The 57,671-nt window shown below is 66.2% G+C and carries 46 protein-coding genes and 1 tRNA gene (2 of these 47 running past the window's edge); 34 read left to right on the top strand and 13 right to left on the bottom strand.

What is annotated here, in order from left to right:
* The 5 genes in view from PKKP23_RS03395 to PKKP23_RS03375 are tightly spaced (at most 10 nt apart) and all read left to right on the top strand, a layout consistent with a single transcriptional unit that may run on beyond the window.
* Positions 1 to 291 carry the 3' portion of a c-type cytochrome gene (locus tag PKKP23_RS03395; protein ID WP_126875786.1) on the top strand. 993 nt of this gene lie to the left of the window's left edge, so only the last 291 of its 1,284 coding nucleotides appear in the window; its start codon lies beyond the left edge, outside the window; it ends in the stop codon at positions 289 to 291.
* A gap of 9 nt (positions 292 to 300) precedes the next feature.
* Positions 301 to 501, top strand: coding sequence for a hypothetical protein (locus tag PKKP23_RS03390; RefSeq protein WP_026122072.1), 201 nt, complete (start codon positions 301 to 303; stop codon positions 499 to 501).
* A 10-nt stretch (positions 502 to 511) separates the two neighbouring features.
* The gene (locus PKKP23_RS03385) at positions 512 to 1,117 is read left to right on the top strand and encodes a cupredoxin domain-containing protein (protein ID WP_240658710.1); all 606 of its coding nucleotides are present in this window, start codon (positions 512 to 514) and stop codon (positions 1,115 to 1,117) included.
* The gene (locus PKKP23_RS03380) at positions 1,107 to 2,732 is read left to right on the top strand and encodes a b(o/a)3-type cytochrome-c oxidase subunit 1 (RefSeq protein WP_126875785.1); all 1,626 of its coding nucleotides are present in this window, start codon (positions 1,107 to 1,109) and stop codon (positions 2,730 to 2,732) included. The genes PKKP23_RS03385 and PKKP23_RS03380 overlap by 11 nt, the downstream gene beginning before the upstream one ends.
* Entirely contained in the window at positions 2,729 to 3,541 is an 813-nt protein-coding gene (locus tag PKKP23_RS03375; RefSeq protein ID WP_126875784.1) for a c-type cytochrome, read from the top strand. Before PKKP23_RS03380 ends, PKKP23_RS03375 begins: the two co-directional genes overlap by 4 nt.
* Positions 3,542 to 3,560: 19 nt before the next feature.
* Here PKKP23_RS03375 and PKKP23_RS03370 read toward each other — a convergent pair whose 3' ends face one another.
* Complete coding sequence (locus tag PKKP23_RS03370; protein ID WP_017777928.1) at positions 3,561 to 4,079, bottom strand: chemotaxis protein CheW; 519 nt, start codon at positions 4,077 to 4,079, stop codon at positions 3,561 to 3,563.
* Positions 4,080 to 4,113: 34 nt separating this feature from the next.
* On the bottom strand, positions 4,114 to 5,889 hold the full coding sequence (locus PKKP23_RS03365; protein ID WP_126875783.1) for a methyl-accepting chemotaxis protein: 1,776 nt from the start codon (positions 5,887 to 5,889) through the stop codon (positions 4,114 to 4,116).
* Between the two features lie 446 nt (positions 5,890 to 6,335).
* On the opposite strand from PKKP23_RS03365, the gene PKKP23_RS03360 reads away from it, so the two are divergent.
* The 7 genes from PKKP23_RS03360 to PKKP23_RS03330 all read left to right on the top strand — a co-directional run bounded on the left by PKKP23_RS03360 (position 6,336) and on the right by PKKP23_RS03330 (position 17,697).
* Positions 6,336 to 8,102 carry a hybrid sensor histidine kinase/response regulator gene (locus PKKP23_RS03360; RefSeq protein WP_126875782.1) on the top strand — a complete coding sequence of 589 codons (1,767 nt, stop codon included), beginning with the start codon at positions 6,336 to 6,338 and terminating at the stop codon, positions 8,100 to 8,102.
* Positions 8,099 to 11,698, top strand: a complete 3,600-nt coding sequence (locus PKKP23_RS03355; RefSeq protein WP_126875781.1) for an ATP-binding protein — start codon at positions 8,099 to 8,101, stop codon at positions 11,696 to 11,698. The genes PKKP23_RS03360 and PKKP23_RS03355 overlap by 4 nt, the downstream gene beginning before the upstream one ends.
* Positions 11,691 to 12,938 (top strand): EAL domain-containing response regulator, encoded by a 1,248-nt coding sequence (locus PKKP23_RS03350; RefSeq protein ID WP_161978065.1) that lies wholly within the window; start codon positions 11,691 to 11,693, stop codon positions 12,936 to 12,938. Before PKKP23_RS03355 ends, PKKP23_RS03350 begins: the two co-directional genes overlap by 8 nt.
* Before the next feature lie 13 nt (positions 12,939 to 12,951).
* The gene (locus tag PKKP23_RS03345; protein WP_126875779.1) at positions 12,952 to 13,833 is read left to right on the top strand and encodes a response regulator; all 882 of its coding nucleotides are present in this window, start codon (positions 12,952 to 12,954) and stop codon (positions 13,831 to 13,833) included.
* Positions 13,834 to 14,047: 214 nt separating this feature from the next.
* Positions 14,048 to 15,628 (top strand): methyl-accepting chemotaxis protein, encoded by a 1,581-nt coding sequence (locus PKKP23_RS03340; RefSeq protein WP_168724519.1) that lies wholly within the window; start codon positions 14,048 to 14,050, stop codon positions 15,626 to 15,628.
* A 198-nt stretch (positions 15,629 to 15,826) separates the two neighbouring features.
* Complete coding sequence (locus tag PKKP23_RS03335) at positions 15,827 to 16,432, top strand: DUF1007 family protein (protein ID WP_126875777.1); 606 nt, start codon at positions 15,827 to 15,829, stop codon at positions 16,430 to 16,432.
* Entirely contained in the window at positions 16,426 to 17,697 is a 1,272-nt protein-coding gene (locus PKKP23_RS03330) for a nickel/cobalt transporter (RefSeq protein WP_126875776.1), read from the top strand. The genes PKKP23_RS03335 and PKKP23_RS03330 overlap by 7 nt, the downstream gene beginning before the upstream one ends.
* A gap of 22 nt (positions 17,698 to 17,719) precedes the next feature.
* Here PKKP23_RS03330 and PKKP23_RS03325 read toward each other — a convergent pair whose 3' ends face one another.
* Positions 17,720 to 19,285 (bottom strand): methyl-accepting chemotaxis protein, encoded by a 1,566-nt coding sequence (locus tag PKKP23_RS03325; protein WP_126875775.1) that lies wholly within the window; start codon positions 19,283 to 19,285, stop codon positions 17,720 to 17,722.
* Positions 19,286 to 19,664: 379 nt separating this feature from the next.
* Positions 19,665 to 20,813 (bottom strand): EAL and HDOD domain-containing protein, encoded by a 1,149-nt coding sequence (locus PKKP23_RS03320; RefSeq protein WP_161978064.1) that lies wholly within the window; start codon positions 20,811 to 20,813, stop codon positions 19,665 to 19,667.
* A 363-nt stretch (positions 20,814 to 21,176) separates the two neighbouring features.
* On the opposite strand from PKKP23_RS03320, the gene PKKP23_RS03315 reads away from it, so the two are divergent.
* Positions 21,177 to 22,262: a helix-turn-helix domain-containing protein gene (locus PKKP23_RS03315; protein ID WP_126875773.1), complete on the top strand. Its 1,086-nt coding sequence runs from the start codon at positions 21,177 to 21,179 to the stop codon at positions 22,260 to 22,262.
* 109 nt (positions 22,263 to 22,371) lie between these two features.
* Here the strand turns inward: PKKP23_RS03315 and PKKP23_RS03310 are convergent, their stop codons facing one another.
* From PKKP23_RS03310 to PKKP23_RS03305, 3 genes are all read right to left on the bottom strand, one after another.
* Positions 22,372 to 22,866, bottom strand: a complete 495-nt coding sequence (locus tag PKKP23_RS03310) for a hypothetical protein (RefSeq protein WP_126875772.1) — start codon at positions 22,864 to 22,866, stop codon at positions 22,372 to 22,374.
* Positions 22,867 to 22,900: 34 nt separating this feature from the next.
* A complete protein-coding gene (locus PKKP23_RS33715; RefSeq protein ID WP_161978063.1) occupies positions 22,901 to 23,038 on the bottom strand; it encodes a hypothetical protein in 138 nt (45 codons plus the stop codon).
* Between the two features lie 341 nt (positions 23,039 to 23,379).
* Complete coding sequence (locus PKKP23_RS03305; protein ID WP_126875771.1) at positions 23,380 to 25,161, bottom strand: tetratricopeptide repeat protein; 1,782 nt, start codon at positions 25,159 to 25,161, stop codon at positions 23,380 to 23,382.
* A gap of 261 nt (positions 25,162 to 25,422) precedes the next feature.
* On the opposite strand from PKKP23_RS03305, the gene PKKP23_RS03300 reads away from it, so the two are divergent.
* The 8 genes from PKKP23_RS03300 to PKKP23_RS03265 all read left to right on the top strand — a co-directional run bounded on the left by PKKP23_RS03300 (position 25,423) and on the right by PKKP23_RS03265 (position 33,443).
* Positions 25,423 to 26,220, top strand: a complete 798-nt coding sequence (locus PKKP23_RS03300) for an SDR family oxidoreductase (RefSeq protein WP_126875770.1) — start codon at positions 25,423 to 25,425, stop codon at positions 26,218 to 26,220.
* Positions 26,221 to 26,743: 523 nt separating this feature from the next.
* Positions 26,744 to 28,600, top strand: a complete 1,857-nt coding sequence (locus PKKP23_RS03295; protein ID WP_126875769.1) for an ABC transporter ATP-binding protein — start codon at positions 26,744 to 26,746, stop codon at positions 28,598 to 28,600.
* 155 nt (positions 28,601 to 28,755) lie between these two features.
* A complete protein-coding gene (locus PKKP23_RS03290; RefSeq protein ID WP_017777946.1) occupies positions 28,756 to 29,376 on the top strand; it encodes a glutathione S-transferase family protein in 621 nt (206 codons plus the stop codon).
* Between the two features lie 321 nt (positions 29,377 to 29,697).
* Positions 29,698 to 29,886: a hypothetical protein gene (locus PKKP23_RS03285; protein ID WP_017777947.1), complete on the top strand. Its 189-nt coding sequence runs from the start codon at positions 29,698 to 29,700 to the stop codon at positions 29,884 to 29,886.
* Between the two features lie 249 nt (positions 29,887 to 30,135).
* Entirely contained in the window at positions 30,136 to 31,560 is a 1,425-nt protein-coding gene (locus PKKP23_RS03280) for an FAD-containing oxidoreductase (RefSeq protein WP_126875768.1), read from the top strand.
* Positions 31,561 to 31,649: 89 nt separating this feature from the next.
* Complete coding sequence (locus PKKP23_RS03275; protein WP_126875767.1) at positions 31,650 to 32,045, top strand: cupin domain-containing protein; 396 nt, start codon at positions 31,650 to 31,652, stop codon at positions 32,043 to 32,045.
* A gap of 83 nt (positions 32,046 to 32,128) precedes the next feature.
* Positions 32,129 to 32,944: a hypothetical protein gene (locus tag PKKP23_RS03270; RefSeq protein WP_126875766.1), complete on the top strand. Its 816-nt coding sequence runs from the start codon at positions 32,129 to 32,131 to the stop codon at positions 32,942 to 32,944.
* A gap of 4 nt (positions 32,945 to 32,948) precedes the next feature.
* Positions 32,949 to 33,443: a metallophosphoesterase family protein gene (locus PKKP23_RS03265; RefSeq protein ID WP_126875765.1), complete on the top strand. Its 495-nt coding sequence runs from the start codon at positions 32,949 to 32,951 to the stop codon at positions 33,441 to 33,443.
* 243 nt (positions 33,444 to 33,686) lie between these two features.
* On the opposite strand, the gene proP is transcribed toward PKKP23_RS03265, so the two are convergent.
* Complete coding sequence (gene proP, locus PKKP23_RS03260) at positions 33,687 to 35,189, bottom strand: glycine betaine/L-proline transporter ProP (protein WP_126875764.1); 1,503 nt, start codon at positions 35,187 to 35,189, stop codon at positions 33,687 to 33,689.
* Here proP and PKKP23_RS33995 point away from each other — a divergent pair.
* Positions 35,119 to 35,520, top strand: a complete 402-nt coding sequence (locus tag PKKP23_RS33995; RefSeq protein WP_168724518.1) for a hypothetical protein — start codon at positions 35,119 to 35,121, stop codon at positions 35,518 to 35,520. The genes proP and PKKP23_RS33995 overlap by 71 nt on opposite strands.
* 365 nt (positions 35,521 to 35,885) lie before the next feature.
* On the opposite strand, the gene PKKP23_RS03255 is transcribed toward PKKP23_RS33995, so the two are convergent.
* Both PKKP23_RS03255 and argA read right to left on the bottom strand, forming a co-directional pair.
* Positions 35,886 to 36,161 (bottom strand): oxidative damage protection protein, encoded by a 276-nt coding sequence (locus PKKP23_RS03255; RefSeq protein WP_042301091.1) that lies wholly within the window; start codon positions 36,159 to 36,161, stop codon positions 35,886 to 35,888.
* A 201-nt stretch (positions 36,162 to 36,362) separates the two neighbouring features.
* On the bottom strand, positions 36,363 to 37,742 hold the full coding sequence (argA, locus tag PKKP23_RS03250) for an amino-acid N-acetyltransferase (RefSeq protein ID WP_026122080.1): 1,380 nt from the start codon (positions 37,740 to 37,742) through the stop codon (positions 36,363 to 36,365).
* 22 nt (positions 37,743 to 37,764) lie between these two features.
* On the opposite strand from argA, the gene hrpA reads away from it, so the two are divergent.
* The 5 genes from hrpA to PKKP23_RS03225 all read left to right on the top strand — a co-directional run bounded on the left by hrpA (position 37,765) and on the right by PKKP23_RS03225 (position 46,259).
* Entirely contained in the window at positions 37,765 to 42,012 is a 4,248-nt protein-coding gene (gene hrpA, locus PKKP23_RS03245; RefSeq protein ID WP_126875763.1) for an ATP-dependent RNA helicase HrpA, read from the top strand.
* A gap of 165 nt (positions 42,013 to 42,177) precedes the next feature.
* Positions 42,178 to 43,194, top strand: coding sequence for a YVTN family beta-propeller repeat protein (locus tag PKKP23_RS03240; protein ID WP_126875762.1), 1,017 nt, complete (start codon positions 42,178 to 42,180; stop codon positions 43,192 to 43,194).
* A gap of 226 nt (positions 43,195 to 43,420) precedes the next feature.
* Complete coding sequence (locus tag PKKP23_RS03235) at positions 43,421 to 44,416, top strand: sterol desaturase family protein (protein ID WP_126875761.1); 996 nt, start codon at positions 43,421 to 43,423, stop codon at positions 44,414 to 44,416.
* Positions 44,417 to 44,569: 153 nt separating this feature from the next.
* Positions 44,570 to 45,400: an EI24 domain-containing protein gene (locus tag PKKP23_RS03230; RefSeq protein WP_126875760.1), complete on the top strand. Its 831-nt coding sequence runs from the start codon at positions 44,570 to 44,572 to the stop codon at positions 45,398 to 45,400.
* A gap of 34 nt (positions 45,401 to 45,434) precedes the next feature.
* On the top strand, positions 45,435 to 46,259 hold the full coding sequence (locus tag PKKP23_RS03225) for a competence/damage-inducible protein A (RefSeq protein ID WP_126875759.1): 825 nt from the start codon (positions 45,435 to 45,437) through the stop codon (positions 46,257 to 46,259).
* Between the two features lie 66 nt (positions 46,260 to 46,325).
* On the opposite strand, the gene PKKP23_RS03220 is transcribed toward PKKP23_RS03225, so the two are convergent.
* Entirely contained in the window at positions 46,326 to 46,790 is a 465-nt protein-coding gene (locus PKKP23_RS03220) for a rhodanese-like domain-containing protein (protein ID WP_017777962.1), read from the bottom strand.
* Between the two features lie 507 nt (positions 46,791 to 47,297).
* Here PKKP23_RS03220 and glnA point away from each other — a divergent pair.
* The 4 genes from glnA to PKKP23_RS03200 all read left to right on the top strand — a co-directional run bounded on the left by glnA (position 47,298) and on the right by PKKP23_RS03200 (position 53,848).
* Positions 47,298 to 48,713, top strand: a complete 1,416-nt coding sequence (gene glnA / locus PKKP23_RS03215; RefSeq protein WP_017777963.1) for a type I glutamate--ammonia ligase — start codon at positions 47,298 to 47,300, stop codon at positions 48,711 to 48,713.
* Positions 48,714 to 48,914: 201 nt separating this feature from the next.
* A complete protein-coding gene (gene glnL / locus PKKP23_RS03210) occupies positions 48,915 to 50,057 on the top strand; it encodes a nitrogen regulation protein NR(II) (RefSeq protein WP_017777964.1) in 1,143 nt (380 codons plus the stop codon).
* A gap of 33 nt (positions 50,058 to 50,090) precedes the next feature.
* Positions 50,091 to 51,605, top strand: a complete 1,515-nt coding sequence (gene ntrC, locus PKKP23_RS03205) for a nitrogen regulation protein NR(I) (RefSeq protein ID WP_017777965.1) — start codon at positions 50,091 to 50,093, stop codon at positions 51,603 to 51,605.
* A gap of 47 nt (positions 51,606 to 51,652) precedes the next feature.
* Positions 51,653 to 53,848 (top strand): prolyl oligopeptidase family serine peptidase, encoded by a 2,196-nt coding sequence (locus tag PKKP23_RS03200; protein ID WP_126875758.1) that lies wholly within the window; start codon positions 51,653 to 51,655, stop codon positions 53,846 to 53,848.
* Positions 53,849 to 53,929: 81 nt separating this feature from the next.
* Here the strand turns inward: PKKP23_RS03200 and xth are convergent, their stop codons facing one another.
* Complete coding sequence (xth, locus tag PKKP23_RS03195) at positions 53,930 to 54,706, bottom strand: exodeoxyribonuclease III (protein WP_126875757.1); 777 nt, start codon at positions 54,704 to 54,706, stop codon at positions 53,930 to 53,932.
* 163 nt (positions 54,707 to 54,869) lie between these two features.
* Between xth and PKKP23_RS03190 the strand changes: the two genes are divergently transcribed.
* Positions 54,870 to 54,946: transfer RNA gene (locus PKKP23_RS03190), tRNA-Met, on the top strand.
* A 196-nt stretch (positions 54,947 to 55,142) separates the two neighbouring features.
* On the opposite strand, the gene PKKP23_RS03185 is transcribed toward PKKP23_RS03190, so the two are convergent.
* Positions 55,143 to 56,132, bottom strand: a complete 990-nt coding sequence (locus PKKP23_RS03185; RefSeq protein WP_126875756.1) for a LysR family transcriptional regulator — start codon at positions 56,130 to 56,132, stop codon at positions 55,143 to 55,145.
* A gap of 108 nt (positions 56,133 to 56,240) precedes the next feature.
* Between PKKP23_RS03185 and PKKP23_RS03180 the strand changes: the two genes are divergently transcribed.
* Both PKKP23_RS03180 and dctA read left to right on the top strand, forming a co-directional pair.
* Positions 56,241 to 57,407: a mandelate racemase/muconate lactonizing enzyme family protein gene (locus tag PKKP23_RS03180; protein WP_126875755.1), complete on the top strand. Its 1,167-nt coding sequence runs from the start codon at positions 56,241 to 56,243 to the stop codon at positions 57,405 to 57,407.
* Positions 57,408 to 57,539: 132 nt separating this feature from the next.
* Positions 57,540 to 57,671, top strand: partial view of a C4-dicarboxylate transporter DctA gene (dctA, locus tag PKKP23_RS03175; RefSeq protein WP_126875754.1) — the 5' end (the start) only. The gene runs 1,203 nt beyond the window's last position; only the first 132 of its 1,335 coding nucleotides appear in the window; the start codon lies at positions 57,540 to 57,542; the stop codon falls past the right edge of the window.

The following is a 57,671-nucleotide window of genomic DNA, read 5'->3' as shown; positions in this document are numbered from 1 at the left end:
TGCCACGGCAAGAACGGCGAGGGCAAGCTGCCTGACTTCCCGCCGCTCGCGAATAACCAGTCCATCCAGATGACCTCGGCCGTGAATCCGATCCGCATGGTGCTCAACGGGGGTTACGCGCCGGGCACGGCGAAGAACCCGATGCCCTACGGCATGCCGCCGTTCGCCCAGTCGCTGTCCGACGACGAGGTAGCGGCGGTCGTCACGTTCATCCGCACGGCGTGGGGCAACCACGGCACGCCGGTGTCGGCCAAAGATGCCAATGCGCTGCGTTCGGCGCCGCTGTACTGAGGGGAAGCCATGAGCGAGTCGACTGGCGAACGAGTACCACCGGGGGCGGGCGGCCCGCGTCCCGCCGACGACGAAGGGCGCGTGGCCGACATCGTGCGCGCCGGCCCGAAAGGCGCCGTGGCGCTCGCCGGCATTGCGACGGCCATCGTGATTGCGCTCTGGTTCGCGTTCTACTTCCTCGTGTTCCTGCCTCGCGGCGTTATCCAGTAAACCTGCGCCCATGTCGAACGTCCCGAACACTCCAAACAGTCCGCTGCCGGGCCACGCCGACGGCCACGATGGCCACGATGGCCACGAGGTCGCGGCCCGCACCGAACGGCGCTGGGCCATCTTCGCGGTGGCCATTCTGCTGCTGCTCGTGGCGATGGTGGTCTTCACCGGCCTGCACTGGGCGATGATGCCGCCCTCGCGCGTCGAAACCATCGACCCCACCACGCTGCACGTCTCCGGCGAATTCGTGGAGAGCAATCTCGGCACGGCGCGCGAGGCGGACGGCTCGGTTACGGTCCGCATCGTCGCGCAGCAGTACTCGTTCACGCCGCAATGCATCCTCGTTCCCGCGCGTACGCCTGTGACGTTCCGCGCCACGAGCGCCGACGTCGTGCACGGTTTCCTGATTGCGGACACGAACATCAACTCGATGGTGGAGCCCGGCTACGTCGCGACGTTTCGCACCACGTTCAACGAACCGGCGGACCATCTGATGCCGTGCCACGAGTATTGCGGCACGGGCCACGAAGGCATGTGGGCACATGTGAAGGTGATCGATGCCGCCCAGTTCGACACACTCGCGGCCGGCGCGCGGAGGCTCAGCTGTGTTAAATAACCGACGACTCGTGCTCGCGCATTTCTGGTTTGCTTTCGCGACCTTCGGGGTGGCGTTGCTGCTGGGCGCCTGGCAGATGTACGTGCGCAGTCCGCTGCATGCATGGCTTTCGGCGCCGGAGCTGTACTACCGCTCGGTGACCGCGCACGGGTCCGTGATGGCCTACGTGTTTCCGACGCTGATCGCCATGGGCTTCGGCTACGCGATCACCGAACTTTCGCTCGAGCAAAGGCTCGTCGGCCGGCGCTGGGCGTGGGCGGGCTGGTGGCTCGTGGTGGTGGGCTCGATTGTGGCGATGGTGCCGGTGTCGCTCGGCCGTGCCTCGGTGCTCTACACGTTCTATCCGCCGATGATCGGCAGCCCCTTCTACTACATCGGCGTGGTGCTCGTGGTGGTGGGCTCGTGGATCTGGGTGGCGCTCATGTCCGTGAACCTGCATGTCTGGAAGAAGGCGAATCCGGGCAAGCCCGTGCCGCTGCCCATGTTCGCGAACGTCGCGGGCTCGTATCTCTGGGCCTGGACGGCGGTGGGCGCCGCCATCGAAATCCTGTTCCAGATTCTGCCCGTCGCGCTGGGCCTCACGTCCACCATCGACTCGGGTCTCGCGCGCGTGTTCTTTTCGTGGACGCTGCACGCCATCGTCTACTTCTGGCTCATGCCGGCCTATATCGCGTACTACACGCTCGTGCCGCGCGCCGTGGGCGGGCGGCTCTACAGCGACGAGATGGCGCGCATCTCGTTCATCCTGTTTCTCGTGGTGGCCATGCCGATCGGCATTCACCATCTCTTTGCCGATCCGCAGGTGGGCTCGGGCTTCAAGTTCCTGCAGTCGGTGTTCACCGCGCTCGTTGCGGTGCCCACGCTGCTCACCGTCTTCACGATCTGCGCCTCCGTGGAAATTGCGGGGCGGCTGCGCGGCGGCAAGGGTGTGTTCGGCTGGATACGCGCGCTGCCCTGGCACGAACCGATGATGCTGGCCGTGGCGTTCTCGTTCGTGATGCTGGGCTTTGGCGGGGCCGGCGGCCTCATCAACATGAGCTACCAGCTCGACTCGACCATTCACAACACGCAGTGGATCACGGGGCACTTCCACCTGATCTTCGGCGGCGCCATCGTCATCATGTACTTCGCGATTGCCTATGAACTGTGGCCGCAGTTGACGGGCCGTGCGCTCGCGAGCGTGCGCTTGATGCGCTGGCAGCTGTGGCTCTGGTTCATCGGCATGATGGTCACGACGTTCCCGTGGCATTACGCGGGCATTCTGGGCATGCCGCGCCGTATGGCGTTCTTCGACTACAGCAATCCCGCGATTGCGCCCGAGGCCATCACCGTCGTGATCTCGTTCTTCGGCGCGCTGATTCTGGTGGCCTCGGCGGTGCTGTTTTTCATCGTGCTCGCGCGGGGGCATCAGGGTGCCCCCGCGCCCGCGCGCAAGTTCGAGTTCAGCGTGGCCGTGCATCCGCCGCGCACGCTGCCGGTCGCGCTCAACAGCTTCGGGCTCTGGATCGCACTGATGATCGGCCTCACCGTGGTCAACTACGGCTATCCGATTGCGCAGCTGATGGTGCTGAAGCAGACCTCGGTGCCGGCCGTCTGGATGGGAGCGCAGCGATGAGCACGCCGCGGCCTCCCGAAGCGCGCCTCTTCTCGCTGCGCAACCCGTGGTTCACCGTGAGCGTGGGGCTCACGCTCGCGATTGCCGTCGTCTCCATCCTGATCGGGTTCGTGTGGCTGCCCTCGGCGCAGAAAGACCCGCAGTTCACGGGGCTCTGGAACGCGATCTGCAGCGCGGCCGGCGTGCCGCAGAAGTGGCTCGTCGAGCAGCCGGTGGTGTCGTCCGTGAAGACGAGCACGGCGGTGCTCACGCCGCAGACCTTCGCGGGCACGGATGCGCTTTCCATCGGGCGCGGCGCCACGCTCTCCCTGCGCTGCACGATGTGCCACGGCCCGCAGGGGCTCAGCTTTGCGAACTCGCCGAATCTGGCGGGCCAGTACGAGAGTGTGGTCTACAAGCAGTTGAAGGACTTCCAGAGCGGCGCGCGCGTGAACGCGGTGATGAGCCCGATGGCCGCCAATCTCAGCGATCAGGACATGAAGGACCTGGCGGCCTATTACGCGTCGCTGCCGCGCATGAACACCAGCACGGGCACGGCGGCCGCGCTGCCCATGCCCGCCATCGTCGCGACCGGCTCGCCCATGCGCAACATCGCGCCCTGTGCTTCGTGCCACGGCCCGGCGGACAACAAGCCGGGTGCGCCGTGGCTGGAAGGCGAGCCGCTCGTCTATATCCGCGCGCAATTGCTGGCATTCGCCGCGGGCGACCGTCACAACGACACGAGCGAGCAGATGCGCAACGTGGCGCGGCAGATGACGCGCGACGAGATCGAGGCGGCGGCGCGTTTTTATGCGGGGCAGCAGCCCTGAGCCGCAGCCTCGCGTGCCGTCAGGCAACGAGCCCGATATCTGCGGCTACGATGAGCTGTTCGATGTCGAGCAGGATCAGCATGCGCTCGCCGTCATCGCCCGCGACCGTGGCGAGATCCGTGATGAAGCTCGCATCCACCGACGCCCCGAAGGCCGGAGCCGGGCGACGGTTGCCGGGACCGAGTTCCAGCACGTCGCTTACCGCATCCACCACCACGCCCACCGTGCGGGCCGCCACGTTGAGCACGATGACGACCGTCGAGTCGTCGTAGTCCGCGCGTTCCAGCGCGAACTTCAGCCGCAGATCGACGATCGGCACGATCACGCCGCGCAGGTTGATTACGCCCTTCACGAACGGCGGTGCATTGGCGATGCGCGTGGGCTCGTCGTAGGAGCGAATTTCCTGCACGCGCAGGATGTCGATGCCGTACTCCTCGTTGCCGAGCCGGAACGTGACGAATTCCTGGGCGCCGGCTTCGGCCTCGGCAACTTCGCCGCGAGCGCGTGCGGGCAGCGCGGGTTCGACTACTGCATTCATGGTGTTCTCCTGAAGTGAAGCGGCACGGGGTGGATTAAAAGGTTTCCCAGTCGCGGCCCGTATCCGCGCTCGCGAGCGCCGGTGCAGCGGTGGGCCTGGCAGCCGGGGCAGGTTTCGATACCGCGGGTGGCGTGACGCGCGCACGGGTCGCCGCCGGCTTGCGCGCGGCGGGGCTTGCAGCGGTGCTTGCGGCTGATGCGTGCGTGGCCGAAGCGGTTCGACTGTGCCGGATGTCGTCACCCGAACTCAGCCGGAAGAACGATACGGCTTCGGTCAGTTGATGTCCCTGGTCTTCGAGCGACTTCGACGCCGCCGCCGCTTCCTCCACGAGCGCCGCGTTCTGCTGTGTGACTTCGTCCATCTGCGTGATCGCGATGTTGACCTGCTCGATGCCGCGGCTCTGTTCGGTGGAGGCCGCCGCGATCTCGCCCATGATGTCGGTCACGCGCGCCACGGCCTGGGTGACTTCGACCATGGTGCTGCCCGCGTCGTCGGCAAGACGGGACCCTTCCTGGATTTTCTGCACGGAGGCGGCAATCAGATCCTTGATTTCCTTCGCCGCGCTCGAGGAGCGTTGCGCAAGGCTGCGCACTTCGCTGGCCACCACGGCGAAGCCGCGGCCCTGCTCGCCGGCGCGCGCCGCTTCCACGGCGGCGTTGAGTGCGAGGATGTTGGTCTGGAACGCGATGCCTTCGATGATGCCGGTGATCTCCGCAATCTTCGACGAGCTGTGGCTGATGTCGGTCATGGTCTCCACGACCTGGCCCACCACGGTGCTGCCTTTGTGCGCGACCTCGGACGCATTGCCGGCCAGTGTGCTCGCCTGCTGCGCGTTCTCTGCGTTCTGACGCACGGTGGAGGTGAGTTCTTCCATGCTCGAAGCCGTTTCCTGCAGCGAAGACGCCTGCTGTTCCGTACGCGATGACAAATCCTGGTTGCCCGAAGCAATTTCGCTCGATCCGGTGGCGATGCTGTCGGCGGCGGTGCGGACCTGGGCGATCAATCGTACGAGGCTCGCCTGCATCTCGCCCATCGAGGCGAGCACACTGCCCTTCGGCGCACTTTGGGCACCCTGAACCGGGCTCAGGTCGCCGGCCGCGACGCGGCGGGTGACGTCGCCGAGATCGCCCGGCTCCGCGCCGAGTGCGCGCGTGAGCGAGCGTGTGATCAGCAATGCGGCGATGACGGCGGCGGCAACGGCGGCGAGGCTGATGCCGACGAGGAGGTTGCGCTGGCTGGCGTACTGTTCGGCCGACTCCTGCTTTTGCTGCGCGGCGCGAGCGCGCGCGAAGTTTCCGTAGGCGTCGGCAGCGGCGATGAGCTGGGCGAGCAGCGGGCGGCATTGGTTGTCGATCATCGTGACAGCCTGATCGCGCCGATTGTGCAGGGCGGCGTCGACGATCGCGAGCGCGACGGGACCGTACTGCGTTTCGATGCGGTCGATCTCGGCCACGAGGCTGCGCGCTTTTTCGGTCGCGCGAGCGTTGTTCGTCACCGCGTCCTTCAATTGGCGGAGCCGCGTCTGCACGTCCTCATGTGCCTGGGTGACCGCTGCCTTTTCGATGTCGATGTCGGCGGGCGTCGTCACGAGCACGAGATTGCGCACGGCGATCGCACGCCGATCCACTGCGGTGCGAACCTGCTCAACCAGTTGGGCGCGCGCACTGGCGCCGCTCACGTATTCGGCGAAGCGCTCGTTGGCGCTACCGAGCGCGTTCAGGGCAAGCCCCGAAACCAGCAGCACAAGGCCGGCCAGCAGGCCGAAGGTTAAGGTGAGCCTGGCGCGCACCGTCATTTGTCTGAAGTTCATGCGGTTTCCTCCGTGATTCGTATTGACCGATCTTTTGTTATGTCGTCCGAGGCGGGCGTTGCTGAACTGCGATGCATGCGCAAATCGTTTGCATCAGGGTTTGCACGAGGCTAATGGCCCGACATTCAATGAGCGTTGCCCGGCGGCTTTGCGTGCGGTTTTTTTTACACAGTGCGCGACGTGAGGAAAAAACCACGCAATGCGAAGATCGGAAGAAAGCTTAATGGAGCGTTTCCTGATCAGGCGAGAAGCGCCCAAACCCTTTTCCATCAAGGCCTGGAGAGGCTGCTTGAGGCATATCAAAAGGTCCGCGGAAGGGAACAGCTACGGTGAAGCGGCATTGGGCGCGAGCACATTGCTCTTATTGCCTGTCGAGCTATTCAGTTAATGACTGTGTGGTCGTTACTACACAGAAGACTTCAACAACGTACAAGCGACCATTTCCCATGAGCATACTGACCGTGCCATGCGCGAGCCCCCGCCTGGAGGAGGGTAACGCCGACCGCACACGCGACGCGCACGCGTCTGAAGCACGCCGGCAGGCGACGCTCGATTCTCTGAAAATACTTCATACATTGCCTGAGGACGCCTACGAACGGATCGTGCGGCGGGTGAGCGAATACTTCGATACGCCGGGTTGCCTGATTTCGTTTGCGACGCACAACCAGCAGTGGTTCAAGGCGAAGGTGGGTGTGACGATCGAAACGGCACCGCGCGAATCGTCTTTCTGCCAGGCGGCGCTCGAAACGGACGGCGTCTATGTGGTGCACGATGCCACGAAAAACCCGCGCTTTGCCGAACACCCGTTCGTCGTGGGTGAACCGGGAATCCGTTTCTATGCAGGCGTGGCGCTCGTGTTCGGCGAAGCGCAACGCATCGGCACGCTGTGCGTCATCGATACGAGGCCGCGCGTGTTCGGCCCGGCCGAAGCCGCGGCGCTCGAAGATTTGGCCGCGCTCGTGGTGGACGAGCTTCGTTTGCGCGCGCAGACGCTGCGTCTCGAAGCGGAACTGCAGCGCCAGCGTGAGGCGGAACAGGCCGCGCTCGCCTCGCAGAAAGCGCGTGCCGATTTCCTCGCCATGGTGACGCACGAGGTGCGCGCACCGCTCAACGCCATCGCGGGCGCCGTGTCGCTGATGTGCCAGCCGGGCGGCGCGGAGCCCGACGCATTCGCCGCCGAGGCGCTGCGCGATTCGACCGAGCACCTCATGCGCCTGCTCAACGAAGTGCTGGATCTCGCGAAGCTCGAAGCAACCGGCTTCACGTTCAACTACGAGCCCTTCGATCTGCGGCGCGAACTGCGCTGCGCCGTGGCGAGCGTGAAGGGGCAAACGTCGGCGAAGACGGTGAATCTCGAACTCGACATCGACGCGAGCGTGCCCGCAGCCGTGATGGGTGACCGCACGCGCATCGCGCAGGTCCTGATGAACCTGCTTTCCAACGCCATCAAGTTCACGGCGCAGGGCACCGTGACCGTGTCGGCCAGCACGCGCGCGCGTGACGATCAGGGCATCGATCTCGTCATCTCGGTCGCGGATACGGGCATCGGCATGGACACGTGTGTCGCCCACAAACTGTTCGGCAACTTCGAGCAGGTCGGCGCCGACGTGCGCACCCGCTATGGCGGCACGGGGCTGGGGCTTGCCATCTGCCGCAAGCTCGTTGCCGGCATGGGCGGCAAGATCGACGTGACGAGCGCGCCGGGTGCGGGCAGCACGTTCACCTGCACGATTCCCTCGGTGGCCGCGAACGACGCGGTGTCCACCCGTCGCACCCTGTCCACCCCGGCATGCACGTTCAGCCGCAGCGACCAGCTCGTGCTGATTGCCGATGACGACGACGTGAGCCGCAAGATCGGCCAGGCTCTGCTGAAGCGGCTCGGCTATCGCGTGGAAGCGGTATCGAACGGCCGCGATGCACTCGCCGCGCTGCGCACGAAGCCGTTCGACCTCGCCGTGCTCGACATCAACATGCCCGATCTCGACGGCGTCTCGCTTGCGCGCGAATTGCAGGCGCAGACCGAATTCGGCTCGCCGGTGCCGCTCGTGGCGCTCACGGGCGACGCGAGACCGCTCGACGATCCGCGCACCGCTGTCTTCGACGATTACCTCCTCAAGCCCGTGAGCCCCGAAGCGCTCGACCGTGCGATCGTCAACGTGCTCTCGCGCCGCGACTGTGCCGCGGCGCCGGCCTGCCTCGAGTCGAAAGCGTGATTGCGCCTGCCTCCTGCGCCGGCGAGGCTGTCGCCGCGAAGCCTTACCGACGCTGCATCGGATGGATCGGCACGACGGCGCTCGCCATGGGCGGCAGCAATCAGAGCCTGTTTCTGATCGCCGCGCTGTTCGCGGGCCAGGGCGATATTCCCGGGCAGGGCAGCGCCGCGGTCCCCTTGCTGATCGTGGGGCTGCTGCTCAGCTACGCGGCGCTGCCCGGCTGGATCGAACTCGTGATGATGTCGCCCCGGCGCGTGGGCGGCATTGCCGCGGCCTGCACCGAAGCATTCGCGCCGTATGGCCGCATTCTCTCGACACTCACGGGCACCTGCTACTGGTGGGGCTGGGTGCCCACGTGCGGGTTGACCGCGATTCTCTCGGCCACGGCGATCCACGAGTGGTACCTGCCCGACATTGCAGTGCCCGTGCTCGCCTGTTCGCTGGTCCTGTTGTTCACCGCCGTGAATCTGCTGGGCATTCGCTGGGTCACGCGGCTCGCGGTGCCCATCGCGACCTGTTCGGCCTTGCTCGCTTTCGTGTCGGCGCTTGCGCCGGTGCTCACGGGCGCAACCGACTGGCATCGCGCCGTCGACTTCCATCTCACCACGCCGTTTGCCGGCTGGTTCGGCAACGTCACGTCGTTGATGGCGGGGCTTTATCTGATCGGCTTCGCGGCGCCGGCTTTCGAAGCCGCGGCGTGCCACGTGGCCGAAACGCGCGACGCCGGGAAGAACGTGCCGCGCGCCATGAAGGCGAGCGCCGCGATGGCCTCCGTCTACTTCGTCGTGCTGCCGCTCGTGTGGCTCGGCACGCTGGGGCCGCAGCCGCTCGGCGGCGATCTGGGCCAGGTGCTCGGGCCCACGTTTGCGCCCGTGTTCGGGGCGCTGGCTAAATCGGCGGCCATCTGGTTCATGATGTTCAACATGTTCCACGGCACGATGCAGCCGCTCGCGGGCGCCGCACGCACGCTTTCGCAACTGGCCGACGACGGACTCGCGCCGCGCTTTCTCTCGACGCGCAATCGCAACGACGTGCCGGTCAACGCGACGCTCGTCACCGCGGGCTTCGCGATTGCGTTCCTGCTGATCGGCGATCCGATCTGGCTCGTGGCTGCGGCCAACTTCACGTACCTCATCGGCATCGCCGCGCCGAGCGTGGCCGTGTGGCTGCTTCGCCGCGACGCGCCGCACGCCGTGCGCGTCTATCGTGCGCCGCGCTACACCATCGGTCTGGGTCTCGCGGCGGCCTGCGTTTGGGCGGTGGCGACCGTGCTCGGCTTCGAGCAGTTCGGCTTGCCGACGGTCGTGTTCGGTCTTGCGATGGCGTATTCGGGCGCCGCCGCCTATGCGTGGCGACGGTGGGAAGACCGCCGGCGCGCGGGCCTGCCGGGCATTGCGCCGACGCTGCACCTGCGGCTCACGGGCGCGATGCTGCTCGTGCTCGCGCTGGACGGTGCCGGCTACATGCAGGCCGTGACACTCCTGCCCGCCACCCATCTGCACTGGCGCACCGTGCTCGAAGACATCTTCGTGATGGTGGCGATGCTCACCATCACGGTGGGCATCGTATTGCCCGGGGTGATCTCGCACTCGGCCGAGGAAATCAGCAAGGCCGCGAAAAAGCTGGCGACCGGTACGCTGCGCGATTTTTCCGCGGCCATGAGCGCGCTGGGACGCGGCGACCTGGATGCGGCGCACGCGGCCATCGACATCCACCGCGTGTACGTGCGTTCGCGCGACGAGATGGGCGAAATGGCCCACAGCTTCAACGCGATGCAGACGGAAGTGGCCAATGCGGCGGTGAGTCTCGTGGACGCGCGCGAAGGGCTGCGCAATGCTCGCGAACGTCTGACGGTGGCGAACCAATCGCTGCGGCAGAAGATTGTCGAACAGCAGCAGCTGGCCGAAGAACTGATGGCGGCGAAAACCGTCGCGGAAGTGGCGAACGCGGCGAAGAACCAGTTTCTCGCACGCATGAGCCACGAACTGCGCACGCCGCTCAACGGCGTGGTGGGCGCGGCCGATCTGCTGCTCGATCTCAACCAGACCGGCGAGCAGTACGCGCTGCTCATGAGCATTCGCGAGTCGGGTACGGCGCTCAAGAGCGTGATCGACCAGATTCTCGACGTGGCGGAGATCGGCGCGAACACGCTCAATATTCGGCGCGAGGCGTTCGACCCGATGGCGCTGCTCGACGCCGTCGCGGCGCACTATCGCCGGCAAGCCGAGGCGAAGGGCCTCACGCTGTTGCACCAGAGCTTCGGGCAAGCGTGCCGCGTGCTCTCCGACCCCGACCGCGTCGGGCAGATCGTGGCGAATCTGCTGTCGAATGCCATCAAGTTCACGGCAGAGGGCGGCGTGATGTTATCCACCGCGTTGTCCACCGCGCTGGCTGCCCGCGGCGTGGATGGCGCGGATGCCGCGGATGGCGTGGTGCTCACCATCGTCGTGAAAGATACGGGGCCGGGCATTGCGCACGGCGCGCGCGAGACGATTTTCGCGTCGTTCGCGCAGGCCGACGAAACGCGCACGCGCGAGCACGACGGCGCGGGCGTGGGCCTCTTCCTCGTACGCGAACTCGTCAAACGGCTGGACGGACAGATTCATCTCGACAGCGAGCCCGGCCGGGGGACCACCTTTACCGTCGTGCTGCCGTTCACGCTGGCCCAACATTCCTCTGCAGCCTCCACTCACGCACACGTGCCGTCCGCTGCACGCGACGAAGGCGCCCCCATGACATCCCACAATGATCCGCATGCGAGGGCCTTGCCGGCGCGCACGACGGTGCACGACGCGCCGCGTATCCTGCTGGCCGAAGACAACCCGACGAACCAGGCCGTGGCCATGGCTTCGCTGCGCCGGCTCGGGCTGGCCGCGCAACTGGCGGGCGACGGCGAAGAGGCGGTGCGGCTCTTCGGACAGCACCGCTTCGACCTCGTCCTCATGGACTGCCACATGCCGAAGATGGACGGCATTGCGGCGACCGCGGCCATCCGCACGCTCGAAGCCGCGCGCGGCACGGCCAGCGTGCCCATCATCGCGATCACGGCCGACATGACCTCGGCCAACGTCGTGCAATGTCGCTCCGTGGGCGTGACGGCGATCATGGCCAAGCCGTTCACGTTCGCGGACTTTTCCACGGTCGTGAAGGCGCATCTGAAGGACGGCGATCTGTCCGCTGCCGCGGGGACCCTGGCGGCCCCGGCGGCCATCTGCGAAGCGGTCCGCGCGGCGGCGGCCATCGACCATGCCTGCATCGACGCCTTGCGCGAACTCGCGGACGAAGACGGCCCCGACGTCGCGCTGGACATCGTCTCCACCTACCTCGACACGGCGTCGCAACAGGTGAGCGCATTACGCACGGCGCTGGAGGGGGGCGTCTGGATGGAAGTGGCGCGGCTCTCCCACACCCTTATGTCGAGCAGCGCCTACGTCGGCGCCATGGGCTTTTCGCGGCTCATGAAGGAGACCGGGCAGCAGGCGCGGGAGGGTCGGCCCGACGACCGGGACGCGGCCTCCGCCCATATCGGAGCCGTCTACACGTGCGTTCATGCGAGCCTTGCCGACCTTCTCGTTCATGGGGGCGCACATGATTGACGCGCCGACAGCCGGCAGTGAGTGGGCCGTGCTCATCATCGAAGACGATCCCGTGCAGCGCGGCACCATGCAAGCCATGGTGCGCAAGCTCGGCATGCGCTGTCTGACGGCGGCCACCCTGAGCGAGGCACGCACGCATCTGCAGAACGACGACGTGCGCATGGTGCTGCTCGATCTGCGTCTGCAGGACGGAACGAGCCTCGACGTGTTGCACTCGCTCGGCAACGATTCGGTGCCGCGCACCGTGATTCTCGCCAGCGGCTGCGACGAGCGCACGCGCAATGCGGTTTCGCGTATCGCCGAGGCGCGCGGCGTCCACGTGGCGGGTTCGCTGTGCAAGCCGATTTGCGAAGACCGCCTCGCCGCGCTGCTGCGCGCCGGGCGCGATGCCGCTGCCGTGGCGCAGCCCATCGACGACGCGCCCTGCCATTCCGACGATGTGCTGTCCGCGCTGACCGCCGGGCGCATCGTGCCGTACTTCCAGCCCCAGGTGTCGCTCAGCACGGGCCGGGTGGTGGGTGTCGAAGCGCTCGCGCGCTGGCAGTCGGACGAGCACGGCACTATTGGGCCTGAACGGTTCGTGTCCGTCATCGAAAGCATGGGGCAGGCGCGTGCGTTCACGGCGCTCATGCTGAAGGCGTCCCTTGCCGCGTGCGCGCGCTGGCGCGGCCGTTTTCCGGAGGTGAGCGTCGCGGTGAACGTGTCGCCTTCGGTGGTCGATGCGACGTTTGGCGATCTCGTCAGAGGCTGCCTGCTCGAGTCTGCGGTGCCGCCGTCGTCGCTCGTGCTCGAACTGACCGAGGGCAGCGCGCTCAGCGATTCCATTGCCGTGGGCAACGTGCTCACGGGCCTGCGCATCGACGGCGTGGGTTTGTCCATCGACGATTTCGGCACTGGCTATTCGTCAATGCTTTCGCTGCTGCGAATTCCGTTCAACGAAATGAAGCTGGACCGCGCGTTCGTGGGCAGCGCGTTGCACGACATGGACAGCGCGCGGATTCTCAGTGCGTTGATTACCCTGAGCCGCGAAATGGGTGTGACGACGGTGGCAGAGGGTATCGAGTCTGCCGACGTGCGCGACCGGCTGGCCGCCTACGGATGCTCGACGGGGCAGGGCTGGCTCTGGTCGGCGGCGCTGGACGAAGCGGCGCTGCATGCATGGCTCGACAACGCGGCGCAGTCGCCGGGCGCTGTAGCTGCCGCTGTCACGGCGACGGGGCGGCCGGAAGCATTGCATTGAAAGGAGATGCCAGATGAGAACTACCACTGCGGCCAGCACCACGCGCCACGCCACCACGAGGGCCACGGTGGAGACCGCTCCCATCGTGGACGCCGCTGATGCAGACCCGGCGGCGTACGGCGTCACGGGCGACACGCTAGGCCGGGTCGAAGCGGGGTGCGCTGCGGCCGGCATCGCGTCATGGCAGGCGCTCGTTGCGGCGGCCCGGCGCGGCACGGTCTTCAATGTCGCGTTCGCGGATCGGCGCCCCGCGGAATTCGTGCGCGAATTTTCGGCGCTCGTGCGAGCAAGCGGCTTGAAGTTTCGCGCGGACAGTTCGCTCGATCTGTTTCTCGGCGCGCCCACGTCTCTCGAACGCATGATCGATGGCGGCAGGAAGCCGCACGTCGTCGCGCTCGCGTCGCTCGGCGAAGTGGCGCAAGACGAGAGCGGCAGCGTGGCGCTCTCGGGCGCGCGCCGCTCGGCGGGCATCAGCTATGAACGCCGGCCACGGCCGCGTCCGCTCGCCGGCAAGTCGGTGATGGTGCTGGACGACGACGCCGTTTCGCGCAAGGTGCTCGCCGCGGCGCTCGAACGCGCGGGCTGCACGGTATCGGCGGTGGGCGAAGCGGAAGCGGCCTTCGCCCTGCTGAAAGAGACGCGCCCCGACGTGGTGGTGCTCGACATCGTGCTGGGCGGCACGCTGGACGGTTTCGACTTCTGCCGCGCGATGCGCTCGAACCCGCAATACGCGAACATTCCCGCGATCTTCGTGACGGGCCACACCGAAGCGCAATACCGCGATCGCGCCGCGGCGGTGCAGGCGTCGGCCTATTTCGACAAGCCCGTGAAGGCGAACCGCCTGTGTGCGGCCGTCACGCAGCTTTCGCAGGGCGGGCACGTCGAGATCGAATAGCCGTCCGGCGTTTCGGTTTCACCGTTTTTCGCGAGGAAAACGCGTGCCGCAATCGCGCGTTGCCAACTCTTCGGCAACGCGCGCGAAGGTCGACATTCAGAGATGGGCACCTCGCGTCTTGCAGCCGGCAGGCGTGGCGGGCGAGCGGGGTGCGGCAACGCGAAAAGAACAGCATCAGGCGATCTGCCTGCGCGGCAGAAGCGAAGGAGACGCAATGCGCAACAATCTTCCCGTCACGGGCTCGGAGTACGACTATCCGGCGTCGAGCATGCTGGTGTCGGCCACGAATCTTTCCAGTCACATCGAGTACTGCAATCCGGCCTTCATCGAGGTCTCGGGCTTTTCACGCGAGGAACTGATCGGCCAGCCGCACAACGTGATCCGGCATCCGGACATGCCGCCGCAGGCATTCGAAGACATGTGGGCGACCATCAAGGCCGGCCGCTCCTGGACGGCGCTCGTGAAGAACCGCCGCAAGAACGGCGACCATTACTGGGTGCGGGCCAACGTTACGCCGATCGTGCGGCACGGCGAAACGGTCGGCTATCTCAGTGTGCGTACACGACCCGAGCGTGCCGAGATTCGCGAAGCCGAGGCGCTTTATGCGCGTCTGCGCAGCGGCCATGCGAAGGGCGTGTGTCTGCGCGGTGGCCGCGTCGTGCATGTGGGCGCGCTCCATGCGCTCGACTTGTGGCGCGATGCGGGACTGCCTGCGCATATCTTCATGACGGGCGCAGTGGGCATGGCTGCCGTCGCATCGCTGTTCGCCTTCGCAGACCGGTTGTCGGGCGCGACGCTCGTGAGCGCCGCGCTCGCGATGGTCGCGGCCGGCACGTGGCTGCCGGCCTGCTTCGTGGCGAGGCGCGCGCAACGCCGCATTGCCGAAGTGGACCACATCGCGGCGCGCATGGCCGCGGGCGACCTCACGGTGGATGTGCCGGCCACCTCGGGCACGTGCACCAGCCAGACGTTGCGGGGACTCGCGCAGTTGCGCGTGAGCCTGGTTGCGATCGTCTCCGACGTGCGCACGCAGATCGAACAGATGAAGGTGGCTTCGCAGGAAATCGCCGGGGGCAACATGGATCTGTCGCGGCGTACCGAGGTGCAGGCGGCGTCGCTGGAGGAAACCGCGGCTTCGCTCGAGGAACTCACGGCCACCGTCAAGAGCAATTCCCACGCGGCGACCCAGGCGAACAGCATCGTGGAAAGCGCGCAGACCGCGACGCGCGGCGGGTGCGATGCGATCCGGCAGACGGAGTCCACCATGCAGGGCATCTCGCGTTCGTCCGACCAGATCCGCGCGATCGTCACGACGATCGACAGCATCGCGTTCCAGACCAACATCCTCGCGCTCAACGCGGCGGTGGAAGCGGCCCGTGCGGGCGAAACGGGCAAGGGCTTTGCCGTGGTGGCGGGCGAAGTGCGCGGACTCGCGCAACGCTGCGCAACGGCGGCGCGCGAAATCAAGGAGATCGTGGATACCAACGCGACCGTCGCACAGGCGGCGGGCGAGAGCGTTGCCGGGGCCGCGGGCCGCATGGTCGAAATCGAATCGAACATGCAGCGCGTGTATGCGATCGTCCAGGAAATCGCGAATGCCAGTGTCGAACAGTCTCAGGGCATCGACAGCATCAACAACTCGGTGGTGCAGCTGGACGATGCGACCCAGCAGAACGCGGCACTCGTCGAAGAGGGTGCCGCTACGGCCGAAAGCCTCACCAATCAGGCGAACGTACTGGACGAGGCGGTGCGCCTCTTTACCTTGCCGAACCAGGTGGCGGTGCGCTCGCGGTAGTCCCTTTTTAGTCCGCTTTTAGTCCCTTTTCGTCCGCGCCTTCGCGCCTGTGGGCGAGACGGCGTCGACGAACCATAAGGCGTCGGCGCGGCGGCCGGGCGTCCACACCCGAATGCGGCGCGACGGACGAAGCCGCTGCACGTCACGGTGCAGTGCGATAATGCGCAGCATTTTTCGCCATCGCCGGACGTCCACCTGATGCCTCACGTCAGCCGTTTTCCTGCCTTGTTGGTACGAGCCGTTCTTGCGTGTCTGCTGGTTTCTGCAAGCCTCGCGCAAGCCCACCCCCACGTGTGGGTTGCCTACACGGCGAGCATCCGCATGAGCGGCACCTCCATCGTGGCGCTCGACGAACGCTGGCGCTTTACGGAAGGCTTTCCGGTTCAACTCGTCGGTGTCGGGCAGATGCCGGCGCAGGGCCTGCTCGACGCAGCGCTGACGAAGCGCTTCCACGACGAGGCATTCGTGTCGCTCGCCCATGCTTCGTACTTCACCCATCTTTTCGTCGACGGTAGCGCGCAGGCCTTTGGCGCGCCTACCGGCTTCCAGGTGTCGGTGGAGGACGGCAAGGTTACCTACGCGTTCCGGCTGCCGCTTGCTGCGCCTGTGGACGTGCGCGGCAAGAACGTGGAACTGGGCGTGTGGGACCCGTCTTACTACGTCGACTACGAGATGGATTCGGGCGAGGCAGTGTCGCTCGGGACTGGGGCCTCCAGTGCCTGCTCGATCCGGTCTTTCGTCGACAAGGCACATCCCATCTTCAATGGCTTCGTATTGCCTCACGCGAGCGCCATCGCATGCTAGTCGATCTGCCTCGGGTTCTGCGTGGTGCGTGCGCCCGTCGCGCGGCCGCTTTCGGCCGGACGCTGCGCGGCAGCGTGCACGGTCGCGGACGCGCGGCGCTTACCTCCCTGCTTGCCATGACCGTGTTGTGCGTGACCTGCATCCACGCGCATGCCGAAGCGCTGGACGTCTTCGGCCAACCGACGGGCGCGGCTTCCACCACCGCAGTCACCCCCGCGGCGTCCGACAGCGTAACGGCCGCCCCGTCGTGGTGGTACAGCGACGTGCCCGATTTCGTGCGGGCTGGCGTCGGCGACTGGCTGCGCTTGCAGGCGGCCTGGAACGGCCGCATCGAAGGGTTCATGGCTCAGTGGTCGCACGGCGCTTCGCTGGCCGCCTGGGCGACGCTCGTCGTCGTCTCGTTCGGTTACGGCGCGCTACACGCGCTGGGTCCGGGCCACGGCAAGCTCGTGGTCGGCACCTGGCTCGGATCTCGTCGCGCGCGCGTCGCGGACGCCGTGCTACTGAGCGCGTGGACGGCCACGGTGCAGGCGTTCTGCGCGATCGGGCTGGTGCTGGGCGCCGCGTGGTTCACGCACGCAGGTCTCATGAGCGTGATGCCGCGCGCCGCGTCGATGGAGACGGTGAGCTACCTGTTGCTCTGCGTGACGAGCGCCTGGGCCATCAGGTCGCGTGGCGCGCGTAACCAATGCTGTGACGAAGCGCCGGTCGTCAGGCTCGCGCGCGACGAAAGCGCGGGCGAGGCGCAGACGGCGTCAGACGCCGTCGACGTGAGGGGCGGCGACGAAGCTGTCGGGGGCGCGTATCTGCGAACCCGGTTGACTCGCGTAGCGCAAGAGAGGCCTCGCCTCGCAGCAGGCGCGAGCCCCGCCCTTGTCCGCGCAACCGCCGACACCCGTCCGCTTCCGAAAGAACGGGCGCGTTCGCGAATCAGACAGATCGCGACGCTCGGGCTCGCGGCCGGCATGCGGCCGTGTATCGGCGCGATCTTCGCGCTGGTGACGTCGATGGCGAATGGCGCGCTTGCCGCCGGCGTCGTTGCGACCTTCGCGATGGCAACGGGCGTCGCGACGACGGTCGCCATGATCGGTCTTGGCAGCGTCGGGGCGAACCGGACGCTTGCCCGGCTCGCATTGCGTTACCGCATACGTTCGGCGAGAGCAGGGCGCGTGGTGGCGATCGGTGCGATCGCCCTGATTCTCGTGGTCTCTGCGTTGCAACTGGCGCTGTTGCTGAGCGGCGTCAGCGCCAACTCTCTCTCGTAACGCGTGGGCGGCGCGAGGGCGCCTAGCTGCGTGCCCGTCCAATCCTGAAGACGCCGACTACCTCGCGCAGTGCGGTGGCCTGCTGCGCCATCGACTGCGCGGCGGCCGACGCCTGCTCCACGAGCGCGGCGTTCTGCTGCGTGACCGAGTCCATCTGGCCCACCGCGACGTTGACCTGCTCGATGCCGGTTCCCTGCTCGTCGGAGGCGGAGGCGATCTCGCCCATGATGTCGGTCACTCGCCGCACGGACTGCACGATATCGGTCATGGTCGTGCCGGCTCTTTCGACCTGCTCGGAGCCCTGCGCCACGCTTTCCACCGAACTCGTGATGAGATCCTTGATCTCTTTCGCCGCGCTCGCGCTGCGTTGCGCCAGCGTGCGCACTTCGCCCGCCACCACGGCGAACCCGCGACCCTGTTCTCCTGCGCGCGCGGCCTCCACGGCTGCGTTGAGCGCAAGGATGTTGGTCTGGAAAGCAATGCCTTCGATGACAGTAATGATTTCGGCAACCTTGCCCGAGCTGCTCGAGATCGCACGCATGGATTCCACGACCTGGTTCACGACTTCGCCGCCGCGCATGGCGACATCACGGGCGTTGCCGGCAAGCGCGTTGGCCTGCTTCGCGTTCTCCGTGTTCTGACGCACCGTGGCGGTCAACTGCTCCATGCTGGCCGCCGTTTCCTGAAGCGAGGCCGCCTGCTCTTCGGTGCGCTGCGAGAGGTCCAGATTGCCCTGTGCGATTTCGCCCGCTGACGTCGTGATGGCTTGCGCCGAGGTCTGGATTTCGGAAACGATGCCGCTCAATTGCCGGCGCATCGATTCGAGCGACGCCATCAGGCTGTTTCGGTCGTTGGGCGCCACCGGCACCGGCAGCTCGAGATTGCCCTCGGCAATGCGGCCTGCCACGGTGGCGGCGTCGGCAGGTTCACCACCCAACGCTCGCGTGATGCTGCGCGTAATGAAGAAGCCGAGCGCGACCGAGAGGATGACCGTCATGGTGCCGGCCGCGGCGAGCGTCAGCTTGGTCGACGTCGTCATGCTGGCCACTTCGCTCGAACGCTGATCGAGCAGCGACTGCTCGGCCTGATTGAGTTCAGCGGACACGGCACGATAGCGGTCCATGAACTGTTTGTCGTTGCCCTGCTTGAAGTAGTCGGTCAACACGTTGGCGGGCTGCGTGCCGGCGTTGACGTCACGCCGCATGGCGATCAGCTTCTCGTCGATTTCCGCCACCTTCTGATGCATCTCGCGCAGCGTGTCGAGGCGCTGCTGCTGGGCCGCATTGTCCGCAGTCAGGCCGCGGACCAGCTCGAGCGACGTCGCGAACTGCGCGCGTCCGGTCTTGTACGGCTCCAGAAAGCGGTCCTCGCCCGAGGCGACGAAGCCGCGCACACCGGTCTCCATGTTCACCATGTTGGTGAGCATGTCGTCATTTGCGCGCAGAACCTGATAGCTGTGAATGTTCCAGCCATTCGCCTGATTGAGCTTCAGAAAATTGAATATCGAGATCGCGCTGCCAATCAACGAAATGACGACGACGATACCGAACGCTACGCCAAGCTTTTGGCCCACAGTCATTGATTTCATGCTTTCTTCCTTACGTGTATTGATATGCGTTATGTCGGCAGATAACCCGATTTACTGAAATTCGCAAATTGCGGTGTCAGGATTTTTTTAACCAGCGCGGCTCACATTTCTTTCTTCGCAAATCAGAAGTGTTCCCGGTCGTGCGCGGTGTCCCCGGCTTGAGGTGCAGCGGCGAGCGTGGACGCGGGATGCACGCGTGCGCTTTGGCACTGCGGCGCGGCTCGAGCGCGCCATCATTTTTTTGAAGTCCATGTTTGCAATCCCCGTGCTCTTTTATTGAACTGTTTTCTGCATCTGTTGTTGCGCGTGGCGCCGGTTAGACTGCGCGGCGCACACGCTTGCCGCTTCAAGGCATGCATCGATCGCCGGAACACGTTTGCTAGAACGCTCCCGACTCTACCGACCGCGCGAAAGCCAGTGCGCTGCCAAGAAGCCCTTCTTCTCCCACGATGGCCGCGCGTATGCGTGCGTCGATGGGGAAGGTTTCCCAGAACGCAGCCGCTTCACTGTCGTGTGCAACGTGGAGCAGCGACAGCGCTCCGGTCAGTCGCGCCTGCCGCACCAGCCGTTCGTCTTCGGGATGGCGATGGCCGATGTACGAAGCCATGACGGACCCGCGTTGTGCCGCCAGTTGCGCGAGCGGATCGTCCTCCGGCCGCAACCGGTTGAGGTAGAGGAGCAGGGCGCACCAGTGGATCAGGACGTCGATGCCCACGATCGTGAGCGCGGCCTCGATGGAATCCACGACATGGCGTGCCGCTCCGGGCACGGTCGGGGCCGCGGAGGCGAGGCGCAGCAACTGCGCGAGGAGCGGCGGCGTGTCGGCGACCGCCAGGGCAACGCGCGAGTGCGGCGCATTGCCGAGTACCAGTTCGATCACCCGCAATACCGGAGCCGCACACGGCGACACGTTGCGGGCCCTGAGGGTCTCGGGCCTGCAGAAGAAATATCCCTGAAACAACGACGCGCCGGCATCTCTCGCCGCGCAGAAGTCATCCCAGGTCTCGACTTTTTCGGCGAGGACCGTCTTGCCGGCATCCGCCAGCGTGTGGCACAGCAAAGCCCGGTCGTCGCGCTCGATGAAGGGCCAGTCGAGTTTCATGATGTCGACCTGCGCAAGGATGGGCGCAGCCTTCGGCAACGGGCCTCTTACGTCGTCGAGCGCGATTCTGAAGCCGTTGCGGCGCAGTCTCGCGCATACCGCAATGAGTTCGGCGGTGTGCGCGCAGCTTTCCAGCACCTCGAGCACGAAGCGGCGAGGCGGCAACAGGCGCAGGTACGGCGAGCGCAACACCTCTTCGGTGCAGTTGAGAAACGAGTCTTTGCCCGCCACCGTTTCCTCGAGACCGAGTCCCGTCATGGACGTGGCGAGCACGGAGAGCGTGCTGGCCACCGCGTCCACGATGACGGCGTGATTCTCGAAGCCGCTGCGGAACAGCAGCTCATAGCCGACCACCCGGCATTGCGCATCGACTATGGGCTGCCTCGCCAGGAATGAATAGGCAGGTTTCTCGCACTCGCGGGACACACACGGCTCCTTTGCGCCTGTCGGCGTTCGTATTGCTTGACGGGGGCGGCGCTTGGGACGACGCGGCAACCACGGTATGACTAAGTATCGACCGTGGTGGTCGTTACTTTAATTTTTTCCATTTTTTACCTGCGCAGTGGCGTTGGGATGAGCGCGAAAATGATCCCATAAAAAAGGGCCGGCGTGTAGGCCGGCCCAAAAAAGCCTGTCTGACCGGGGTGTCAGCAGGAGTGTGCAACGGAGTGGAGCATAACATGAAAGATTTTTGCAAACTTTCAAATTTGCCGAATTTGTTGTTTTTCTGTTTCGTTTCTCATTGATTCAGTATTATTACGGCCACACGAATCAAGGAGCTGCGCGCTCATGAACGAATCGATCCTGACCACGAGTGCGGCTGCGCGTCTGCTGGGCGTTTCCATCCGCACGGTGCAGACGTGGATAGAGCAGGGGATCGTGGCGTCGTGGAAGACGCCGGGCGGTCATCGGCGCGTGCGTCGGGAGGACGTGCTCGCGCTGCGCGAACGTCTGGTCGCGCGCGAATCGTCCACGTCGGTTCCCGTGCTCGTGATCGGCAGCGACGAGCTGGCGCGCAAGTGCCGCGCCGCGCTGGCATCCTTGCCGGGCGTGAGCGTCACGACCGAGCACGACGCGCTCTCCGGCCTGGTGGCGGCCGGGCGTCTCACGCCGGCGCTGATCGTCGTGGAACTGGGCCGCTCCGACTGGGAGCGGCTTGGTCTCGTGCGGCGCCTCGTCACGTCGCAACTGCTCGCGCACAGTCGCATCGCGGTCGTCTCCGAGGCATCGGCCGAGCAGGTGCGCATCGATCTGGGTGCCGAGCGGCGTATCCAGGTGCTGGCAACGGACTTCGAGCCGGAAGTCCTGACGGAGGGATTGTTCCTGGCCGCTCAGAACAAGCCGGCTGACGTGCAGCCTCTTTATCCTGTGCCGCCCGACGAGACTGCCCGCTTGCACGCCGTTGCCCGCACGCTGCTCGTGGATACGGCGGACGAGCCCGACTTCGACGCCATAGCAAGAATGACCGCCGGCCTGTTCGACGTGCCCATCTGCCTCGTTACGCTGCTGACACCCGACCGGCAGTGGTTCAAGGCGCGCTACGGACTGACGGTGCCCGAAACGCCGCGGGCCTGGGCGTTCTGCAACTACACGATCCTGCAAAAGGACGTATTTGTGGTCGAGGACGCGACCGCCGACAGCCGCTTCAAGTCCAATCCGCTCGTCACGGCGGAACCCACCATCCGGTTTTACGCGGGTGCGCCGCTCTACGATTACGAGGGCTATGCGCTGGGCGCGCTCTGTGTGATCGACCGCAAGCCGCGGGTACCCGAGCCGTCCCGGCTGCAGACGTTGCAGATTCTTGCGTCGCTCCTGTCGGACCGCATCAATCTGCGCACGCGCACGCGTCAGATCCGCTGGTCGGGCAGGGACTGAGGCCGCCGCGCGAATCAGACGGGGGGCGGCCGTGACGCAGGTCGACGTGTTGCACCGTGCTGCGCAACGGTCGGGTTGGCTCGCCTGCTTCACGCTTTCCGTCCGGCCATCAAACTGAAAATTCAATGAACGCCGCCTGCAGTGTCTGAATTTCCCGCTCCGCGTTGGCGAGCAGTTGCGATAGCGAGCGCCCGGTCTTCCCGACGTTGCCGAGCAGTTCTTCCATCGTTGTGCCAAGCGTTTTGCCGGGCGGTCCGCTTGCCGCCTCTGCATCGGGCAGTTCCCGCAGGCAGGCAATGGCGCGTTCGAGCACGCGCTGCATATCGGCCGCCACGCACCGCGCGGTTCCCAGATGGCACGGCGACGTCAGCACGAACGTCGTTTCGATCAATTCGGCGACGTCCGTCATCTGCGGCTGCCTTCTCGCAGCGGCGCGTGCCGATTCGCACACGGCCCTGCGCAGCGACGCGATTTCATCGTGCTTCGTTTCGATCGCGGCGATCATCGTGCGAAGCGAATCCGCAAGCGTGCGGAACCGGGCCATCTGTGCCGACTTCCAGTCGGCGGTGCCGCCATGCGGCGCGTGCTGCGTGCCTGTCTTCATGTCTCGTTGGTCGCACGCATGTGCGTCTCTCCTGCTAGATGTCGTTCGCGGCGTCGTCTTCCGGACTGGGCTTCACGTGCTCGTCGGCGCTTGCGAAGCAGGCGTCGGGAAAGGACTCGCTCGAGGCGAGACCCCAGGCGAGATCCCAGGCGTGACCCCAGGCGAGACCCAAGGCCCTACCTGATTTGTCGGTCCACTTTTTCGTTGCTGAAGGTGCGCCGTTCCGCAACGACGGCTTCGTGTGTGCGGATACGCAAGAGAGGCCAGCGGGGCGTCGGCCGAAGTGGCGGAGAAACGGCGCGCCGCTTCAGGCGATGGAGAGCGGCGTGGCCAGGCCGGCGGTCAGTCTGGCGAAGGTCCGCGAGGGAGGGCGCAGCGCGCGCAAGCGAGCGTAAGCCGGTATAAGCAGACACAAGCAGGCGACCTGTGTGCGCCATTCATCGCCGCGCGAGAATGTGGAGCGACCGTGGCTCGCGTCGACGTTGCCGCTCGCGTCGCCTGTTCTGTTGCCCGTTACCTTGCGGAATCAGGCGGCGTGGCTACGTCCGGGTTCGATGCCCGCTCCACGAGCGCTTCACGCACCGCCGCGATCACGCTGGCCCAGTCGCCGAGCGCCGGTTGCCGGAAGAGCCGCGCGCTCGCGTACCAGGGGCTGTCGTTGCGTTCGAGCAGCCAGCGCCAGCAGGTGTCGAAGCGGTTCATGATCCACACCGGTTTGCCCATCGCACCGGCCAGGTGGGCCACGGCCGTGTCCACCGTAATCACGAGATCGAGGTTGTCGACCAGCGCGGCGGTATCCGCGAAGTCGGCGAGTTCGTTCGTGTAATCGACGATGCGTGCGGCGAGGTCCGGCGCAGCGGTCAGCTGTTGCGCGGGCGGGCCTTTTTGCAGACTGTAGAACTGCACGCCGGGTACGTCGAAGAGCGGCTTCAACTGGTCGAGTGCAATCGAGCGGCGTGCGTCGGTTTTTCTGAGTTCGGCGACGTGCGCGCGGTGGCCGCCTGCCCATACGAGGCCCACTTTCAGCGGGCGGGCGTGGTGGTGTGCGTCGTTGCCGCCGTCGTGGCTCTTGAGCCGCTCGGCCCAACGTTGCGCGTCTTGCTCATCGGCATGCAGGTATGGCGTAGGCGCCGGAATACTCGCGAGATTCGTGCCGAACGCGAGCGGCAGGCTCAACAGCGGCGCGTGGCAGTCGATGGGCGGCAGCGGTTGATCTTCGGGCTCGCCTTCGTCCACCCATTGCGTCACGCCCTCGAGCCCGGCGAGCAACCGCTTCAGTTCCGCCGGCACTTCGAAGACCACCTGCGCGCCGGCCGCCGCTGCCAGCGACGCGTAGCGGCAAAACTGCAGCGTATCGCCGAGTCCCTGTTCGGCGTGCAGCAGAATCGTCTTGCCTTGCAGCGGGAACTGGCCAAGCCAGAGCGGCGCGTCGAAGTGGCGCTGCGAGGCCTGGATACGGTGACGCTGCCAGCGCCACTCGTATTCGCGCCAGCCTTCGTCGAAGCGGCCCATTTGCAGCAGGCACAGCGCGCGGTTCCAGTGCGCCTCCGCGAAATTCGGGTTGATCGCGAGCGCGCGTTCGTACGACTGCAGCGCCTCGTCGTGGCGCTTGAGGTCAACGAGCGTGAGGCCCAGGTTGTTCCAGGCGTCTGCGAAGGCGGGCGAGAGTTCGAGCGCGCGCAGGTAGCAGGACTGCGCTTCGTCGGGCCGGTTCAGATCGCTCAGTGCATTGGCCCGGTTGCTCCAGGCGTCGGCGTAGGCGGGCTGCAACGCGATGGCCTGATCGCAGCTGGCGAGGGCATCCGCGGGACGGGCCAGATCGCGCAGCACGCAGGCGCGGTTGTTCCAGGCCTGTGCAAAGCCGGGCTGCAACGCGAGCGCGCGCTCGAAGCTCGCAAGCGCCTCGGCGGGGCGATCGAGCCCGGCGAGCGCGTTGCCGCGGTTGTTCAGCGCATCGACGAAATCGGGCTGCAAGGCGAGCGCGCGATTGGCGCTCGCGAGCCCTTCGCTGAAGCGCCGCTGGACGTTGTACGCGTAGGCGAGATTCGAATGAAGCGGCGCCTGCATGCCGTTGATGGAGACCGCCTTTTTCAGCAGCGCGATGCCTTCGTCCAGACGCCCGGACTGGAGCAGCAGCGCGCCCAGCAACTGCATGGCGTCGAAGTGCTTCGGGCGCTGCGCGAGGATGTCGCGATACAGTTCCTCGGCTTCCGCGTGGGCGCCGTTCTGTTGCAGGGCCACGGCTTCGTGCAGCAGGGTATCGATCTGGCGTGGCGGACGGGCGGTCTTGCTCATGGGCGAGGGCGGACGGTTGCGGAAGGCGGTGGGACCTGGATTGCTACGTGAGTGGCTCGACGGGTGGCTGCATCGCGCGGCCGATGGGGACAGAGCGCGACGCAGGACACACGATAGCGGGCGCGGGAACGGCTGCGATTATCGCCGAAATGGTTCGGGGCGCTGTCGGCAGGCGCGCTGTAGCCGTTCTGCACCCGCTTCTGCACCTTTATTTGCTGCGTGGCAGAATAGCCCCCATTCCTCTTTGCGACTCGAATCGACATGACGAACCTCTCTTCGGGCGTCCCGGCCGTGGGACCCGTGCGCGCCATCGTGACCGGCCACACGCGCGGGCTTGGCTCCGCGCTCACGACGCAGCTGTTGCAGCGGAACATCGACGTGCTCGGCGTGTCGCGCAGCCGTCATCCGCTTGCGGGCAAGCTCGCGAGCGAGCCGGCAGGCGGCCGCTTCGTCGAAACGGAGCTGGATCTTTCCGACACGGCGCGCCTCGAGGCGTGGCTGTCCGGCGACGCGCTCGCGCGCTTCGTCGAAGGCGCGGACCTCGTGCTGCTCTTCAACAATGCGGGCGTCGTGGAGCCGATCGGGCCGCTCGATACGCAGGACGTGGCAGCGGTGGCGCGCGCGGTGAGCCTGAACGTGGCGGCGCCGTTGATGCTGTCGAGCGCACTTGCGTCGATTGCGTCGAGCACGGGCGGCGCGATGGCTTGCCGCATCGTGCACGTGTCGAGCGGCGCGGCGCGCAATGCCTACGCGGGCTGGAGCGTGTACTGCGCGACCAAGGCCGCGCTTGACCACCATGCGCGCGCCGTCGCGCAGGACGCCAACGCTGCGCTGCGCATTTGCAGCCTCGCGCCCGGCGTGGTGGACACCGGCATGCAGGCCACCATCCGCGCAAGCAGCGCCGAGCGCTTTCCGATGATCGAGCGCTTCGAGCAACTGAAGGCGAGCGGCGCTCTCTCTACACCGGATGCGGCGGCAGCGAAGCTGATCGACTACGCGCTGAGCGACGCGTTCGGCTCGGCGCCCATCGCGGACGTGCGCGATCTGCCGTCGGCCTAGTTTCGCTCGCGGTTGGGCCGCAGTTCGACCGCAGGCGATCCAGACTCGCTCGCGGTTCGCTTTACTCACGTGCGGGGTATGTACCTGCGCGCACCTGTGCGCACCCGCGTGAACCCGCGTGAACCCGCGCGAACCCGTGGCCGAATAACCGCACTTGCCGTAGTGCTGCCTTGTCTCGTTTCAACAGCCGCTGCTACACTTCGCGTTCTTCCCGCAGTTCCCCCAACTTCATGAAAAGGAGGCGTCAGATGATGAACACAACGCTCGCAGCCGTCCTTTTCATGGGCACGGCAGTCCGACCACGACGATAGGTCGCGGCGCTCGCCCGGCCCGCTCCTGAAGTTCCAGAAGGTCAGGAAAGCGGCCGCGCATTTTCCGAAGATTTTCCGCAATTCAGCATGGCTGACGCGTAGGCCGATGTGGGTCAATTGCACCTGCATCGCGCCCGCATCGTGTTCGCCGTGCCTTTCGATCTTCCGTTGACTCGATTGGACCGGGGCGCCGCGCGCCTCGGCATACCCATATGACTCGAAAAAAACTGGATCTGGGTGGCCGCGCCTTCAGAAGCGTGCTCGGCTTTACCTTCGCGCAGTGGCGTCTGCAGCCGCGGCGCGCGGGGCTGCTCGTGGCGCTGGCGCTCGTCACCGCGCTCGCGGACGTGCTCACGCCCATGTTCTCCGGCCGGCTCGTCGATGCGCTCGCGGCGGGCGCGCACGCCGGTTCGCACGGCAGACTGCACGCGGCGAATGAAGCGCTCGTCGCCTTCGCGGCGCTCGTCGGCATGGGCCTCGGTGCGGCGCTGTTGCGCTACGTGACGTTCTTCAACCTCACGTCGCTCACGCTCAGGATGATGAGCGACATCGCCGCGCGCGCATTCCATCGCGTGCAGCGCTTTTCCACCGACTGGCACGCGAACAGCTTCGCCGGCTCGACGGTGCGCAAGATCACGCGCGGCATCTGGGCGCTCGACGTGCTCAACGACACGCTGCTGCTCGGGCTGCTGCCGTCCGTCGTCATGCTGGTGGGCGCGACCGTCGTGCTCGGTCTGCACTGGCCCGTGATGGGGCTCGTGGTGGGCGTGGGCGCTGTCGTCTACATCGCGGTGACCGCGTTTCTTTCGCTCGCTGTGGTGGCGCCCGCGGCGCGCCTCGGCAATGCGTGGGACACGCGCATGGGCGGCGCGCTCGCCGACGCCATCACCTGCAACGCTGTCGTGAAAGCATTCGGCGCCGAGCTGCGCGAGGAAATGCGGCTCTCGCGCATCATCGGCAAGTGGCGCGACCGCACGCGGCGCACCTGGCTGCGCGGCACGGCGAACGGCGGCGTGCAGAACGTCATGCTCGCGGCGCTGCAGGCGGCCATGCTCGGCACGGCGCTCGTGCTGTGGATGCGCGGCCACGCCGGCGTGGGCGACATCGCGTTCGCGCTCACCATGTTCCTCGTGCTGCAAGGCTATCTGCGCGACGTCGGGATGCTCGTGCGTAATCTGCAGCGCTCGGTCAACGACATGGAAGAGCTGGTCGCACTGGAGAGTCAGCCGCTCGGGGTCGTTGACCGGCCGGGCGCGGGCAGGCTCGTGGTGGAGCGCGGCGAGATCCGCTTCGAGCACGTCACGTTCCGCTACGGCGCACTCGCGAGCCCGCTTTACTCGGACTTTTCGGTGCGCATCGCGCCGGGCGAACGCGTAGGGCTGATCGGCCACTCGGGTTCGGGCAAGACGACGTTCATCAAGCTGATCCAGCGGCTCTACGACGTGGACGGCGGTCGCATCACGATCGACGGCCAGGACATCGCCGCTGTCCAGCAGACGTCGCTGCGCGCGCAGATTGCCATCGTGCAGCAGGAGCCGCTGCTGTTTCACCGCTCGCTTGCCGACAACATCGCGTACGGGCGGCCGGGCGCGACGCAGGCCGAGATCGAGCGGGCCGCGCGGCTCGCGCATGCGCACGAGTTCATCGTCGCGTTGCCCGACGGCTACGCGACGCTCGTGGGCGAGCGCGGCGTGAAGCTCTCGGGCGGCGAGCGCCAGCGGGTGGCGATCGCGCGCGCTTTCCTGGCCGACGCGCCGGTGCTGATCTTCGACGAAGCCACGTCGAGCCTCGACAGCGAAAGCGAGGCGTTGATCCAGGAAGCGATGGAGCGCCTGATGGTGGGTCGCACGACCATCGTGGTCGCGCACCGGCTCTCCACGGTGCGCGCGCTGGACCGGCTGCTCGTGCTGGAGCGCGGGCGCGTGGTGGAGGAGGGCAGCCACGACACGTTGATTCGGGCGGCGGGCGGCGTGTATCGGCGGCTCTTCGAGCGTCAGGCGCTGGAATTGACGAAGGGGCTGGAGGCGCGGCGCGACCGGCTGGAAGCTCAGCCGGAAACGGCGGGTTGAGCGGGGCGCCGGCGGCGTAGGGAACGCCGGTATGGGCGGCGCGCTGCCGTGCCGTTGCGCGTTGTCATGGCGGTGCGGTCTAATACACCTCCGCCGTGCCACCCAACCGACGTTTAAACCCACGGCGCTCAAACTCCCAACAAGCGAGGCTCGGAATGCAACTGATCGGCATGATGGATTCTCCCTACGTGCGCCGCGTCGCCGTTTCGCTCGCCGTGCTCGGCATACCGTTCGAGCATCGCAGCGTCTCGGTGTTCAGGCACTTCGACGAGTTCGCGCGCGTCAATCCCGTCGTGAAGGCGCCGACGCTCGTCGAGGACGACGGCACGCTGCTGATCGATTCGAGCCTGATCCTTGACCACCTCGATCACAAGGTGCCCGCTGCGCGCCGGCTCATGCCCGAGGACCCGCAGGCGCGGCTCGCCGCGCTGCGCGTGATCGGCTTCGCGCTCGCCGCGATGGAAAAGACGATCCAGATCGTCTACGAGCGCAACCTGCGTCCTGCAGAACGCCAGCACGAACCGTGGGTGGAGCGCGTGCAGAAGCAGATGCACGCCGCGTACGACGTGCTCGAACCGCTCGTGGCGGCTTGCGGCAACGGCGCGTGGCTCGCCGGCGACCGGCTGATGCAGCCCGACATCACGGTGGCCGTGGCGTGGCGGTTCACGCAGTTCATCCTGCCGGGCGCCGTGGACGCGGGGCGCTATCCTGCGCTCGCGGCGTTTTCGGCGCGCGCGGAAGCGCTGCCGGAGTTTGTTGGGGCGCCACTGGAGTAAGGCGCGGGTCGGGCGTGGGGGCTTGTCACGGCTCGGCCTGCCGCGGGCCATCCGGGTCCCGGCTCGGCCTGCTGCAGCTTGCTTGACGCGACCCAGCCTGTTGCGAAAAGCTCTTCGTGGGCCGGTCCTCCCAACTTCCGGGCTGTCGCGGCCAGGCCCCCCTCGCGGTTCCTCCCTCTCCCCGATTGTTTGCTTTTCGCGACAAGTGACTTCGCGGCTGGCCGATTTATCCGCAGTCTGCGCGTCCCTACAATGCTTCCATCGAAAAGCGGTATCTGCCCTGGGCGGGCGCCGCGCAGTGCAGTGCACCGGGAGCAGATCATGCGGGACTTCATCGAAAGACAGCTTTACCAGCCGGCCGTCGTATTGCCGATGGTGAGCCTCATGCAGATGATGGTCTCGACCGATTTCAACCTGAGCCAGGTCGGCTTCATGGTTGCGACCCAGGGCGCCCGCGCCGCGCTGCAACGCTCGCGCGAACTGTTCGGCGCGGAGCACTGCCACGCCTGAGTGCATCGTCTTCCCACGGTGGAGCGGCTGCCCATGTCGTTTCACCGATACCCTGTGAGCCGCCGCGAGGCGGCTCTTTTTTTTGCTTCTCTCTATGTGTTTCGCACGTCGTATTGGCTGCGGACTTGCCGTGTACACCGGCCGCGTGGGTTTTCGCAGCGGGGCGTAACATGGGCGACGCGATGGGCGACGCGCACGGCCCGGGCCGCGTGCCCCGGGCCGTGCGATCCATTCCGAGGAGACGCGAACATGGCGGACAGAGCGAAGCATTTCGATGCAATCGTGATCGGCACCGGGCAGGGCGGCGCGCCGCTCGCGGTCGAACTCGGCAAGAGCGGGCGCAAGACGGCCGTGATTGAGCGGGCCGCATTCGGCGGGACCTGTGTGAATGTTGGCTGCACGCCCACGAAGACTTATGTGGCGAGCGCGCGCGCCGCGCATGTCGTACGGCACGCCGCCGATTACGGCGTGCACGTGGCGGGTCCTGTCACCGTCGATCTTGCCGAAGTCAAGGCGCGCAAAGACCGCGTGATCGGCCAGTCGCGCAGCGGCGTGGAGAAGTGGCTGCGAGAAGCCCCGAATGTCTCCGTCTTCACGGGCCATGCGCGCTTCACGGGCCCGCATTCGGTGAGCGTGGATGAAGGCATGGACGACAGCGGCGGCGACGCCGTGCACGCGCTCGAAGCCGCCGAAATCTTCATCAACACGGGCACGCGCGCGGCGGTGCCGCAGGTCGAAGGCATCGAGCGCGTGCGCTATCACACCAACGCTTCGCTGCTCGACGTGAGCGTGCTGCCCGAGCATCTCGCGATCGTGGGCGGCAGCTACGTGGCGCTCGAATTCGCGCAGATGTTCCGCCGCTTCGGCAGCCGCGTAACGGTGATCGTGCGCGGCGCTCGCGTGCTCGCTCGCGAGGACGAGGATTTCGCGCGCGGTGTGCAGGAGGTGCTCGCGCGCGAGGGCGTCGAGTTCCGCTTCGGCGTGGAGCCGCAGCGACTCGAACCCGCGGGCGCGAACGGTGAAGCCGTGCGCATCGCGCTCGGCGGGCAGACGCTCGAAGCATCGCATCTGCTTTTCGCGACCGGACGCATTCCGAATACCGACGACCTCGGCCTCGACGCCGCCGGCATCACGGTGAACGCGCACGGCATCGTGCCCGTCGATGGCCAGTTGCGCACCAACGTGCAAGGCGTCTGGGCCATTGGCGATATCAACGGACGCGGCGCCTTCACGCATACCTCCTACGACGACTTCGAGATTGTCCGCGCCAATCTGCTGGGCGCGAACGACGGCGAGGCGCGCAGCGTGGACGACCGCATTCCCGCCTACGCGGTGTTCGTCGATCCGCCGCTTGCGCGCGTGGGGCGTTCCGAAGCCGAGGTGCGCGCGAGCGGCAAGCCCGCGCTGATCGCGACCATGCCGATGTCGCGCGTGGGCCGCGCGCGCGAACGCTGTGAGACCGACGGTTTCATGAAGGTGCTCGTGGACCGCGAGACGCGGCAGATTCTGGGTGCGGGGATATTCGGTATCGAGGGCGACGAGGCGATTCACACCTTCATCGATACGATGACGGCGCGCGCGCCCTACACCACGCTCATGCGCGCCATGCACATTCACCCGACCGTGAGCGAACTTATACCCACGCTGCTGGGCGCACTCGAGCCGCTTGCCTGAGAACCGGGATGCAAGCCGACGTAACAGTGAACAATGAACAGTGAACAGTGAACGTGACAGCCGACGTGAGGACCGCCATGCAGCCCGACATGCCCCGCGCCCGAAAGCCCGAATCGGGCAATCTGTTCGACTTCGCTTCGCTTGGGGCGCTCGCGGCGCTTGCAGCTACGCCGTCCGACGAGGAACGCTTCGACACCCTCGTGGACGATCGCGAGGTGACGATCGAGCGCATCGTTTCCACGGGGCAGGCGAGTCCGCCCGGCTTCTGGTACGACAATCCGCGTGACGAATGGGTCGTACTGCTCTCGGGCGGCGCGGCGCTCGAATTCGAAGGCGAGCCGTCGATCCGTACGCTGCGTCCCGGCGACTACCTGCGCATTCCGGCGCATTGCCGGCATCGCGTGGTCTATACGGACTTCGAAGCGCCGGATTTGCCCACCGTATGGCTCGCCGTGCACTTCATCGCGCACGGCGCGGCGGAGTGAGTGCGCGGTGAGTGCGCGGTGAGCCTGTCCCGGCTTCATCGGCGATAATCGTCCGCTCCCTTCACTCATCGCGGATCGCGACGATGCTCGCTCTCAAACTCGCGCTCGTTCCGGCCTTTCTCGTTTCGCTGGCCTTGGCCGCACGCGTCTGGGGGCCCGCCGTGGCGGGCTGGCTCGCGGGCTTGCCGGTGGTGGCCGGGCCCATCGTGCTGCTGCTCGTGCTCGAACGCGGTCCGGTATTCGGCGCGCGTGCCTGCGCGGCATCCGTTGCAGCGATTGCCGCATCCGAAGCGTTCAATTTTGCCTATGCCTGGACCTGCCGCCGTCCGGGCTGGGAGACCCGTTGGCCCCTCGCGCTTGCTGCGGGCCTTGCGGCGTGGCTCGTCGTGGCCGCGCTGCTCGTGCATCTGCCGGACGGCGCCGCGTGGACGTTGGGCGCGGCGGGCGTGGCCGTGACCGTATCGCAGACGTGGCTGCCGCGTGCGCAAGGCACCGTGCCGGCTGCGCGCATAACCCGCACCGATCTCGTACTGCGCATGGCGATGGGTGCCGCGTTGACGCTCGCGGTGACGCAACTGTCGGCATCGCTCGGTGCGGCGTGGAGCGGCGTGCTTTCGGTGTTTCCACTGCTCGGCAGCGTGCTTGCCGTGTCGGCGCAGCGCGCGCACGGCGCGGATTTCGTCGCGCGCCTGATGCGCGGCATGGTGGTCGGGCGGGCGTCGTTCGCGGCGTTCTTCATCGTGGCCGCGGCGCTGCTCCCGCATGCCGGCACGCTGCCGGCGTTCGGTTGCGCGGCGCTCGTGTCGGTGCTGGTGCAGGGTATGACGAAGCGCTGGCTGGGTCACGGAGGCCGGGTGGCGCGCACGCCGCCTGATCTGCATCGTTCGTCCGTGCCTTGAAACCATGGCTTCGACCCGAAACGCGCGCGTCCATCGCATTGGCCTGATCTCCGACACGCACAACCTCGTGCGTCCCGAAGCGCTGCGGCATCTGCAGGGCTGCGACGCGATCGTGCACGCGGGCGACATCTGCGACCCCGCGGTGCTCGAGGCGCTCGCCGGCATCGCGCCCGTCACCGCCGTGCGCGGGAACAACGACGTGGGCGCATGGGCGGAGCCGTTGCCGCTGCACACCACGCTGACGGTGCAGCAGCGGACGATTCTCGTGGTCCACGACATCGCCGATCTGCGCGCGGCGCGCGAGGCGCTAGGCGAGCGCGCCATCGACGTCGTCGTCACCGGTCATTCGCACAAGCCCGTGATCGAAACGCGCGACGGCGTGCTGTTCGTGAACCCCGGCAGCGCCGGGCCGCGACGCTTCAGGCTGCCGGTATCGGCAGGGATGCTCGTGATCGAGGCAGGCCGCGTGTCCGCGACGCTCGCGCGGCTCGTCGAGTAGCGCGTGCGTGGACGGTGAGCCGGATTGGCGTCGAGGGCGCCAATGGTGGTGACTCGAACGCTGGTGGTTCAGACGTCGCCGGCTAAAACGCGACGGCTCCAATACGACGACCCAAACGCGACGACCCAAACGCGACGACCCAAACGCGACGACCCAAACGCGACCGCCCCCAGCGCGACCGCCCCCAGCGCGACCGCCCCCAGCGCGACCGCCCCGAGAACCCGCCTCACAGTCACAAGGCCTTCAGACCCGCACCGCCACCGCGTAGTCTTCCTCGTCGTCCAGCTCCTCGGCCACGCGGTGTCCTCGCAGTACCGCGTGTGCTTCGGCCGGCGAGGCCACGCAGGGCGCGGAGCCGGGCAGCGGCTTGCGCGCCGTTTCGCGCAGCGCCGCCACGGCCGCCATGCCGATCACCGAGGCGCCCATCAGATAGTAGGCGGGCATCATCAGGTTGCCCGTCGTGTCCACAAGCCACGCCGTGACGAGCGGCGTCGTGCCGCCGAACAGCGACACGGACACGTTGAAGCCGATGGCGAGCGCGCCGTAGCGGATGGAGGTCGGAAAGAGCGCGGGTAAGGCGGCGGGCATCGCGCCCGTGAAGCACGAGAGCAGGGTGCCGAGTATCAGCAGACCGCCGAAGACCGGCAGCATCTCGCCCGTGCGGATCATGAACAGTGCGGGAACGGAGAGCACGAAGAGCCCGATGCAGCCCGCGAGCATCACGGGCTTGCGGCCGAGCGTGTCGGAGAGGCGGCCGGCAGCAAGCGTCATCGGCATCATCAGCACCATGACGATCAGCACGAGAAAGAGGCCGTGCGTCTCGTTGAAGTGCAGCGTCGCCGAAAGGTAGCTCGGCAGGTACGAGAGCGCCATGTAGTCCGTCACGTTGAAGATCAGCACGAGTCCCACGCACAGCAGCAGCGGGCGCCACTGCTGCACGAGGATCTGGCGGAACGTGGGCTGCAGCTGAGCCTTGTCGGCGGCCTCGCGCGTTTCGCGCGCTTCGACCTCGCGCCGGAACGCGGGCGTTTCTTCGAGCTTCATGCGGATGTAGAGGCCCACCAGCCCGAGCGGCCCGGCGATCAGGAACGGCACGCGCCAGCCCCACGAAAGCAGGGCGCGTTCGGAAAGCGTCGCGGTGAGCAGCGCCACGGTGCCCGCGCCCAGCACGTAGCCGATCAGCGTGCCGAACTCGAGGAAGCTGCCCATGAAGCCGCGGCGCTTGTCCGTCGAATATTCGGCGATGAAGGTCGCGGCGCCGCCGTATTCGCCGCCCGTCGAGAAGCCTTGCACGAGGCGCGCCACGAGCAGCAGCACGGGCGCGAGAATGCCGATCGTCGCGTAGTCAGGAATCAGGCCGATCGCGAACGTGCCGCAGGCCATCATGATCATCGTCATCGCGAGCACGCGCTGGCGTCCGATGCGATCGCCGAGCGGGCCGAACACCATGCCGCCGACGGGCCGCACGAGGAACGCGGCCGCGAAGGTGCCGAACGTCGCAATCAATTGCGCCGAGGCGCTGCTGGACGGGAAAAACACTTTGCCGAGCGTGACGGCGATGTAGCTGTACACGCCGAAATCGAACCACTCCATTGCGTTGCCGAGCGCCATGGCGCCGACCGCGCGTTTGAGCAGACTGTGATCGACGACGGTGATGTCGTCCACGGTGAGACGCGTGGTGCTGCTGTTGCCGCTTTCTGCGTTTCGTTCTGCGTTTCGCCAGAAGCCGTTGGTGGATGCGGTCAAGGTCTTGAACTCCTGTGACTGCGGCCGAGCGCGTGAGCGGTCCGCCACGGTTGCCGGAAAAGTGCAGTTTCGCGAGAAGTGCCGCGCGCGGGCCGAACGGTTTTGCGGCAGGCGACGCGCCGCGGCGTGCCGTCACGGCGCGCGTGTGGCCCGTTCAGCGAACGGAAAAACGATGCCTCATGAAGCCGGACCTGGTGGCCGGGGCCGCGTGCGGATCGTCGCGAAATTGCACTCGTCGAAGGTGCTGGTTTCGCATCAGGGCGGCTCGATGCCGCTCAGTGGAGCGATGCGAAAACAGACGCTTGATGGCGCCGCCGGGCTCGTCAGGTGACGGAGGCTGGCTTGCGCCGTTGAAAGAACAGTTCAACCGGCTCGACGGGAAGTGCACGCATGTGCGACGGAACCCGTAGGCGTATTGAACGCGAATGAAGGTGAATTGCTGTTGAAAACGGGGTGCATGTTAGCACGATGACAGAAGATCGTGCAAACCGGCCGGCCGTGGCGCGTACCGGGAGGCAGGCTTGCGCGGTCCAGCGGACGCTGGACCGCAGCGCGATGAACACCGCGGTGGGGTCCGCGAGGGAGCCCCGCGAGTGGGCCCCATTAAGGCGGCAGGGAGGAAGACGATCAGGCGCGGTGAGGCGGCTCTGCGACCCGCCTCAAACGCGAACGACACCGCTCGCCGCGCCGAAACCCTCAGCCCTGCGTAGGCGGTACGTAGCCCGACGCCTGGTCCGCGCCTTCGCCGAAGAAGAACTTCTCCGTCTGCTTCATGAGGTACTGGCGCGCGCGCGGGTCGGCCATGTTGAGACGGTTCTCGTTGATGAGCATCGTCTGCTGCTTGAGCCACGCCTGCCACGCTTCCTTCGAAATGCTTTCGTAGATGCGCTTGCCGAGTTCGCCCGGCAGCGGCGGGAAATCGAGGCCTTCGGCTTCCTTGCCGAGCTTCGCGCATTGAACCATACGAGCCATGCTGTGCTTCTCCTTCCTGAGATTCGAATGATCGCGGGTGAGGTCTCGCGATGTCGTGTTGGATCGGGTTGATCGGTATAGGGGCCGCGCCACGGTGTGTTCGAGGCGGCCCGGTTTCTGTTTTCTGTTGCCTCGCTGCGCAAGGCGAGGCGGGAAGGCACACTATTGCACGCTGTTCCAGCCGCGCCGTCCCGGCGCCGCTCAGAGCTGCTTCATCAGCACGAGCGACTTGCGCTGCCAGTTGTAGAGCCGGCGCCGGTCTTCGGGCAGGTCGTCCACGGACGCCTTCACGAAGCCGCGCTTCAGGAACCAGTGCTCCGTGCGCGTGGTGAGCACGAAAATGCGCGTGAGGCCGCGTGCCCTCGCGCGCTGCTCGATACGCTTCAGGAGCCGCTCGCCGTCGCCTGCGCCTTGAGCCTCCGGCGAAACCGTGAGGCACGCCATTTCGCCGATGCGCTCCTGCGGATATGGGTACAGCGCGGCGCAGCCGAACAGCACGCCGTCGTGCTCGATGACCGAGAAGTGGTCGATGTCGCGTTCGATCTGGTGCCGCCCGCGCCGCACCAGCGTGCCGTCTGTCTCGAGCGGTTCGATCAGTGTGAGGATGCCGCCCACGTCGTCCGGCGACGCCTCGCGCAGGCTCTCCAGGTTCTCGTACGAGATCATCGTGCCCACGCCGTCGTGCAGGAACAGTTCGAGCAGGATGCTGCCGTCGAGCGAGTACGGAATGATGTGGGCGCGCGCCACGCCGCCGCGGCAGGCGCGAATGGCGTGTTTCAGATAGAACCCGGCGTCGCCCGACACCGCGCCGCTTTCCAGCAGGCGGTAGGCGTCGTCGAGCGACATTTCGCGGATCAGTCCGCCGTCTTCGTCGTAGAGGCCCGGCGTTTCGGTGAGAAACACCATCTTGTCGGCGCGCAGCGCGATGGCCGCGGCGGACGCCACGTCTTCCATCGACAGATTGAACGCCTCGCCCGTGGGCGAGAAGCCGAGCGGCGAGAGCAGCACGAGCTTGCGGCTCGCGAGCGAGTGACGGATGGAGTCGGCATCGATCTTGCGCACGAGGCCCGTGTGCTGAAAATCGACGCCGTCGAGAATGCCGACGGGCCGCGCGGTCACGAAATTGCCCGACACCACGCTGATGTGCGCGTGCGCCATCGGCGTGTTCGGCAGGCCCTGGCTGATGGCGGCCTCGATATCGAGGCGCACTTCGCCGGCGGCTTCCTTCGCGGATTCGAGTGCGCGCGCATTGGTGATGCGCATGCCGTGCGAGAACTCGGACTCCACGCCGTGCAGGCTCATCTGCTCTTCGACCTGCGGGCGCGAACCGTGCACGAGCACGATCTGGATACCCATGGCCTGCAAGAGCGCGATGTCGGAAACGAGCGCGTTGAGCAGGTTCTGATGCACGACCTCGCCGCCAAAACCCACGACGAACGTCTTGTTGTTGAAGCGGTGGATGTAGGGCGCGACCGATCGCATCCACTCGACGAACTGCGCGTGATGGAGGGCGGTTTCAGGGTCGCCGGAAGCGGCCGGCGCGCCTGCGGACGTGGGGATGAGGTCGGTTTGTGAATTCATGCCGGGATTATAATGCGCCCCCATGTCGAATGTACCCAAAAGTCCGGCGCCGGCGCGCTCGTCCGCAGCACGGGACGCCGCCCGTGAAGGCGCAAACGAAGCCCCACCCAAAGCAGCACACGAAGCCGGCCGTGAGACGAAGGCGCGCCGGCCGGTCGCGCCCAATCCTGTTCCGCCTATCACGTTTCCCGAAGCGCTGCCGGTGTCCGGCCGGCGCGAGGAAATCGCGCGCGCCATCGCGGCTCACCAGGTGGTGATCGTGAGCGGCGAGACGGGCTCGGGCAAGACGACCCAGTTGCCGAAGATCTGCCTCGAACTCGGACGCGGGCGCGGCGCCGGCGGCGCGGGGCTGATCGGCCATACGCAGCCGCGGCGGATCGCGGCCTCGGCCACCGCGCGGCGCATTGCCGAGGAACTCGGCACGCCGTTCGGCGAGGTGGTGGGCTACAAGGTGCGCTTCACGGACAACCTCGCGCCGGGCGCGTCGGTCAAGCTCATGACCGACGGCATTCTGCTCGCCGAAACGCAGACCGACCCGCTTCTGAAGGCGTACGACACGCTGATCATCGACGAAGCACACGAGCGCAGTCTCAACATCGACTTCCTGCTCGGCTATCTGAAAGAGATCCTGCCGCGCCGGCCGGACCTCAAGCTGATCGTCACGTCGGCGACCATTGACGCCGAGCGTTTCGCGCGCCACTTCGGCAGCGAAGCGCGGCCCGCGCCCGTGATCGAAGTGAGCGGGCGGCTCTATCCCGTCGAGATGCGCTACCGCCCGGTGGTCGGGGCGAGCCCTGCGGTGAAGGCCGCCGAAGGGACGGCGGGCCGCGGGCGCGCACGGCCGGCTCAGGACGGCGCGGATCACGCAGGAGGCCCAGGCGGCGCACGCCGCGGCGAGCGCGGTGGCAGAGGCGGCGCAGGCGAGGCGTCCGAACGCGACCTCATGGAGGCCATCGTCGATGCCGTCGACGAACTCTGTCGCGAAGGCCCCGGCGACGTGCTCGTGTTCCTGCCCGGCGAGCGCGAGATCCGCGAGGCCGCCGAGTCGCTGCGCAAGCACCATCCGCCGCACACCGAAATCCTGCCGCTTTTCGCGCGTCTTTCCGCAGCCGAGCAGGAGCGCGTGTTCCGGCCGTCGAACGCGCGGCGCATCGTGCTCGCCACCAACGTCGCCGAAACCTCGCTCACGGTGCCGGGCATCCGCTACGTGGTGGACACGGGCCTCGCGCGTGTCAAGCGCTACTCGTATCGCAACAAGGTGGAGCAACTCCAGGTGGAGCCGGTCTCGCAGGCCGCCGCGAACCAGCGCGCGGGCCGCTGCGGCCGCGTGGCCGACGGCGTGTGCATCCGCCTCTTTGATCAGACCGACTTCGAGGCGCGGCCGCGCTTCACGGACCCGGAGATCCTGCGCTCGTCGCTCGCGGCCGTGATTCTGCGCATGAAGGCGCTGCACCTGACGGCGATCGAAACGTTTCCATTCATCGAACCGCCGCCGGGCCGCGCCATCGCGGACGGCTACCAGTTGCTCAACGAACTGGGCGCCGTGGACGACGACAACGCGCTCACGCCGCTTGGCCGCGAACTCGCGCGGCTGCCGCTCGACCCGCGCGTGGGCCGCATGATTCTCGCCGCGCGCGACCAGCAGGCGCTGCGCGAGGTGCTCGTGATCGCAAGCGCGCTCTCGGTGCAGGACCCGCGCGACCGGCCGCTCGAAGCGCAGGAGCAGGCCGACGAAGCGCATCGCCGCTTCGCCGACGAACGCTCGGAATTCCTGCAGTGGCTCAAGATCTGGGCGTGGTTCGAGGAAGCGGTCACGCACAAGAAGTCCAACCGTCAGCTGATGGACGCCTGCCGCGCGAACTTCCTCTCGCAAATGCGCCTGCGCGAATGGCGCGACGTGCACTCGCAACTGCTCACGGTGGTGCGCGAGCACGGCTGGCGGCTCAACGAGGCCGACGCCACCTTCGAGCAGATCCATCTCGCGCTGCTCACCGGGCTGCTCGGCAACATCGGCCTGAAGGCCGAGGACGAGCCGTACTACCTCGGCGCGCGCAGCATCAAGTTCCACCTGTGGCCCGGCTCCGCGCTCGTGAAGAAGGCGGGGCGCTGGGTGATGGCCGCCGAACTCGTGGAAACGAGCCGGCTCTATGCACGCACCATCGCGAAGATCGAGCCCGAGTGGGTGGAGCGCGTGGGCGCGCATCTGCTGCGCAAATCGCTTTCCGAGCCGCATTGGGAAAAGCGCGCGGCGCAGGTGACGGCCTTCGAGCGAGCGGTGCTCTACGGGCTACCCATCTATCAGCGGCGGCGCGTGAGCTTCGGCCGGCAGGACCCGGCCCGCGCACGCGAGCTGTTCATTCGCGGCGCGCTGGTGGAAGGCGAGTTCGAGACGAAGCTGCCGTTCTTCGCGCACAACCGCAAGCTGCTTGCCGACATCGAACAGCTCGAGCACAAGTCGCGCCGCCAGGACGTGCTGGTGGACGACGAACTGATCTTCGCGTTCTACGACAAGGTGGTGCCGAAGGGCATCTACACCGGCGCGGCGTTCGAACGCTGGTATCGCGACGAGGCGAAGAAGCACGGCGGCAGTGGTGAAGAGGCGCGCCTGCTCTACCTCTCTCGCGACGACCTGATGCGCCACGAGGCAGCCGGCGTCACGACCGACCTGTTCCCGAAGCGCATGACGATGGCCGGCGTGCCGATGACGCTCGGCTACCACTTCGAGCCGGGCTCGCCGCGCGACGGCGTGACGCTCACGGTGCCGCTGCACGCGCTCAATCAGGTGGATGCGCGCCGCTGCGAGTGGCTCGTGCCGGGCATGGTGAAGGAGAAGGTGCAGTTGCTGCTGAAGTCGCTGCCGCAGAAGCTGCGCCGCCATTGCGTGCCGCTGCCCGAGTACGCCGCGGCGTTCGCGGATCGCCACGCGAGCGAGCGTTTCGGTGCGGGCGGCCTGCTCGATGCGCTGATCGCGGACGTGCGCGGGGAGAAGCAGATCGCGCTGAAACTCGCCGACTTCAAGCTGGAGACGCTGCCCGCGCACCTGTTCATGAACTTCAAGGTGATCGACGAGCACGGGCGCCAGCTCGCGATGGGCCGCAATCTCGCGCAACTGCGCGCCGAGCTGGGTGCCCAGGCGCAGCAGCAGTTCCAGCGGATCGTCGCCGATGCGGCTGCGGCCGGGCAGGGCGCGGCAACGGTGCCGGGGTCGGGGCCTGCTCTTGGTCCAGGCCCAGGTCCTGATACGGCGGCGCGGCCTGGCACGCCGGCGAGTGCACGGCCTCACGCAACGGGCGAGGGCACGCGGCAGGGGCATCAGAGGGGCGGCATGGGCGCGTCGCCCTCGGCCCGCGCCACGCCGGGCAATGTCGCGTCCGGCGCGGCAGCATCGTTCGCGGACACCGCATCGCCCGCCACCGCGCTCTACGAAAACCTGACCACCTGGAATTTCGGCAAGCTGCCGGAACTGCTCGAAATCCGCCGCGGCGGACAGACGCTGTTCGGCTACCCGGCGCTCGTGGATCGCGGCACGCATTGCGACGTCGAGGTGTTCGACTCGCCCGACGAGGCGGCGCGCATCCATCGCGCGGGCCTGCGGCGCCTCTTCGCGCTGCAGTTGCGCGAGCCGATCCGCTATCTGGAGAAGAACCTGCCGGGGCTGCGGGAAATGGCGATGCAGTTCATGTCGCGCGCCACGCAAGAGGAGTTGCGCGACCAACTGATCGACATGGCGCTCGACCGTGCGTGTCTCCAGGACCCGCTACCCGACGACGACACGAGCTTCCACGCGCGCCGCGACGAGGGCCGCAGCCGGCTCACGCTGCTTGCGCAGGAAATTGCGCGCCTTGTCGGGCAGATTCTGGCGGAATACGCCGCCGTGACGAAAAAGCTCGCGCAGGCGAAGGCCTTCGGCAATGCCTCGTCGGACATGCAGGCGCAACTCGATGCGCTCGTGACGAAGCGCTTCATCGTCGAGACGCCCTACGTGCAGCTCACGCACTTTCCGCGCTACCTCAAGGGCATCGCGCTACGTATCGACAAGCTGCGCGCCGATCCGGCCCGCGATACGCGCCAGTACGCCGAGTTCCAGCCGCTCTGGCAGCACTATCAGCGCGCGCTCTCGCAGCGCGGCGGCGTGGCCGACCCGCGGCTCGCCGAATTCCGCTGGCTGCTCGAAGAGCTGCGTATTTCGCTTTTCGCCCAGGAACTGCGCACGCCGATGCCGGTTTCCGTGAAGCGACTTCACAAGGTGTGGGAGTCGATGCAGCGCTGAGCGAAGCCGCGGCCGCCCGGCGAGGCTTCCAGGTAATCGCCGGGGGCCTCGCCGTGGTTTCGTCTTGCTCACACGACTTCGCGACGAACGGTGCCTTCGGCAAGTCAACCGCCGGCGCGCGCAAACGTTCTACAATCACGCCACCCCTCCGGACGGTTTCCCTTCATGCGTAATTTCTTCCTTTCCCGCGCCGCGCGTCGTTTCGCGGCGTGCGTGGCGCTGGCTGCGGGCGCCGCAGGTATTGCCCCGACGCTCGCCCACGCCAATAACATCATCGTGCTCAATTCCGGCGAAGCGACGCTCAGTCTGATCGACGAAGCGACGCACCAGGTGGTGGGCACGGTGCCCACCGGCAAGGAACCGCACCACCTGATGACCACGCCCGACAATGCGTCGCTGATCGTGGCGAATTCGGTCTCGAACAACCTGATGTTTGTCGATCCGAAAACCGGCAAGACGCAGCGCTGGCTCGAAAACATCGAAGATCCGTATCAGCTCGGCTTTTCGCCCGACCGTAAGTGGTTCGTCACCACGGGCCTGCGGCTCGACCGCATCGACATTTACGGTTATGACGGCCACAACTTCACGCTGGCCAAGCGGTTGCCGCTCGCCGTGATGCCGAGCCACATGGCGTTCACGAACGACAGCAAAACGGTGTTCATCACGTTGCAGGTGTCGGGCGAACTCGCGGCCATCGACCTGCCCACGCAGACGGTGAAATGGAAGATGAAGGTCGGCAAGGTGCCGGCGGGCCTCTGGATGACGCCCGGCGACAAGTACCTGCTCGTCGGCATGACGGGCGCCGACTACGTGGCCGTGGTCGACTGGCGCAATCAGAAGGTGGTGAAGACCATCGTGACGGGCAACGGCGCGCACAACTTCCGCTCGCTCGACGACGGCCGCCACGTCGCCGTGTCGAACCGCGTGGCGAGCACGATCAGCATCATCGACGAAGAGACGCTCACCAACACGGGCGACATCACGGGCCTTCTGCCCGGTCCCGATGACATGGAGCTTTCGGCCGACAAGCGCTACCTCTGGGTCACGTTCCGCTTCGCGAAGCACGTGGGCGTGATCGACCTCACCACTCACAAGCTCGTGCAGACGATCCTCGTGGGCCGCTCGCCGCACGGCATCTACTTCTTCGACCGGGCGCCCGTGACGGCACCGAATGGGGCCTGAGGGAACCTGATGCCGCTTGAGGCGGCGTGAGGCGGCGTGAGGCGGCATGAGGCGGCATGAGGCGGCATGAGGCGGCGTCGGGCGCCGCACGCGGCTCCGGCCCTGCAAGCGGCAGTCAGCAGCGGAGCCCGGTAGCGGACGTCGGCGAAGAAACCAGCAGAACCCAGCGGAACTCGACCGGGCGGAATGCGTCCCAGCGGCGTCCCGCTGAGCGAAAACGGAAACCATGTTTCACCTGATCACTTCTTCCCTCGACAGCTTCATCTCGGCCATCCAGACGCTGCTGTATGTCGACGTCGTGCAGCCGCTGCTGTTCCGCTTCAACCTCATGGACTACGACGAGGACACGTACGATAGCCTTTACTGGGTGATCGTCGGCGTGCTCGAGGTGCTCGCGATGTACGCGGTGCTGCGTCCGCTCGAAGCGCTGCGTCCGGCCGAGAAGTGGGAGAACCGCAAGGGCGTGGGTGTGGACGTGATCTACACGTGGATCGTGCGGCTCGGCGTGATGAACCTCTTTTTCTTCTTCACGCTGCAGCCGCTTTTCGACCATCTCCAGGCGTGGCTGCGGCTGCACAACATCTCGAACATCGACTTCGACAACCTCTGGCCGGGCGTCACGACCCAGCCGCTCGTCACGTTCGCGATCTATCTCGTGGTGCTCGACTTCGCGGGCTACTGGTATCACCGCTGGGAACACCGCTTCGGCATATGGTGGGAACTGCACGCGGTGCATCACAGCCAGCGCAAGATGTCGCTCTGGTGCGACGACCGCAACCACCTGCTCGACGACCTGCTCCAGGCCTGTTTCTTCGCGCTGATCGCGCTCGCCATCGGCGTGCCGCCCGTGCAGTTCGTGGTGCTGGTGGCGCTGACCAATTTCGCGCAGAGCGTGCAGCACGCCAATATCCGCGTCGATTTCGGGCGGGTGCTGGAACGCGTGATCGTGAGTCCGTCGTTCCACCGGCGCCATCACGCCATCGGTTACGGCCACGAGGGGCTCACGTATGGCTGCAACTTCGGCGTGCTGTTCCCGTGGTGGGACATGCTGTTCGGCAGCGCGTCGTGGAACCGCGCGATCGAGCCCACGGGCATTCGCGATCAGCTTGAAGGCGAGCGCTACGGCGACGGCTTCTTCGAGCAGCACTGGCTCGCTTTCGTGCGCATTGCGCGACGGCTGGCGCCGAAGCGCGCATCGTCGGGGGACGGCGCGGCCGTTTGAGCGCGCCTCGACCAGCGGGGCGCCGCCGGTGCGCCATCCTGGGCGGACGGCCGCACGTCGGCGGACCGACCTCGGCGTGGTTTATCCTCTCTGCTGTTCTCCCTTTCCCATTCTCCCTACGCGCCGGGTTTGCCCCACCGGCCTCCTGTCCGCATGAATGATCTGCTGCGTTCCTTCGGCCGCGCGCTTTCCAGCGTTTTCCATCCCGTCATGCTGGTGCTCACGTTCGTGCCGTTCGCGGTGGCGGCCGTGGTCTGGGGCACGGTGCTCTATCTGTTCTGGCAGCCGCTCATCGACGCCACGCGCGTCTGGCTCGAAAGCTGGTCGTTCACGTCCACGCTCTACGATCTGTTCAACTGGCTGGGCTTTGCGTCGCTCCACACGGTGGTGGCGCCGTTCATCGTGATCGCCATGGCGATACCGCTCATCGTGCTCACCGTGCTGCTCCTGATCGCGACGCTTTCCATGCCGGCCGTGATCCGCCATCTGTCGCGGCGCCAGTTCGCGAACCTCGAAATGCGCCGCGGCGGCACCTGGTTCGGCAGCCTCGCGTATTCGCTGTGGACCACGGTCGTGTGCATCGTGTTGCTCGTCGTGACGCTGCCGCTGTGGCTCGTGCCGCCGTTCTTCGCGTTGATTCCGCCGCTCCTGTGGGGCTGGCTCACCTATCGCGTCATGACCTACGACGCCCTCGCGCTGCACGCGAGCCGCGACGAGCGCCGCGCGCTGGTGCGCCGCTACCGGCTGCCGCTGCTTTCCATCGGCATTGCGAGCGGGCTGCTCGGCTCGGTGCCCACGCTGCTGTGGGTCTGGTCGGCGTGGCTTATCGTGTTCTTTCCCGTCGTCACGGCGGTGACCATCTGGATCTATTCGTTCATCCTCGTGTTCACTGCGCTGTGGTTCGGCTACTACTGCCTGCGCGCGCTGCAACACATGCGCGCCGAAGAGCCTGGCGGTGGCAGCGCCCCGGTCGCGGTTTCCTGACGCGGGCCTTTCTCCCCTTCATCGAGAGGCGGCAATGGCATTTGGTTTGATCATCATCGGCGACGAGATTCTGTCGGGCCGGCGCAGCGACAAGCACCTGCCGAAAGTCATCGAACTCCTGAGCGCGCGCGGGCTTTCGCTCGCGTGGGCGCAATACGTGGGCGACGAGCGCGAGCGCATCACCGAGACGCTGCGACGCAGTTTCGCTTCGGGTGACATCGTGTTTTCGACGGGCGGCATCGGCGCGACGCCGGACGACCACACACGCCAGTGCGCGGCCGCAGCGCTCGGCGTGCCGCTCGAACTGCATCCCGAGGCGAAGGCGCTGATCCAGGAGCGCATCCGCGATATGCACAGTGGCCCCGGCCCGATCGACCTCGACTCGCCGGAAAACCGCCATCGGCTGAACATGGGCACTTTTCCGCGCGGCGCGTCGATCATTCCGAACGGCTACAACAAGATTCCGGGCTTTTCGGTGGGCGACCATCACTTCGTGCCGGGCTTTCCCGTCATGGCGTGGCCGATGATCGAGTGGGTGCTGGACACGAAGTACGCGCATCTGCATCACGCCACGCCGCATGCGGAGAAGTCGTTGATCGTGTTCGAGTTGCCCGAATCCACGCTGACGCCGCTCATGGAGCAGATCGAGCATGATTTCCCGGGCGTGCGCGTGTTCAGCCTGCCCAGCGTGGGCGACGCGACGCGCGGCGGCATCTACGCGCGCCGGCACATCGATCTGGGCGTGAAGGGCGAGCCCGAGGCCGTCGCGGCAGCGTTCGTGAAGCTGCGCGAAGGCGTGCATCAGCTGGGCGGGGACATCGTCGAGCCGCCCGCAGAAAACGGGAAGGCGGCCGATTGACTGACAGGCGGCCGGAAGCGGATTAAGCGCCCATCAGGCGCCGGTCAGGTGGCAATCGTGTGCCAGTCAGGCGCCGATCCACGGCAACCCCCGGAAGCACCAGCCCGACACCGTCTTGCGATGTCCCTGGCCGTCCTTGTCGCCTTCAAATCCTTCCAGCAGATCGAAAGCCTGCGTATAGCCGGACTTGGCGGCCTCGATGGCGGCGAGCTTCGAGCGCGCGGCGCTGCGGCAGAGGAACAGCACGGGCGTGTCGGGCGCAACTGAAGCGCGAAGCTGGTCGAGGAATTCGGGATTGGGGATGCCGCCGGGGTAGCGGGTCCATTCGATGTGCGCGTACTGGCCGTCGCCAATCACGGGCCGGCCTACCCAGTCCAGCTCGGCGCGCGTACGCACGTCGACGAGCCGGGCGCGGGAATCGAGCTGCAGAAGCTCGAACGCTTCAGCGGGCGACAGCGCGCCCGCGTAGGGCAGCTGGTTTGCGACACGGCGCTTCTCGGCCTCTCTGTACAACTGTTCGAGCGTGCTCATGACGGCCAGTCTCCTCGTATCGGGATCAAAAAAGCATTCTAGCGCGGGGGCGCGGCGCGAGACATCGGGCTTGCCCGGGCGCAGCAGCAACCCTCACAACGAACCGTGGACGCGACCCGATGACGCAGATTCGACGACCACGGCTATCGGCGGTCAGCGCCTCGCGCAAAGGGGCGCCCAATGAAGGTGCAAAAAGGCCGCGATGCACCATAATTGAACGGAGACGGGTGGATGGCAGGTGGAATGCACTTTATTGGTGCGATGAGGTGTGCTGACCGGCACACCGTGCCTCGTCACTGCGCCTGAATTCCCCGCGACAGCGCGCGCCGGGCGGGGCGGGGTGCCAGGCTGGCGCACGTATGGCATGGAAGCTGCTTATAATCGCCCCGATCGATCGGCCACCGGGGTCGCGCCGTTCCGCGAAAAACGCGGTGGACGTGTCAAGGCCGGTCCGCTAGATTGGGGCGGCGGCGAAACCCGCCGAATTCGTTAATCAGGAGATAGGTTATGAGTAAATCCGTGGCCGACGTCATGCAACTCGTCAAGGACGAAGACGTCAAGTTTGTCGACTTCCGTTTCACCGATACGCGCGGCAAGGAGCAGCACGTGTCCGTGCCGGTGTCGGCATTCGACGAGGACAAGTTCGAAAGCGGCCATGCGTTTGACGGTTCGTCGATTGCCGGCTGGAAGGGCATTGAGGCTTCGGACATGCTGCTCGTGCCTGATGCCGATACGGCGTTCATCGACCCGTTCTACGAAGAATCCACGCTCGTCTTGACCTGCGACGTGATCGAACCGGCCGACGGCAAGGGCTACGAGCGCGACCCGCGTTCGCTCGCGAAGCGCGCCGAAGCGTACCTGAAGAGCACGGGCCTGGGCGACACCGCCTTCTTCGGTCCGGAACCCGAATTCTTCATTTTCGACTCGGTCCAGTGGAACACGGACATGTCGGGCTGCTTCGTGAAGATCGGCTCGGAAGAAGCGCCGTGGTCGTCGTCGAAGGAATTCGAAGGCGGCAACACGGGCCACCGTCCGGGCGTGAAGGGCGGCTACTTCCCGGTCGCGCCGGTCGATTCGTTCCAGGACATCCGCTCGGAAATGTGTTTGTTGCTCGAGCAGATCGGCGTGCCGGTCGAAGTGCACCACCACGAAGTGGCGGGCCAGGGCCAGAACGAAATCGGCACCAAGTTCTCGACGCTCGTGCAGCGCGCGGACTGGACGCAGAAGCTCAAGTACATCGTGCAGAACGTGGCGCACACGTACGGCAAGACGGCGACGTTCATGCCGAAGCCCGTGGTGGGCGACAACGGCTCGGGCATGCACGTGCACCAGTCGATCTGGAAGGACGGTCAGAACCTGTTCGCAGGCAACGGCTACGCCGGCCTGTCGGAATTCGCGCTGTTCTACATCGGCGGCATCATCAAGCACGCTCGCGCGCTGAACGCCATCACGAACCCGACGACGAACTCGTACAAGCGTCTCGTGCCGCACTTCGAAGCACCGGTGAAGCTCGCCTACTCGGCGCGTAACCGCTCGGCCTCGATCCGCATTCCGCACGTGTCGAACCCGAAGGGCCGCCGTATCGAAACGCGCTTCCCGGACCCGATGGCCAACCCGTACTTCGCGTTCTCGGCGCTGATGATGGCCGGCCTCGACGGCGTGCAGAACAAGATTCACCCGGGCGAAGCCGCGGACAAGAACCTGTACGACCTGCCGCCGGAAGAAGACGCAAAGATCCCGACCGTGTGCGCGGGCCTCGACCAGGCGCTCGAAGCACTCGACAAGGATCGCGAGTTCCTGACGCGCGGTGGCGTGTTCACGGATTCGATGCTGGATGCGTACCTGGAACTGAAGGAAGGCGAGTTGCAACGCTTGCGCATGACCACGCACCCGATCGAATTCGAGATGTACTACTCGCTGTAAGCGGCAATGGCGCTTCGCTTGCCAGCAGCAGCGGCAGCGAAGCGTCTGTCCGACGTTCACGATGGGTTACGAAGGGACGGCGGTGCCGTCCCTTTTTCGTTGGACGCGGCGGGTCAGACGCTCATCGGCGCACCGCTCGCGACCCGGCAGACAGATGACTACCCTCATCAGCGCATTGCCTCCTCGCGGCCAGACTGAAACATGGTTCTGAAGAATCTGATCAAGGCAAGAAAAGGGCACGCCGAAGCCCTGTCGGAAGATACGCAGCTCGTCGAGTCGGGGCTCCTGCCCGGCTTCGAAGCACTGCCTACGGTGGTGCTCGTGCTCGACAAGCGCACGCTGCGCGTCGCTTTCGCAAATCCCTCGGCCGAGGCGATGCTCGATCTCTCGCGCCGTCAGCTCACGCAGATGGCGTGGCCCGACATCTTTTCGAATGCGGACGAGCTGATCGCCACCATTGCGTCCATCGCCGAACACAAGTTCCACGCGACGCATCTCGACGCGGTGCTCGAACGCGCCGGTCACGAGCCGCTGCACGTGCATGCGATCGTGGGCTTTCTGGAAAGCGCGCCAGACTACGTGCTGCTCGAACTCTTCGAAAACGAGCGGCATCTGCGCACCGACCGCGAAGAGCGCATTCACGACCTCACTTCGGTCAACAAGCAGTTGATCCGCAATCTCGCGCACGAGATCAAGAATCCGCTCGGCGGCATTCGCGGCGCGGCGCAGTTGCTCGAATTCGAGCTGGGCGCGCGCGAGCGCGACGAACTGCGCGAGTACACGCAAGTGGTGATCAAGGAATCGGACCGCCTGCAGACGCTCGTGGACCGGCTGCTCGAACCGCACCGTCATCCGCACATCGTGGGCGACGTCAACATTCACGAAGTGTGCGAGCGCGTGCGCGCCGTGATTCTCGCGGAGTTTCCGCGCGGCCTCACGATCGAGCGCGACTATGACGTGAGCGTGCCCGACCTGCGCGGCGACAAGGAGCAGTTGATCCAGGCCGTGCTCAACATCGTGCGCAATGCGGCCGAAGCGCTGCGCGAACGCATCTCGCAGGGCGACGCGCGCATCGAGCTGCGCACGCGCGTGGCGCGCAAGGTGACCGTCGCCAAGCGCCTGTGCAAGCTGGCACTGGACTTGCATATCATCGACAACGGTCCTGGCATTCCCGAAGAGATTCGCGACCGCATCTTCTATCCGCTCGTGTCGGGGCGCGAAGACGGCAGCGGTCTCGGTCTCACGCTCGCGCAGACCTTCGTGCAGCAGCATGAAGGTCTGATCGAAGTGGAGAGCCGGCCGGGCCACACCGAGTTTCAGATCCTGCTGCCGCTCGACTACTGATACCGCAAGCATCCCAAGACTTCTACGGACCCTATGAAGCCGATCTGGATAGTAGACGACGACCAATCGATACGCTGGGTGCTCGAAAAGGCCCTCGCGCGCGAGAACTTCGCGACACGCAGCTTTGCGAACGTGCGCGAAGCCGCGAGCGCGCTCGACCACGACAGCCCGCAGGTGCTGGTGTCGGACATCCGCATGCCCGGCGGCTCCGGGCTCGAATTGCTGCAGACCGTGCGCGAGCGCGTGCCGGGGCTGCCCGTCATCATCATGACGGCGTTCTCGGATCTCGATAGCGCCGTGGCCGCCTTCCAGGGCGGCGCGTTCGAATACCTCGCGAAGCCGTTCGACGTCGACAAGGCCGTGGAGCTGATCCGCCGCGCCGTGGACGAGAGCGTGCGCGGCGAACACCCCTACGACGAGCGCGTAGCCGAAGCGCCCGAAATGCTGGGCCAGGCGCCCGCGATGCAGGACATGTTCCGCGCCATCGGGCGGCTCTCCCATTCGGCGGCCACTGTGCTCATCACCGGCGAATCCGGCACCGGCAAGGAACTCGTGGCGCGTGCGCTGCACCGGCATAGTCCGCGCGCAAGCGGTCCGTTCATCGCGCTCAACACGGCGGCGATTCCGAAAGACCTGCTCGAGTCGGAACTGTTCGGCCACGAGCGCGGCGCGTTCACGGGCGCGCAGGCCATGCGCCAGGGGCGCTTCGAGCAGGCCGAGAACGGCACGCTCTTTCTCGACGAAATCGGCGACATGCCGTTCGATCTGCAGACGCGCCTGCTGCGTGTGCTTTCGGACGGGCAGTTCTATCGCGTGGGCGGCCACAATCCGTTGCGCGCCAACGTGCGCGTGATTGCCGCCACGCACCAGAACCTGGAGTCGCGCGTGCGCCAGGGGCTGTTCCGCGAAGACCTGTATCACCGGCTCAATGTGATTCGCCTGCGTTTGCCGGCGCTGCGCGAGCGCAGCGAGGACATTCCGCTGCTCACGCGCCACTTCCTGCAAAAGAGCGCGCGTGAACTCGGCGTGGAACCCAAGCGCGTGTCCGACGAGGCGCTCGCGTATCTGTCGTCGCTGCCGTTTCCAGGCAACGTGCGGCAACTCGAAAATCTCGCGAACTGGCTCACGGTGATGGCGCCGGCGCAGACCATCGAGATCAAGGACCTGCCGCCCGATCTCGTGCCGGCTCAGGCCGGCTCGCCCGAACTGACCATGGCCGGCGCCGCGATCGCGGAAGGGACGGCTGGCGCAGTGGCCGGCGTCGCGCCGAACGGCACGGTTCAACCGGCGCTTGCCGCGGCCGTGCCCACCGGCATGCCGGCACCGCCGCCCGTGAGCGCATGGGAAAGCGGACTGCGCACGGAAGTGGCACGTCTGCTGCGCGAAAACTCGGCCGACGTGATGGACGAGCTCTCGCGCCGCTTCGAGGCGGCGGTGATCCGCGAGGCCCTCGACTTCACGCGCGGCCGCAAGGTCGAAGCGGCCGAGCGGCTTGGCATTGGCCGCAACACGATTACGCGCAAGATCCAGGAGCTCAACCTGGAGTAGCGGCGCCCGCGGGCATAATCGACGCTGTCGAATACATTCAGCCGATCATGCCCGCATCTTCTTCCCGGCGCGGCCGGGGTTCTCCGGCTAGCAGCACGCGCACCGCGCGTGTTTCCCCGTGGCCTCGCCAGCCCGATCCCTTTCGTTTTCTCGAAGACCTCGACGACTCCGCCGCGCTCGCCTGGGTGAACGAGCAGAACGCGCGCACGCATGCCGCCTGGCAAACCGGCGCCTCGTTCGAGGCGCTCGCTGCGCGCCTCGCACAGGCTTATCTGCCGCGCGAGCGGCCCGTCATTCCCACGCGCTGGAAAGATTGGGCCTACGACCTCTGGGAAGACGACGCACACCCGAAGGGACTGTGGCGACGCACCTCGTGGGCGAGCTGGCGCAACCGCGCACCGCAATGGCAGACGCTGCTCGATTTCGATGCACTGGGCGCCGAAGAGGGCGTGCCGTGGGTGTGCGCGGACATCGAGATTCTCTATCCCGACGGCGACCGCGCGTTGATTGCGCTCTCGCCGGGCGGGGCGGACGCCACCGTCGTGCGCGAGTTCGACATCGAGCGGCGCAGGTTCGTCGAGGGTGGCTTCGCGATCGAAAGCGAGGGCAAGCATACGGTGACGTGGATCGACCGCGATTCGGTCTACGTCGGTTGGGATCGTGGGGACCGTGCGCGCGGTGCGCTCACGCGTTCGGGGTACCCGCGCGAAGTGCGCCGGTGGCAGCGCGGCTCGCCGCTCGCCGAGGCGCCTGTCGTGTTTCGCGGCGCGTTCGACGACGTGAGCGTGGAGGCCGACTACGATCCTGTCGAACACCGTCACGAGGTGGTACGCGGCGTGGACTTCTTCGACTCGCATACGTTCTGGCTCGACGCGAGCGGAACCTGGCAGCGTTACGAGGTGCCTGCGCACGTCGCTGTGGGCGCGTGGCAGGGGTGGCTGCTGCTCGAACCGCGGCTCGACTGGCACTGCGAGGGCGCGCTGTATGCCGGCGGATCGCTGCTGGCGATCCGCGAGGACGCGTTTCTCTCAGGCCGGCGTGACTTCGTCTCGCTCTTCACGCCGACGCCCGTGACCTCCGCATGCGAATGGACGCACACGCGCCACTATCTGATCGTGTCCTGGCTCGACGACGTGCGTAGCCGCACCATGCTGTGGCTTGCCTCGCAAGATGGCGAGAGCGGGGCGTGGACGTGGCAGTCGCGGCCGTTTGCGGCGAGCGCGGCGAGCGCGGCGAGCGGCACCGCGCAGGTCGATATCTCGCCCGTGGAAGAGACGCTCGACGACGAAGTCTATGTAGACGTCGACGATTATCTGCAGCCGCCCGAGTACGGGCTCGCGGACCTCGCCGCGAATGATCTCGCGAACTGGGAGCGCATCGACCGCTGGCCCACGCAGTTCGACGCTACGCCGCTCGTCGTGAAGCACGGACACGCCGTGTCGAAAGACGGCACGCGCGTGCCGTACACGATCATTGGACCGCGCGGCGTGCTCGAAGGCGACACGCCATCGCCGCAGCCTTGCCTGCTCACCGGCTATGGCGGCTTTGCGATTCCGTTCACGCCGCACTATCTCGTGGGGCCCGGCATCGGCTGGCTGGAACGCGGCGGCGTCTACGCGATCGCCCATATTCGCGGCGGCGGCGAGTATGGCCCTGCCTGGCACACGGCCGCGCAACGCACGCGTCGTCAACGTTCGTTCGACGATTTCATCGCCGTCGCGCAACAGCTGGTCGCAGACGGCGTGACGACACCGAAACAGCTCGGCATTCAGGGCGACAGCAATGGCGGGCTGCTCGTCGGCGCGTGCATGGTGCAGCGGCCGGAGTTGTTCGGCGCGGTGGTGTGCGAGGTGCCGCTGCTCGACATGCAGCGCTATCACCGGCTGCACGCGGGCGCTTCATGGCTCGACGAGTACGGCGATCCCGACGAGCCAGCCGAGGCGCGCGCGCTCGCGGCCATCTCGCCGTATCACAACGTGAAGGCCGGTGTGGCGTATCCGCCGGTGCTCTTCACGACCTCGGCCAGCGACGACCGCGTACATCCGGCGCACGCGCGCAAGATGGCGGCGCGCATGCAGGCGCAGGGGCACGCAGGCGTGTGGTACCTGGAAAGCACGGCAGGAGGACACGGTTCGGGCAGCGACGCACTCGAACGCGCGCACTACGACGCGTTGGTGTTCGGCTTCCTGTGGGGGACGCTCGCGCTCCCCAACGATGACGGGACCGGGGCAGCGAACAGATGAGGAAAAGATGAAGTAAGCGAAGGCGGGGCGGCAGCCTCACGACCCGCGCCGCTCGCCAAGGCCAGGCTGCCACGCCGACGCTCAGCCGATCTGCGCAAACACGGGCGCATGATCCGAAGGCTGCTCCCATTTGCGCGGCGTCTTGTCCACGTCACACAGTGTGCAGTTGAGCGCAAGCTCTTTCGAGAGCAGCACGTGATCGATGCGCAGACCCGCGTTGCGCCGGAACGCGAGCATGCGGTAGTCCCACCACGTGAAGCTCTTTTCAGGCTGATCGAAGAGCCGGAACGCATCGACGAGGCCCAGCGCGACGAGGCGCTCGAATTGCGCGCGCTCTTCGGGCGAAACGAGGTTCTGCCCTTCCCAGGCTTTGGGGTCGTGCACGTCGCGGTCTTCGGGCGCGATGTTGTAGTCGCCCAGCAGCGCGAGCTTCGAATGCCGGGTCATTTCGCCTGCGATCCAGTCGTGCAACGCGTTGAGCCAACGCAGCTTGTAGGCGAATTTGTCGGTGCCGGGCGCCTGGCCGTTCGGAAAGTACGCCGAGATCACACGCACGCCTTCCACGGTGGCGCAGATCACGCGCTGCTGCTCGTCTTCGAAGCCGGGAATGTTGCGCACGACGCTGGCCTCGTCCACGGCGATTCCGTCGCGCACGATAATGCCCACGCCGTTATAGGTCTTCTGGCCGGCGAACCAGCTCTTGTAGCCTCTGGCCTCGAGTTCGGCACGCGGAAACTTCTCGTTGGGCAGCTTCAGTTCCTGGAGGCAGAGCACGTCGGTCTGGCTCAGTTCGAGCCAGTCGATCACATGTTGCTGACGAACCTTCAGGGAGTTGACGTTCCACGTAGCGATTTTCATTGGACGCGAGCGCTGCAAAATGAGGTAGGACATTATGCATGAACGGCGGCGCAGTCCTGTCACCGCTACCTGCACGATGCGGTGAACGTCGAAGAGGTGCCGCCGCATGTGAGGTGTTTGACGCGGGCGGCACGAGTGGCTATAATTCAATTCTTCTGACGGACGCGGGGTGGAGCAGTCTGGCAGCTCGTCGGGCTCATAACCCGAAGGTCGTAGGTTCAAATCCTACCCCCGCAACCAGTACCGCAGAATGCGCAGCATGTTGAAGTTGCCGCGCCACGGTGCAGAGCGAAAGCGTCAGAAGACAGATCAACAAAAAGCCCGCTTCAAGCGGGCTTTTTGTTTTGTTGCGTCGCTGTGCTGCGGCTCGATACCGGGAGATCGAAACGGCAAGCGGCGCGTCACGCAACTACGATCGCCGGCCTCACGTGCGGTCTCATCCCCCACTTCGCCCTGCATCGCGCTTTGTTCTTCGCTTTCCCTCCTGCCGCTTCGTTCCATCCTCTTTGCCGACTGGCACTTCGTATCCGTTCATGCCGTTGAAGCGCTCGATCAAAAAATCGATGAACGCTCGCGCCCGCGCCGACTGGTTGCGCTTGTTCGGGTAGTACACGAACAGGTCCGCGGACGGCTGCACAAACTCGGGCAACACGATGCGCAGCCGGCCGCTCGCCACGTACTTAGCGAGATCCCACTCCGAACGCACGAGAATGCCGTGCCCGTCCAACGCCCAGCCGAGCACGATGTCGCCGTCGTTGCTCGAGAGCGTGCCGTGCACTTTTACCGCGTGGCTTTCGCCGTGGCGCTCGAAGCGCCACACGCTGTACGCGTTGTCGTTTTGCCGGTGCACGATGCAGGTGTGGTTCGCGAGGTCGGCAAGATTCTCCGGCGCGCCGTGCTGTTCCAGATAGCGCGGTGACGCACACAGAAAGCGGCGATTCGACATGACGCGGCGCGCAATGAGCCGCTGGTCCGGCAGCGAGCCAAAGCGGATGGCCAGATCGATGCCGCTTTCCACGAGATCGACAGGCCGGTCCGTCACGTCCAGTTGCACTTCCACATGCGGATACCGCTTCGCGAATTCGGAGACGATCGGCGCGATCGTCGTGCGCCCGAAGCCGAGCGTCGCGTTCACGCGCAGCAATCCTTTGGGGACCGAATGGCTCGAACTCACCGCGTCTTCCATCTCGCGCAGCGCGGCAAGGATGCGCGTGGCGTGATGCAGGTAGGTCTCGCCCTCGGGCGTGAGGCTCACGTGGCGCGTGGTGCGGTTCACGAGCCGCACGCCAAGGCGGGCTTCGAGCTGTGAGAGCCGCTTGGTGGCCGCGGGCGGGGTCAGATTGAGTTCGCGTGCCGTGGCGGCCAGGTTGCCGTGGCGTGCCAGCAGCACGAAGAACTCCAGGTTGGACGCAATGTCGGTCTTCACTGAAAGTTAATGAAGTAATGAGTTTCGGTGAATCATAACGGCGGTCACGGCGAATAATCTAGCGGCTCCCAACGCTGCCGCACGGGCGGCGCGAAGCACGGAGACACCATGAGAATCGTCGAAATACGCGAAAAAACCGTTCCCATCAGTTCGTCCATCCGCAACGCCTACATCGATTTCAGCAAGATGACGCTGAGCCTCGTGGCCGTGGTGACGGACGTCGTTCGCAACGGCAAGCCGGTGATCGGCTACGGCTTCAACTCGAACGGCCGCTACGGGCAGGGCACGCTGATGCGCGAGCGCTTCATTCCGCGCGTGCTGGAAGCCGATGCGGCCTCGCTCGTCGACGACACGGGCGACAACCTCGATCCCCACAAGATCTGGGCGACGATGTTCACGAACGAAAAGCCGGGCGGTCATGGCGAGCGCTCCGTCGCGATGGGCACCATCGACATGGCGGTCTGGGACGCCGTGGCGAAGATCGAAGGCAAGCCGCTCTTCCAGCTGCTCGCGGACCGCTACGGCAACGGCCAGCCGGATCGCAAGGTGTTCGTCTACGCGGCGGGCGGCTACTACTATCCGGGCCAGGACCACAGCAAGCTCAAGGACGAGATGCGCAGCTACCTCGACCGCGGCTACACGGTGGTGAAGAAAAAGATTGGCGGCGCCTCGCTCGACGAGGACCTGCGCCGCATCGACTCGATTCTGAGCGTGCTCGGCGACGGCCAGAAGCTCGCCGTGGACGCCAACGGGCGCTTCGATCTGGATACCGCGATCCAGTACGCGAAGGCGCTCTCGCAATACGACCTGTTCTGGTACGAGGAGCCGGGCGATCCGCTCGATTTCGAGTTGCAGGCCACGCTGCGCAACTACTACGACAAGCCGATGGCCACCGGCGAAGACCTGTTTTCGATGCAGGACGCGCGCAACCTGATCCGTTACGGCGGCATGCGCGCCGACCGCGACTGGCTGCAGTTCGACTGCGCACTGGCCTATGGCCTTGTCGAGTATCTGCGCACGCTCGACATGCTGCATCAGCACGGCTGGTCGCGCGCCCGCTGCATTCCGCACGGCGGCCATCAGATGTCGCTCAACATTGCGGCCGGTTTGGAACTTGGCGGCAACGAGTCGTATCCGGATTTGTTCCAGCCGTACGGCGGCTTCCCCGACGGCGTGAAGGTGGAGAACGGCTATATCACGATGCCGGATCTGCCCGGCATCGGCTTCGAAGGCAAGGCGGATCTGTACGCCGAGATGCGCAAGCTGGCCGAGTAGTCGCCGCTCTGACACGGGAAAAAACCAAGGAAGACAGAGAACAGGCGGGCAGGGCGCCGCGCTCGACAGATCGGGCGCGGCGCCGCAAACAGATCCGCCGTTCGTGGAACTCGCCACGCACAGGAGACAGTCATGCGGGTTGCAACCATTCGGAAGTATCTTTCGAGGCTTTACGTTCAGGTGCTGATCGGCATCGTCGCGGGGGTGGCCGTGGGCCACTTCTTCCCCGATGTCGGCACGCAGGTCAAGCCGCTCGGCGATCTG

The organism is Paraburkholderia kururiensis JCM 10599 = LMG 19447 (genome assembly GCF_003986935.1).
Classification (GTDB): Bacteria; Pseudomonadota; Gammaproteobacteria; order Burkholderiales; family Burkholderiaceae; genus Paraburkholderia; species Paraburkholderia kururiensis.
The sequence above is the reverse complement of the archived record's forward strand: the minus strand, read 5'-3'. Positions and strand labels throughout refer to the sequence as shown.

Bases quoted from the DNA above. Each gene is read 5' to 3' on its own strand.
- PKKP23_RS03390 (WP_026122072.1), top strand. From the start codon at position 301: ATGAGCGAGTCGACTGGCGAACGAGTACCACCGGGGGCGGGCGGCCCG.
- PKKP23_RS03385 (WP_240658710.1), top strand. From the start codon at position 512: ATGTCGAACGTCCCGAACACTCCAAACAGTCCGCTGCCGGGCCACGCC.
- PKKP23_RS03375 (WP_126875784.1), top strand. From the start codon at position 2,729: ATGAGCACGCCGCGGCCTCCCGAAGCGCGCCTCTTCTCGCTGCGCAAC.
- PKKP23_RS03370 (WP_017777928.1), bottom strand. From the start codon at position 4,079: ATGAATGCAGTAGTCGAACCCGCGCTGCCCGCACGCGCTCGCGGCGAA.
- PKKP23_RS03365 (WP_126875783.1), bottom strand. From the start codon at position 5,889: ATGAACTTCAGACAAATGACGGTGCGCGCCAGGCTCACCTTAACCTTC.
- PKKP23_RS03360 (WP_126875782.1), top strand. From the start codon at position 6,336: ATGAGCATACTGACCGTGCCATGCGCGAGCCCCCGCCTGGAGGAGGGT.
- PKKP23_RS03350 (WP_161978065.1), top strand. From the start codon at position 11,691: ATGATTGACGCGCCGACAGCCGGCAGTGAGTGGGCCGTGCTCATCATC.
- PKKP23_RS03345 (WP_126875779.1), top strand. From the start codon at position 12,952: ATGAGAACTACCACTGCGGCCAGCACCACGCGCCACGCCACCACGAGG.
- PKKP23_RS03340 (WP_168724519.1), top strand. From the start codon at position 14,048: ATGCGCAACAATCTTCCCGTCACGGGCTCGGAGTACGACTATCCGGCG.
- PKKP23_RS03335 (WP_126875777.1), top strand. From the start codon at position 15,827: ATGCCTCACGTCAGCCGTTTTCCTGCCTTGTTGGTACGAGCCGTTCTT.
- PKKP23_RS03330 (WP_126875776.1), top strand. From the start codon at position 16,426: ATGCTAGTCGATCTGCCTCGGGTTCTGCGTGGTGCGTGCGCCCGTCGC.
- PKKP23_RS03325 (WP_126875775.1), bottom strand. From the start codon at position 19,285: ATGAAATCAATGACTGTGGGCCAAAAGCTTGGCGTAGCGTTCGGTATC.
- PKKP23_RS03315 (WP_126875773.1), top strand. From the start codon at position 21,177: ATGAACGAATCGATCCTGACCACGAGTGCGGCTGCGCGTCTGCTGGGC.
- PKKP23_RS03310 (WP_126875772.1), bottom strand. From the start codon at position 22,866: ATGAAGACAGGCACGCAGCACGCGCCGCATGGCGGCACCGCCGACTGG.
- PKKP23_RS03305 (WP_126875771.1), bottom strand. From the start codon at position 25,161: ATGAGCAAGACCGCCCGTCCGCCACGCCAGATCGATACCCTGCTGCAC.
- PKKP23_RS03300 (WP_126875770.1), top strand. From the start codon at position 25,423: ATGACGAACCTCTCTTCGGGCGTCCCGGCCGTGGGACCCGTGCGCGCC.
- PKKP23_RS03295 (WP_126875769.1), top strand. From the start codon at position 26,744: ATGACTCGAAAAAAACTGGATCTGGGTGGCCGCGCCTTCAGAAGCGTG.
- PKKP23_RS03290 (WP_017777946.1), top strand. From the start codon at position 28,756: ATGCAACTGATCGGCATGATGGATTCTCCCTACGTGCGCCGCGTCGCC.
- PKKP23_RS03285 (WP_017777947.1), top strand. From the start codon at position 29,698: ATGCGGGACTTCATCGAAAGACAGCTTTACCAGCCGGCCGTCGTATTG.
- PKKP23_RS03280 (WP_126875768.1), top strand. From the start codon at position 30,136: ATGGCGGACAGAGCGAAGCATTTCGATGCAATCGTGATCGGCACCGGG.
- PKKP23_RS03275 (WP_126875767.1), top strand. From the start codon at position 31,650: ATGCCCCGCGCCCGAAAGCCCGAATCGGGCAATCTGTTCGACTTCGCT.
- PKKP23_RS03270 (WP_126875766.1), top strand. From the start codon at position 32,129: ATGCTCGCTCTCAAACTCGCGCTCGTTCCGGCCTTTCTCGTTTCGCTG.
- PKKP23_RS03265 (WP_126875765.1), top strand. From the start codon at position 32,949: ATGGCTTCGACCCGAAACGCGCGCGTCCATCGCATTGGCCTGATCTCC.
- PKKP23_RS03255 (WP_042301091.1), bottom strand. From the start codon at position 36,161: ATGGCTCGTATGGTTCAATGCGCGAAGCTCGGCAAGGAAGCCGAAGGC.
- argA (WP_026122080.1), bottom strand. From the start codon at position 37,742: ATGAATTCACAAACCGACCTCATCCCCACGTCCGCAGGCGCGCCGGCC.
- hrpA (WP_126875763.1), top strand. From the start codon at position 37,765: ATGTCGAATGTACCCAAAAGTCCGGCGCCGGCGCGCTCGTCCGCAGCA.
- PKKP23_RS03240 (WP_126875762.1), top strand. From the start codon at position 42,178: ATGCGTAATTTCTTCCTTTCCCGCGCCGCGCGTCGTTTCGCGGCGTGC.
- PKKP23_RS03235 (WP_126875761.1), top strand. From the start codon at position 43,421: ATGTTTCACCTGATCACTTCTTCCCTCGACAGCTTCATCTCGGCCATC.
- PKKP23_RS03230 (WP_126875760.1), top strand. From the start codon at position 44,570: ATGAATGATCTGCTGCGTTCCTTCGGCCGCGCGCTTTCCAGCGTTTTC.
- PKKP23_RS03225 (WP_126875759.1), top strand. From the start codon at position 45,435: ATGGCATTTGGTTTGATCATCATCGGCGACGAGATTCTGTCGGGCCGG.
- PKKP23_RS03220 (WP_017777962.1), bottom strand. From the start codon at position 46,790: ATGAGCACGCTCGAACAGTTGTACAGAGAGGCCGAGAAGCGCCGTGTC.
- glnA (WP_017777963.1), top strand. From the start codon at position 47,298: ATGAGTAAATCCGTGGCCGACGTCATGCAACTCGTCAAGGACGAAGAC.
- glnL (WP_017777964.1), top strand. From the start codon at position 48,915: ATGGTTCTGAAGAATCTGATCAAGGCAAGAAAAGGGCACGCCGAAGCC.
- ntrC (WP_017777965.1), top strand. From the start codon at position 50,091: ATGAAGCCGATCTGGATAGTAGACGACGACCAATCGATACGCTGGGTG.
- PKKP23_RS03200 (WP_126875758.1), top strand. From the start codon at position 51,653: ATGCCCGCATCTTCTTCCCGGCGCGGCCGGGGTTCTCCGGCTAGCAGC.
- xth (WP_126875757.1), bottom strand. From the start codon at position 54,706: ATGAAAATCGCTACGTGGAACGTCAACTCCCTGAAGGTTCGTCAGCAA.
- PKKP23_RS03180 (WP_126875755.1), top strand. From the start codon at position 56,241: ATGAGAATCGTCGAAATACGCGAAAAAACCGTTCCCATCAGTTCGTCC.